General features: G+C 62.5%; 45 protein-coding genes, 2 pseudogenes and 1 riboswitch (1 of these 48 cut by a window edge). Of the genes and pseudogenes, 25 read left to right on the top strand and 22 right to left on the bottom strand.

All coding sequences use genetic code 11. The features are described from left to right. The 13 genes and pseudogenes from AACZ65_RS03380 to AACZ65_RS03320 all read left to right on the top strand — a co-directional run. Positions 1-212: pseudogene (locus AACZ65_RS03380) on the top strand (signal recognition particle protein); the annotation flags it as partial. Positions 213-287: 75 nt separating this feature from the next. Continuing rightward, on the top strand, positions 288-851 hold the full coding sequence (locus AACZ65_RS03375) for a GNAT family N-acetyltransferase (RefSeq protein ID WP_339668000.1): 564 nt from the start codon (positions 288-290) through the stop codon (positions 849-851). Between the two features lie 34 nt (positions 852-885). Continuing rightward, a complete protein-coding gene (locus tag AACZ65_RS03370; protein ID WP_339667998.1) occupies positions 886-1,182 on the top strand; it encodes a chorismate mutase in 297 nt (98 codons plus the stop codon). A 48-nt stretch (positions 1,183-1,230) separates the two neighbouring features. Further along, the gene (rpsP, locus tag AACZ65_RS03365) at positions 1,231-1,608 is read left to right on the top strand and encodes a 30S ribosomal protein S16 (RefSeq protein ID WP_037270315.1); all 378 of its coding nucleotides are present in this window, start codon (positions 1,231-1,233) and stop codon (positions 1,606-1,608) included. Between the two features lie 18 nt (positions 1,609-1,626). Beyond that, positions 1,627-2,256, top strand: coding sequence for a 5,6-dimethylbenzimidazole synthase (bluB, locus tag AACZ65_RS03360; RefSeq protein ID WP_339667996.1), 630 nt, complete (start codon positions 1,627-1,629; stop codon positions 2,254-2,256). A 34-nt stretch (positions 2,257-2,290) separates the two neighbouring features. Next, positions 2,291-2,800 carry a ribosome maturation factor RimM gene (gene rimM / locus AACZ65_RS03355; RefSeq protein ID WP_339667994.1) on the top strand — a complete coding sequence of 170 codons (510 nt, stop codon included), beginning with the start codon at positions 2,291-2,293 and terminating at the stop codon, positions 2,798-2,800. Beyond that, positions 2,797-3,600 carry a tRNA (guanosine(37)-N1)-methyltransferase TrmD gene (gene trmD, locus AACZ65_RS03350; RefSeq protein WP_339667992.1) on the top strand — a complete coding sequence of 268 codons (804 nt, stop codon included), beginning with the start codon at positions 2,797-2,799 and terminating at the stop codon, positions 3,598-3,600. Before rimM ends, trmD begins: the two co-directional genes overlap by 4 nt. Positions 3,601-3,847: 247 nt before the next feature. After that, the gene (gene rplS, locus AACZ65_RS03345) at positions 3,848-4,231 is read left to right on the top strand and encodes a 50S ribosomal protein L19 (protein WP_037270323.1); all 384 of its coding nucleotides are present in this window, start codon (positions 3,848-3,850) and stop codon (positions 4,229-4,231) included. 11 nt (positions 4,232-4,242) lie between these two features. After that, complete coding sequence (gene rpmE / locus AACZ65_RS03340; protein ID WP_037270324.1) at positions 4,243-4,464, top strand: 50S ribosomal protein L31; 222 nt, start codon at positions 4,243-4,245, stop codon at positions 4,462-4,464. Positions 4,465-4,918: 454 nt separating this feature from the next. Further along, on the top strand, positions 4,919-6,274 hold the full coding sequence (gene glmU, locus AACZ65_RS03335; protein ID WP_339667987.1) for a bifunctional UDP-N-acetylglucosamine diphosphorylase/glucosamine-1-phosphate N-acetyltransferase GlmU: 1,356 nt from the start codon (positions 4,919-4,921) through the stop codon (positions 6,272-6,274). Continuing rightward, positions 6,274-8,097, top strand: coding sequence for a glutamine--fructose-6-phosphate transaminase (isomerizing) (gene glmS / locus AACZ65_RS03330; protein ID WP_339667986.1), 1,824 nt, complete (start codon positions 6,274-6,276; stop codon positions 8,095-8,097). Before glmU ends, glmS begins: the two co-directional genes overlap by 1 nt. 106 nt (positions 8,098-8,203) lie before the next feature. Next, entirely contained in the window at positions 8,204-10,516 is a 2,313-nt protein-coding gene (locus AACZ65_RS03325) for a glycosyltransferase (protein ID WP_339667984.1), read from the top strand. Positions 10,517-10,527: 11 nt separating this feature from the next. Beyond that, positions 10,528-11,367: a hypothetical protein gene (locus AACZ65_RS03320; RefSeq protein ID WP_339667982.1), complete on the top strand. Its 840-nt coding sequence runs from the start codon at positions 10,528-10,530 to the stop codon at positions 11,365-11,367. Positions 11,368-11,414: 47 nt separating this feature from the next. On the opposite strand, the gene AACZ65_RS03315 is transcribed toward AACZ65_RS03320, so the two are convergent. Further along, positions 11,415-12,089, bottom strand: a complete 675-nt coding sequence (locus AACZ65_RS03315) for an ABC transporter ATP-binding protein (protein WP_037270331.1) — start codon at positions 12,087-12,089, stop codon at positions 11,415-11,417. A gap of 13 nt (positions 12,090-12,102) precedes the next feature. After that, positions 12,103-13,227, bottom strand: coding sequence for a sugar transporter (locus AACZ65_RS03310; RefSeq protein ID WP_037270453.1), 1,125 nt, complete (start codon positions 13,225-13,227; stop codon positions 12,103-12,105). A 100-nt stretch (positions 13,228-13,327) separates the two neighbouring features. On the opposite strand from AACZ65_RS03310, the gene AACZ65_RS03305 reads away from it, so the two are divergent. Then, complete coding sequence (locus tag AACZ65_RS03305) at positions 13,328-14,230, top strand: ABC transporter permease (protein ID WP_339667976.1); 903 nt, start codon at positions 13,328-13,330, stop codon at positions 14,228-14,230. Here the strand turns inward: AACZ65_RS03305 and AACZ65_RS03300 are convergent. Beyond that, positions 14,220-15,272, bottom strand: a complete 1,053-nt coding sequence (locus AACZ65_RS03300) for a hypothetical protein (protein ID WP_339667974.1) — start codon at positions 15,270-15,272, stop codon at positions 14,220-14,222. The genes AACZ65_RS03305 and AACZ65_RS03300 overlap by 11 nt on opposite strands. A 147-nt stretch (positions 15,273-15,419) precedes the next feature. On the opposite strand from AACZ65_RS03300, the gene AACZ65_RS03295 reads away from it, so the two are divergent. After that, positions 15,420-16,253: a sulfotransferase family 2 domain-containing protein gene (locus AACZ65_RS03295; protein ID WP_339667972.1), complete on the top strand. Its 834-nt coding sequence runs from the start codon at positions 15,420-15,422 to the stop codon at positions 16,251-16,253. Here the strand turns inward: AACZ65_RS03295 and AACZ65_RS03290 are convergent. The 7 genes from AACZ65_RS03290 to AACZ65_RS03260 form a co-directional block, all read right to left on the bottom strand. Next, positions 16,240-18,636 (bottom strand): calcium-binding protein, encoded by a 2,397-nt coding sequence (locus AACZ65_RS03290; RefSeq protein ID WP_339667970.1) that lies wholly within the window; start codon positions 18,634-18,636, stop codon positions 16,240-16,242. The genes AACZ65_RS03295 and AACZ65_RS03290 overlap by 14 nt on opposite strands. Positions 18,637-18,779: 143 nt before the next feature. Next, positions 18,780-20,834: a calcium-binding protein gene (locus AACZ65_RS03285; protein ID WP_339667968.1), complete on the bottom strand. Its 2,055-nt coding sequence runs from the start codon at positions 20,832-20,834 to the stop codon at positions 18,780-18,782. Positions 20,835-21,046: 212 nt separating this feature from the next. Next, on the bottom strand, positions 21,047-23,242 hold the full coding sequence (locus AACZ65_RS03280; RefSeq protein WP_339667966.1) for a mechanosensitive ion channel domain-containing protein: 2,196 nt from the start codon (positions 23,240-23,242) through the stop codon (positions 21,047-21,049). A 182-nt stretch (positions 23,243-23,424) separates the two neighbouring features. Then, positions 23,425-26,880 (bottom strand): chromosome segregation protein SMC, encoded by a 3,456-nt coding sequence (smc, locus tag AACZ65_RS03275; RefSeq protein WP_339667964.1) that lies wholly within the window; start codon positions 26,878-26,880, stop codon positions 23,425-23,427. 271 nt (positions 26,881-27,151) lie between these two features. After that, on the bottom strand, positions 27,152-27,742 hold the full coding sequence (locus tag AACZ65_RS03270; protein WP_339667962.1) for a hypothetical protein: 591 nt from the start codon (positions 27,740-27,742) through the stop codon (positions 27,152-27,154). 4 nt (positions 27,743-27,746) lie between these two features. After that, positions 27,747-29,507: a DUF1963 domain-containing protein gene (locus AACZ65_RS03265; RefSeq protein WP_339667960.1), complete on the bottom strand. Its 1,761-nt coding sequence runs from the start codon at positions 29,505-29,507 to the stop codon at positions 27,747-27,749. A gap of 105 nt (positions 29,508-29,612) precedes the next feature. Further along, on the bottom strand, positions 29,613-29,993 hold the full coding sequence (locus AACZ65_RS03260; protein ID WP_339667959.1) for a YwqG family protein: 381 nt from the start codon (positions 29,991-29,993) through the stop codon (positions 29,613-29,615). A gap of 181 nt (positions 29,994-30,174) precedes the next feature. On the opposite strand from AACZ65_RS03260, the gene AACZ65_RS03255 reads away from it, so the two are divergent. The 6 genes and pseudogenes from AACZ65_RS03255 to AACZ65_RS03230 all read left to right on the top strand — a co-directional run bounded on the left by AACZ65_RS03255 (position 30,175) and on the right by AACZ65_RS03230 (position 33,936). Continuing rightward, positions 30,175-30,303, top strand: coding sequence for a hypothetical protein (locus AACZ65_RS03255; protein ID WP_339667958.1), 129 nt, complete (start codon positions 30,175-30,177; stop codon positions 30,301-30,303). Next, a complete protein-coding gene (locus AACZ65_RS03250; protein WP_339667957.1) occupies positions 30,303-31,283 on the top strand; it encodes a DUF1963 domain-containing protein in 981 nt (326 codons plus the stop codon). Before AACZ65_RS03255 ends, AACZ65_RS03250 begins: the two co-directional genes overlap by 1 nt. Before the next feature lie 134 nt (positions 31,284-31,417). Continuing rightward, a pseudogene (locus AACZ65_RS03245) lies at positions 31,418-32,167 on the top strand (IS6 family transposase). A 118-nt stretch (positions 32,168-32,285) separates the two neighbouring features. After that, a riboswitch (cobalamin riboswitch) is annotated at positions 32,286-32,511 on the top strand. A gap of 32 nt (positions 32,512-32,543) precedes the next feature. Continuing rightward, on the top strand, positions 32,544-32,708 hold the full coding sequence (locus AACZ65_RS03240; RefSeq protein ID WP_009816443.1) for a CbtB domain-containing protein: 165 nt from the start codon (positions 32,544-32,546) through the stop codon (positions 32,706-32,708). Between the two features lie 3 nt (positions 32,709-32,711). Then, on the top strand, positions 32,712-33,392 hold the full coding sequence (locus AACZ65_RS03235) for a CbtA family protein (RefSeq protein ID WP_339667951.1): 681 nt from the start codon (positions 32,712-32,714) through the stop codon (positions 33,390-33,392). A gap of 55 nt (positions 33,393-33,447) precedes the next feature. Continuing rightward, positions 33,448-33,936, top strand: a complete 489-nt coding sequence (locus AACZ65_RS03230) for a hypothetical protein (protein WP_339667949.1) — start codon at positions 33,448-33,450, stop codon at positions 33,934-33,936. A 4-nt stretch (positions 33,937-33,940) separates the two neighbouring features. Here AACZ65_RS03230 and AACZ65_RS03225 read toward each other — a convergent pair whose 3' ends face one another. Continuing rightward, positions 33,941-34,270 carry a DUF1636 domain-containing protein gene (locus tag AACZ65_RS03225; RefSeq protein ID WP_339667948.1) on the bottom strand — a complete coding sequence of 110 codons (330 nt, stop codon included), beginning with the start codon at positions 34,268-34,270 and terminating at the stop codon, positions 33,941-33,943. A 71-nt stretch (positions 34,271-34,341) separates the two neighbouring features. Between AACZ65_RS03225 and cobW the strand changes: the two genes are divergently transcribed. Further along, positions 34,342-35,418: a cobalamin biosynthesis protein CobW gene (gene cobW, locus AACZ65_RS03220; RefSeq protein WP_339667946.1), complete on the top strand. Its 1,077-nt coding sequence runs from the start codon at positions 34,342-34,344 to the stop codon at positions 35,416-35,418. Then, on the top strand, positions 35,415-35,864 hold the full coding sequence (locus AACZ65_RS03215) for a GNAT family N-acetyltransferase (protein WP_339667944.1): 450 nt from the start codon (positions 35,415-35,417) through the stop codon (positions 35,862-35,864). The genes cobW and AACZ65_RS03215 overlap by 4 nt, the downstream gene beginning before the upstream one ends. A 2-nt stretch (positions 35,865-35,866) precedes the next feature. Here AACZ65_RS03215 and AACZ65_RS03210 read toward each other — a convergent pair whose 3' ends face one another. Further along, positions 35,867-36,028, bottom strand: coding sequence for a hypothetical protein (locus AACZ65_RS03210; RefSeq protein WP_339667942.1), 162 nt, complete (start codon positions 36,026-36,028; stop codon positions 35,867-35,869). Positions 36,029-36,120: 92 nt separating this feature from the next. On the opposite strand from AACZ65_RS03210, the gene cobN reads away from it, so the two are divergent. Further along, positions 36,121-39,828 (top strand): cobaltochelatase subunit CobN, encoded by a 3,708-nt coding sequence (gene cobN / locus AACZ65_RS03205; RefSeq protein WP_339667940.1) that lies wholly within the window; start codon positions 36,121-36,123, stop codon positions 39,826-39,828. A gap of 44 nt (positions 39,829-39,872) precedes the next feature. On the opposite strand, the gene AACZ65_RS03200 is transcribed toward cobN, so the two are convergent. The 4 genes from AACZ65_RS03200 to hslV all read right to left on the bottom strand — a co-directional run bounded on the left by AACZ65_RS03200 (position 39,873) and on the right by hslV (position 43,754). Next, positions 39,873-40,460, bottom strand: a complete 588-nt coding sequence (locus tag AACZ65_RS03200) for a hypothetical protein (RefSeq protein ID WP_339667938.1) — start codon at positions 40,458-40,460, stop codon at positions 39,873-39,875. A 557-nt stretch (positions 40,461-41,017) separates the two neighbouring features. After that, a complete protein-coding gene (locus tag AACZ65_RS03195; protein ID WP_339667936.1) occupies positions 41,018-41,590 on the bottom strand; it encodes a Panacea domain-containing protein in 573 nt (190 codons plus the stop codon). A gap of 299 nt (positions 41,591-41,889) precedes the next feature. Beyond that, complete coding sequence (hslU, locus tag AACZ65_RS03190) at positions 41,890-43,197, bottom strand: ATP-dependent protease ATPase subunit HslU (protein WP_339667934.1); 1,308 nt, start codon at positions 43,195-43,197, stop codon at positions 41,890-41,892. After that, positions 43,194-43,754: an ATP-dependent protease subunit HslV gene (gene hslV, locus AACZ65_RS03185; protein ID WP_037270365.1), complete on the bottom strand. Its 561-nt coding sequence runs from the start codon at positions 43,752-43,754 to the stop codon at positions 43,194-43,196. The genes hslU and hslV overlap by 4 nt, the downstream gene beginning before the upstream one ends. A gap of 192 nt (positions 43,755-43,946) precedes the next feature. On the opposite strand from hslV, the gene AACZ65_RS03180 reads away from it, so the two are divergent. Next, entirely contained in the window at positions 43,947-44,789 is an 843-nt protein-coding gene (locus AACZ65_RS03180) for a hypothetical protein (protein WP_339667931.1), read from the top strand. A 9-nt stretch (positions 44,790-44,798) separates the two neighbouring features. On the opposite strand, the gene AACZ65_RS03175 is transcribed toward AACZ65_RS03180, so the two are convergent. The 6 genes from AACZ65_RS03175 to AACZ65_RS03150 all read right to left on the bottom strand — a co-directional run. Continuing rightward, positions 44,799-45,947: an amidohydrolase gene (locus AACZ65_RS03175; RefSeq protein WP_339667928.1), complete on the bottom strand. Its 1,149-nt coding sequence runs from the start codon at positions 45,945-45,947 to the stop codon at positions 44,799-44,801. A 78-nt stretch (positions 45,948-46,025) separates the two neighbouring features. Continuing rightward, positions 46,026-46,346 carry a thioredoxin gene (gene trxA, locus AACZ65_RS03170; protein ID WP_008279716.1) on the bottom strand — a complete coding sequence of 107 codons (321 nt, stop codon included), beginning with the start codon at positions 46,344-46,346 and terminating at the stop codon, positions 46,026-46,028. Positions 46,347-46,405: 59 nt separating this feature from the next. After that, complete coding sequence (addA, locus tag AACZ65_RS03165; RefSeq protein WP_339667920.1) at positions 46,406-49,777, bottom strand: double-strand break repair helicase AddA; 3,372 nt, start codon at positions 49,775-49,777, stop codon at positions 46,406-46,408. Further along, positions 49,774-52,713: a double-strand break repair protein AddB gene (gene addB / locus AACZ65_RS03160; protein WP_339667918.1), complete on the bottom strand. Its 2,940-nt coding sequence runs from the start codon at positions 52,711-52,713 to the stop codon at positions 49,774-49,776. The genes addA and addB overlap by 4 nt, the downstream gene beginning before the upstream one ends. Beyond that, on the bottom strand, positions 52,706-53,389 hold the full coding sequence (locus AACZ65_RS03155; RefSeq protein WP_339667916.1) for a nucleotidyltransferase family protein: 684 nt from the start codon (positions 53,387-53,389) through the stop codon (positions 52,706-52,708). The genes addB and AACZ65_RS03155 overlap by 8 nt, the downstream gene beginning before the upstream one ends. Further along, positions 53,386-54,065, bottom strand: the 3' portion of a protein-coding gene (locus AACZ65_RS03150) for a phosphotransferase (RefSeq protein WP_339667914.1). It continues 334 nt past the right edge of the window; only the last 680 of its 1,014 coding nucleotides appear in the window; the start codon falls outside the window, past its right edge; the stop codon is at positions 53,386-53,388. The genes AACZ65_RS03155 and AACZ65_RS03150 overlap by 4 nt, the downstream gene beginning before the upstream one ends.

The raw sequence follows: 54,065 nt of genomic DNA, 5'->3' as shown, positions 1-54,065 counted from the left end.
GCAAGATGGGCAAAGGCGGCATGCTGAAACAGGCCATGAAGGGCATGTTCGGCAAGGGCGGCATGCCCGACATGAACGACCCGCAGGCGATGGAAGAGGCGGCCAAGGCCCTTGGTGGCAAGCTGCCCGGTGGCCTGGGCGGCAAATTGCCGGGGCTTGGCGGTGGCATGGGTCTGCCCCCCGGCCTCTCGGGCTTTGGCAAGAAGAAATAAGCCCATGCTTTCACTGTTCCAAGACACCTCAAATCCCGCAGCACAACCGGCACCTTGCCGGGGGATGGCACAGCAATGAACCTGACCCAGGCCCCAACGCTGGAAACCCCGCGCCTGATCCTGCGTGGGCCAGAGGCGCGGGATATCGAGCCCACCATCGCCTTTCTGCTCGACCGGGACCGGTCCGAGGGCTTTGGCTCTTCGCCCAACCGGGGCGATGCCTGGCGCTGGTTCACGCTCAACGTCGGGCACTGGCATATCCACGGCTATGGCTATTTCACCATCGAGATGAAGGACACCGGCGAGACAGCCGGCATCGCCGGCATCTGGAATCCCGAAGGCTGGCCTGAACCGGAATTGGGCTGGGCGCTCTATGCCGGTTTTGAAGGCCGCGGCATCGCCTATGAAGCCGCGCATCGCGCGCGCCGCTATGCCTATGAGGATCTGGGCTTTGACACGCTGACCTCGAACATCGTGCCGGGCAATACGCGCTCGGTCGCACTTGCCGAACGCTTGGGCGCGTGGTTCGAGCGGGAATATGACAACATCCACATGGGCCGCGACCTGCTCTACCGTCACCCCGGCCCCGATGCCGCCTTGGGCCGTGACGACGACGGCTCGGTCGAGGCCTACGCATGATGCACGCTCATTCTTTCAGCCGCCGGAGTCTTGCATGACTGACGCAATCGCGCTTGCCGCGCAGCTTCTCAAGGAACATCGTCAGAGCATCGACCGCCTCGACGCGATCCTCGTCTTCACGCTGGCCGAACGGTTCAAGCACACGCAGGCCGTGGGGAAACTCAAGGCTGAATACGACCTTCCCCCGTCCGATCCCGCGCGCGAGGCGCAACAGATCGAACGGCTCGAAGAATTGGCAAGAACGGCCGATCTGGACCCGGAATTTGCCAAGAAGTTCCTGAACTTCATCATCGCCGAGGTGATCCGGCATCACCAGCAACACCAATCGTAAGGTGGGATCAAACCCCATCAAACCCACGCCATTAAAGGAGAAAATCAAATGGCCATGAAAATCCGTCTTGCCCGTGGTGGCAGCAAGAAGCGTCCCTCCTACCGGATCGTCGCAGCCGACAGCCGCATGCCGCGCGATGGCCGCTTCATCGAAAAGCTGGGCACCTACAACCCGCTCCTGCCCAAGGACAGCGAAGACCGCGTCAAGATGAACGTCGAGCGCGTGCAGCACTGGCTGGCGCAGGGCGCACAGCCGACCGACCGCATCAGCCGCATGCTGGAAGCCGCTGGCGTCATCGCCAAGAAAGAGCGCGCCAACCTGAAAAAGGCCGTTCCCGGCAAGAAGGCGCAAGAGCGCGCCGCCGAGAAAGCCGCCAAGGCCGAGGCCGCCAACGCCCCTGCCGAAGAGGCAGCCGCCGAGGAATAAGACCGGAAAGGCGCTGGAATGTCGCAATTTTCCAAGGACTTCCAGATTGGCCTGCGCGATCTCATGCGATGGCGGCGCGATGTGCGCCGCTTTCGCCGGGACGCGGTGGACGAGGCTGTCTTGCAAGACTGCCTCGACACCTTCCTTCTCTCGCCCTCTGTGGGGCTGAGCGAACCGTGGCGCGTGATCCGGGTACAATCGCCCGGCGCGCGGGCTGCGGCGCTGGAGAATTTCACCGCCGCCAATGCACAGGCCTTGGCGGGGTATGATGGTGACAAGGCGCGCATTTATAGCGGCCTCAAGCTCTCGGGGATGCAAGAGGCCCCGGTGCAACTGGCGGTCTATTGCGACGAGGCGACCGACAAGGGCGCCGGTCTGGGCGCGGGCACGATGCCCGAGATGCGGCGCTATTCCGTGGTGGGCGCGATCACCCATTTCTGGCTGGCGGCGCGGGCACAGGGGCTGGGCGTGGGCTGGGTGTCCATCCTCGATCCCGCGCAATTGTCACGCGATCTCGATGTGCCCGCCGACTGGGTGCTGGTGGCCTATCTCTGCGTCGGCTGGCCCGAAACCACGAGCGAAACACCCGAACTGGAACTGGCCGGATGGGAAACCCGCCGACCCACTCTACCGACCGAGGTGCGCTGATCATGCCCCTATCCGAACAACCGGAGACAAGCCGATGAGCGACAGTGACCGCATTTGCGTAGGGGCCATTGGCGGCGCCTTTGGTGTGCGTGGTGAAGTGCGGCTCAAGAGCTTTACCGCCATGCCCGAGGATATTGCGGCCTACAGCCCGCTCAGCACCGAAGATGGCACGCGCGCCTTTGACGTGACCCTGACGGGCCAGACCACCAACGGATTTACCGTGCAACTATCCGGCGTGACCACCAAAGAGGCCGCCGATGCCCTGCGCGGCACGCGGCTCTATGCGCTGCGGGCGCAATTGCCCAATCTGCCGGATGATGAATTCTATCACGCCGACCTGATCGGCCTCGAGGTGTTTGACACCGGCGGCGCGATGCTGGGACGGGTCAAGGCGGTGCTCAACCATGGTGCGTCGGACATTCTGGAAATCCACGCGCCGGGGCTTTCCTCGACCATCCTCCTGCCCTTTACCAAAGAGGCGGTGCCAACCGTCGATCTGGCCTCTGGCCGCATCATCGCCGATCCGCCCGATGGCCTGACATGAGCGATACCCCCCGCTCGCATGGGCGCAAATCCATCCGCGCCACCATGACCCCACGCGAATTGATCACGCCCACGCCGGAACTGGCGGGCGTCTGGACAGCGCGGGTGATCACCCTGCTGCCGCAAGCGTTTCCGGGCGTTCTAGGCGAGAGCCTGACAGGACGCGCGCTGCAGAACGGTCTCTGGGCGCTCGATCCGATCGACCTGCGCCCTTACGGTGAGGGGCGGCATCGCAATGTCGATGACACCCCGGCCGGTGGCGGCGCGGGCATGGTTCTGCGGGCCGATGTCATGGGGCGTGCGATTGACGAGGCGATGGCAGGCACACCGCCCGGCTGGCCGCTGATCTACCTCAGCCCACGCGGGAGGAGGTTCGATCAAGCGATGGCGCAAGACCTGTCGCAACGCCCCGGCGTAACGCTCATCTGTGGCCGGTTCGAGGGGCTGGATGAGCGCGTGATCGAGCACTATGGCATCCAAGAGGTGTCCTTGGGCGATTTCGTGATGACCGGCGGCGAGATTGCAGCACAAGCGATGATCGACGCCACCGTGCGCCTCTTGCCCGGCGTTTTGGGAAATGCCGACAGCACAGCCGAGGAAAGTCATTCCAACGGGTTGCTGGAACATCCGCAGTATACCCGCCCGGCCGAATGGATGGGCCGCCCCATCCCCGAGGTGCTGACCTCGGGCGATCATGCCAAGGTCGAGACATGGCGGCGCGAGATGTCCGAGCGCCTGACGGCCGAACGGCGCCCCGATCTGTGGGAAAAACACCTTCGCGCCCAATCTGACAAGGCTTGATCCATCTAGCACTTCCTCCTATACACCGCCTTGCTTGGAATCGCTTGGCGGCTCCGGGCACGTTTGTTATTGGCTATATCCTCCGCCTGACTTTCTTCGGTCGCCTGCGGCAGCCCCGGCAAACGGATCACAGACAAGGACGACCTGATCTCTGGCGGGCGCATCTGCGAACCCGGAAGAAGACCAAGAGCTCTTAGGACGCGAGACACTTTGCGGAAAAAACCGCAAGCAAATCAGGAGAGAAGCGATGGATATTATCGCTCAGTTGGAGGCGGAACAGATTGCCGCCCTCGGGAAGACCATTCCCGATTTCAAAGCCGGCGACACGATCCGTGTCGGTTACAAAGTGACCGAAGGCACCCGCAGCCGCGTGCAGAACTTTGAAGGCGTGTGCATCAGCCGCAAGAATGGCAAGGGCATCGCCGGCTCGTTCACGGTCCGCAAGATTTCCTTTGGCGAAGGCGTGGAGCGTATGTTCCCGCTCTATTCGACCAATATCGACAGCATAGAGGTTGTACGCCGTGGTCGCGTGCGCCGCGCCAAGCTGTATTACCTGCGCTCGCGCCGCGGCAAATCGGCCCGCATCGCCGAGGACGCCAATTACAAGGCCCTGTCGGGCACTTCCGCGTAAGGATTGGTACGATGAAAAAAGACATCCACCCCGATTATCACGTCATCGACGTCAAGATGACCGACGGCACCATCGTTCAGATGCGCTCGACCTATGGCAAAGAAGGCGACACGCTGTCGCTTGACATCGACCCCTCGGTGCACCCCGCCTGGACGGGCGGCAGCTCGCGTCTGATGGATGCTGGTGGCCGTGTGTCGAAGTTCAAGAACAAATACGCTGGCCTTGGGTTCTAAACCCTGTTTCCAGCCGGATACGACAAACGCCGCCCTTTGGGGCGGCGTTTTGCTTGGAGCACAGGCGCAGCTTTACTTTTTGGTAGGGATTGGGGTATAAACAGGACATCCGAAAATCGGTTTTCAGTGTCCTCACCGAAAACGTGACCCTGCGGAGTTGCTGCTCCGCAGGGTCTTTTCTTTCAGGGGATTAGAACCCCATCAAGAGCCGGATGATCCCGACGAGCAGCGTCCCCGCTGCGAGTAAGACCATCCATTTCCGAAATTCGGTTTCTCTCAGTTTCCTCACCTCCTTGCGCTGCAAAGGGTTGCAGCAGGCCGACAATCGGAAAATGGCGTGAAATAATGGTTAAAATTGTCGAAATTCCCAGCGATCGCTGGCCTGGTTGACCGCTGCCCTTGCACCTGTGCCGCAACCGGATAAAACGGACACAAACGAGGCAGAGGGCGCAGAATGGCGACGGCACTGATCATACTGGCCGCAGGTCAGGGGACGCGGATGAATTCCGACCTTCCCAAGGTGCTGCACCCGATCGGCGGTGCGCCGATGCTGGGGCATGCGATGCAGGCGGGCGCGACATTGGAACCCGACCAAGTGATCGTTGTGGCCGGACATGGTGCCGAGGCGGTGCGTGCCGCCGCACTTGAGTTTGAAGAGAGCGCGGAAATCGTGATCCAGTCCGAGCAACTGGGCACCGCCCATGCGGTGGCGCAGGCTGCGCCGTGTCTGGCAGGATACGAGGGCGATGCGCTGGTGCTCTATGGCGACACGCCCTTTATACAGCCTGATACGCTGGAACGGATGCAGGCGGCGCGCGGCGCCCATGACATCGTTGTGCTGGGGTTCGAGGCCGCCGATCCGGGCCGCTATGGGCGATTGGTGGTGCAGAGCAACGACCTGCTCCGGATTGTCGAGTTCAAGGACGCGACCGCAGCCGAGCGCGCCGTAACGCTTTGCAATAGCGGCGTGGTTCTGGCACCTGCGGCTTTGCTTTTTGATCTGATCGCAGAGGTCGGCAACGCCAATGCGGCGGGTGAATATTACCTGACAGACATCGTGGGTCTGGCCCGCGCGCGGGGGCTGTCGGCCACCGCCGTCACCTGCGACGAAGCCGAGACCATGGGTATCAATTCACGCGCCGAACTGGCGCGGGCAGAGGCCGCGTTTCAGGCCCGCAAACGGGCCGAGGCGCTGGAAACCGGCGTGACCCTCGTCGCGCCGGACACTGTGCAATTCGCCTATGACACATGGCTGGGCCGCGACAGTCTGGTCGAGCCCTATGTGGTCTTTGGAGCCGGCGTGACCGTCGAGACCGGCGCGCATATTCGCGCGTTTTCGCATCTGGAGGGCTGCCATGTGGCGCGCGGTGCGGTGGTTGGCCCCTATGCCCGGCTGCGCCCCGGCACCGAACTGGCCGAACACGCTCGCATCGGCAATTTCGTCGAGGTCAAGAATGCGCTGATCGGCGAAGGGGCCAAGGTCAATCACCTGAGCTACATCGGCGATGCGCGCGTGGGCGACGAGAGCAATATCGGCGCTGGCACCATCACCTGTAACTACGACGGTGTGAGCAAGCATGAAACGGTGATCGGCGCGCGCGTTTTCGTGGGCTCGAACACCATGCTGGTGGCCCCCGTCACCTTGGGCGACGGGGCCATGACCGGATCAGGATCGGTGATCACCCGCGATGTGGCCCCGGATGCGCTGTCCATTGCCCGAGCGCCGCAAGTGGACATGCCCGGGCGCGCGCGCAAGCTCTTCGATCTGTTGAAGGCACGTGCCGGAAAACGCGACAAAGGGGCAATGTGATGTGTGGGATTGTCGGGGTTCTGGGGGATCACGAGGCGGCGCCGCTGCTGGTTGAGGCGCTCAAGCGGCTGGAATATCGTGGCTATGACAGCGCCGGGATCGCCACGATCAACGACGGGCGTCTGGATCGTCGCCGCGCGGTGGGCAAGTTGGTGAATCTGGCCGATCTGCTGGTCCATCATCCGCTGGCGGGCAAGGCGGGGATCGGACACACCCGCTGGGCCACCCATGGGGCCCCGACCGAGGCGAACGCCCATCCGCACCGCTCCGGGCCCGTGGCGGTTGTCCACAACGGCATCATCGAGAATTTCCGGGCGCTGCGGGCCGAACTGGCCGCCCATGGCATCGCCCATGAGACCGAGACCGACACCGAGACCGTGGCCCTTCTGGCGCATCATTACATGCAGCGCGGCATGAGCCCGGTCGATGCAGCGCGCGCCACGGTTGGCCGTCTTGAAGGGGCCTATGCGCTCTGTTTCCTGTTCGAGAATGAGCCCGATCTGCTGGTCGCCGCGCGGCGTGGCAGCCCTCTGGCGGTGGGCCATGGCACGGGCGAGATGTTCGTTGGCTCGGACGCCATTGCGCTGGCCCCGATGACCGACCGGATCACGTATCTGGAAGAGGGCGACATCGCGGTTGTGACGCGCCAAAGCCTCGAGATAACGGACATCCATGGTCATCTGGCCAACCGCCCCATCAAGACCATCGAGATCGAGGCGGCCCGTGTCGACAAGGCGGGGCATCGGCATTTCATGGCCAAGGAAATCGCCGAGCAACCCTCGGTCATCGGAGCAGCCCTCGGGCATTATCTGAGCAGCGACGGCACCAGCCTGACCCTGCCCGAGGGCGTGCCGAACTTTGCCCGGATCGAGCGGCTGACACTCGTCGCCTGCGGCACCGCCTATTATGCCTGTCTCACCGCGAAATACTGGTTCGAGCAATTGGCGCGTCTGCCGGTCGAGGTCGATATCGCCTCGGAGTTTCGCTATCGCGAGCCCCCAGTGAGCCCCGGCACCGTGGCGGTCTTTGTCAGCCAGTCGGGGGAAACCGCCGACACGCTGGCAGCACTGCGCTATATGCAGGGGCGTGCCCAAGAGATCCTCTCTGTGGTCAATGTGCCAGAGAGTTCCATCGCCCGCGAGAGCGATCTCGTCCTGTCGATTCATGCCGGGGCCGAGATCGGCGTGGCCTCGACCAAGGCCTTTACCTGTCAGTTAACCGTGCTCCTGCTTTTGGCGCTCAAGGCTGCGCAGGACCGGGGCCATATCGGGCCGGAACGTCTGGCCGATCTTCTGTCCGGGCTGCGCGCCCTGCCCGCAGCGTTCAACACCGCGATGGAGTGCAGCGACCAGATCAGAGCCATCGCGCGGCAGCTCGCGACCGCCCCAAGCGCGCTCTTTCTCGGTCGCGGCCTGATGTATCCCTTGGCGCTGGAAGGGGCGCTGAAACTCAAGGAAATCAGCTATATCCACGCCGAGGCCTATGCTTCGGGCGAGTTGAAGCACGGGCCGATCGCGCTGATTGACGAGACGATGCCGGTGGTTGTCATGGCTCCCTGCGATGCGCTGTTCGACAAGACTGTCTCGAACATGCAAGAGGTCATGGCGCGCGGCGGGCGAATGGTGCTGGTGTCGGATGCGCGGGGCGTGATGCAGGCGGGTGATTGCGTCTGGCAGACCATCACCCTGCCCGATACAGACCCCATGCTGGCCCCCATCCTCTATGCGCTGCCCGCGCAGCTGCTCGCCTATCACACCGCCGTGGCCAAAGGGACCGATGTGGATCAACCCAGAAACCTTGCAAAATCTGTTACGGTTGAATGACACGGCGGGCAACACAGGTCAGAGACCTTGTGCCGGATGCGCCCGGCTTGCATTGGCAAGAGCGCTCGGTTAGAGCGCAAGCGGTATTTTGATTACTCAGGACATAATGGCACCGCGCATTTTCATCATAATGGCCGTGTTCCAGCCCGAGTCTGCATATCTGGCGGCGCAAATCAGGTCGCTTGCGGATCAGACCCATGCCGAGTGTCATTTGGTGGCGGTCATTGCCGATACGTGTTCCGAGGCGCTGGTCGCCGCGACAGCAGCGGCCGCAGCCCCAAACCTACCCCTGACACTGGTTCCCAGCGACGTTCCACTCGATGCGGTGCGGGCCTTTGAGGCGGGGCTGAGCGAGGCGCTGAACCTGATCGACGCCGAGGGGTTGGACGAGGATGCGGCATTGATCGCGCTCTGTGATCAGGATGACATCTGGCATGTCGATCGTCTGGAGCGCGGGGTTGCGGCGCTGGTGGCAAGCGGTGCGGATCTTGTTCACAGCGATGCACGCCTTGTCGGGCCGGATGGAACGACCGAGTTGCACCGCTCGATGTTCGCGTTTGAGCGGCGCAAGAAGAAACCCGGCCTGCGTGGCCTGCTGTATCGCAACAATATCACCGGCATGACCACGCTGATGCGGCCCCGGCTGGTACGGCTGGCGCTGCCTTTTCCACCGCAGAGCGGGGTGCATTTCTACCATGACCTCTGGCTTGGCCTATTGGCCTCGGCGACGGGCGGGGTGCATCTGATCGACGCGCCGCTGGTGGATTATCGCCAGCATCAGAGCAACGTGATGGGGGCGATTGACCGCAGCCGGGCCAAAGGCCCACGCTGGAAGCGCCCCGACGCCATGTGGATGCGCAAAGAGGCCACCGCCTATGCGCTGGCACGCTACCTCGGGCAGTCGACCTATAACCGGCTGAGCGATGCCGTCACCGACGGCCGCCTGAAACATGGCGAGGCCAAAACCGCGCCGCTGCGCCCCTATCTGCGCCGCATGCGCGGGATGGGCATACATCTGCGCGATGCCTTCGCCTTGGGGCTGCAGGGGCACGCAGGGTTGGCGCGGATCGCGGCCGGATTCGCCGTGGTCAGCGTCGGACGCGCCATCTGGAGCCTGCGGGAAGCGCTTGGACCGGGGCTGAAGAGCGCCATCGACGCATTTGACACGCGGCTCTATTCGCTGTCACCGGGCATGTCACCGCGCCCGCCCCAGAGTTTCTCCGGTCCGGCAAAGGCACCGGTCAAGCACGAGTCCATTATCGATCTACGCAAGGAACCGCGCTTTGTGCCAGAGTTCACGGCACCGCATGCCGCGCTGAACATCCTTGTGCCGACACTCAACCCGACCGAGATCTTTGCCGGGATTGCCACCGCGCTCGACATTGGGCTTGGACTTGCGGTGCGCGGCTATGCCGTGCGGTTCATCGCCACCGATCTGCCGTTGTCCTCTCCGGGCACGTCGCGCAGTTTCGTGCTGGGGCGTCTTGGACAGGGCCATGACCGAGAAGCGGCTGCCGCGCGCATCAGCCTGCTATGCGGCGTGCAGAGCAAGACGCTCTCGCTCCATGCCGAGGATATGTTCATGGCTACTGCCTGGTGGAGCGCGCATGTGGCGGAAAAGCTGATCCGGCGGAACGAGATGCCACAGGCACGGTTTCTCTATCTCATTCAGGACTATGAGCCGCATTTCTATGCCTGGGGTCCGGAATTCGCCGATGCCATGGCCAGCTATCACTTTGATTTCGAGCCGGTGTTCAACACAACCCTTTTGCGTGACTGGTTTGCCCAGCAAGGGTTCGGGTTCGCCTCAGGGGATGCTCTGTCGTTTCATCCGTCGATCGACATCGCGCGCTATAGCCATGTCGCGCGCCATGCGGCGGGCAACGGGCCACGCCGTCTGGCGCTCTATGGGCGGCCCGATGTGCCGCGCAATATGTATGCCACTGCAATCGAGGCCTTGGCACGCTTTGTCGGCAAAGAAGGGCTGGGCCCAGATGACATCGAGCTCGTGTCCATCGGTCAGCATCACAGTGATGTCTCGCTGCCGGGGGACCTTGTGTTGCGAAGCCTCGGAAAATTGCCTTGGGAGGATTATCCCGACTATTTGGGCAAGGTCGATCTCGGTCTGTCACTGATGTATTCACCGCATCCCAGCCACCCACCGCTGGAAATGGCAGCCGCCGGGGTGCGGGTCGTCACCAACGGCTTTGGCCCCAAGGACCTGAGCCGGTTGAGCCCCGCCATCCTCTCCGTGCCCGCCACGGCACCGGATCTGGCCGATGCCCTCAGCACAGCGTGGCACGCCGCCCCGGTGGGCAAATCTGAGCGCGAGATTGATCTGCGCGATCTTGGCAGCCATCCGGAGGAGATGATCGACCATCTTGCCAATCGGCTTGCCACACGCCTTGCACGGCCCTAGAAGCCTGCCACATGACCCAAAAGATCATCCTGCATATCGGTTCGCCCAAATGTGGCTCGACCTATCTCCAGCGCGTGATGCTACAGAATTCCGAGACGCTGTTGCAGCACGGCATTCACTATCCGGCGCCGCCCGGAACGCACCCCGGCAATGCCGGTGATATCGCCGACATCACCAGAGCCGAAGTGGCCGCCATGTTCATGGATGGTGTGCACACCGTCGTGCTGAGCCACGAGGATCTCTATTCGCTCTCAAAGCGGGGCATTGCGCTTTCAGAGATCACCAAGGAGGCCGGGATTGCGGTGCAGCTTCTGGTTTTCCTGCGCCCCTTCAGTGATTTCGTGTTTGGCGATTATTCGCAATTCATGAAGCAGTTCTTCGATACCTTTCTGGCCGAGCGCAAACCCTATGGCGGGCGCGATTTCGAGACCTTTGCCAAGCGTCGGATCGACACGATGAAGCCCGCAGCGTACCTGACAAACTGGGGCAGGCTGTTTCCCGGTCTGCCACTCATCCTCGACAGTCACCGCAATATCCAACCCGTGCTCGACGCGGTTCTGGGCCATCCCGAGGGCATGATCTGGGTGGTCCCGCATCACGATACCAATCCCTCGTTGCGGATGCAGGATTGCGACATCATCGCGGCATCCATGCTGGATCCGGCCTGTGCGGATGACGATATCCGGCAAATGTTTCTGACCGCGTTTCACCACACGCAAGAGCCGGACATGGGCCGCAGCGCAGAGCGGATAGCATGGCTGGAAGAGCAGTTTCGCCCTCATAACGAGGCTCTGCTGACACAATTCGGGTTTGACAACCGGGCCCCTGTGAGCCGCGAAGACGACACCTGAGAAAGCCCAAAGGGCGGCAGCGGTCTCCCGCCCCGCCAGGACATGTATCAACCAGAATTTGCTCTGCTGGCTTTCATCAATTCCTGATGGTGCGCGATGGCCTCGTCCACGTCGTCATAGAAGCTGAGGCGTCCATCCTCGAGCACACCGGCAAGGGTGCAGAGGCGTTTGACCTGCGCCATGTTATGCGTCACCATGACCGCCCCGCTCTGCGTGATCCGCTCTGCAAAGAGCAGTTCGGATTTTTCACGAAAGGCAGCGTCGCCGACCGCTGTCACCTCGTCCACGAGATAGGTTTCAAAGTGAATGCCCATCGACACCCCGAAAGCGAGGCGCGAGCGCATCCCGGAGGAATAGGTGCGCACAGGCAGGTTGAAATGCTGGCCCAGCCCAGCAAAGTCCGCGACGAAATCGACAAGCTCCGCCGTGTCCACGCCGTAGACCCGCGCGATGAAGCGGACATTCTGTAACCCGGTCATCTCGGGATGAAAGCTCCCGGCGAAGCCCACTGGCCAGGAAATCGTGCCAGTGCTGATCACCTCGCCGCTGTCGGCGTCCATGGAACCCGCCAACATCTTGAGCAGGCTTGATTTGCCGGCGCCGTTGCGTCCGAGAATGGCCACCGCGGTGCGATCCGGGAACACGGCAGAGATGTTGTCCGCAACCACCTTGCGCCGCCCGTTGAGCACGAAGGTCTTGCACAGGTTGCGTATCTCGATCATCGGACGTGTCCGCTCAGCGCCTGTCGCGCAGGGAGTAGTAGACCATCACAAGAATCGACCAGGACAAAAGCAAGAAGCCCGCAATCATCAAGAGCAACAATTCGCGCCGCGGATACTCTGCGGTTTCGGCCAAGGTCGGCGAAATATGGGTGGCGAGATAGCGCGACTGCCGCTGCGCCTCGGCCAAAGCGACATCGCGTGCGGCAAGCGCCGAAAGATAGCTCTTCTCGGCGAACTGCCGTTCGAGTTCGAGGGCCTGATATTCTTCGATCAGTTCCGAATATTGCTGAACACCGGACACGCCAGATGCTCCGCCGAACGTCGAGCGCTCTTCGTCGATCAATTTCTGGATCGCCGCGATCTTGCGGTTGGCCTGATTGACGCGCGGATCGTTCTGGTTGGCGTTATCGAGCAAAAGCTCTAGCTCGATCTGTGCCTCGGCCATCTGCGCGTTGAGCGAGTTCAACAGGCCCATCTGACCCTGAACATCGGCCGCCGGATCGACAATCTGTGTCCGATTGCGGAAACTGGTGAGCGACCTGTTGGATACCTTGAGCCGATCCTCGGCGCGCGCCAGTTCTTCCTCTGCGTAGCGCATGGCATCAGCGCGGGCGATGGCCGACAGCTGATTTATCATGTTGCTGCTCTCGGCAAACACCACTTCGGCCACGGCCTTGGCATCCTGTGGCTCAAAGGCGAGCACACGGATTTCCACCAGGCCACTGCTGCGGTCATAGAAAATCTTGACCATGCGCTGCCAGTAAGACAGCAGCGCCTCGATCCTTGTATCTTCTCCGAGCGTGAACACCGGATCGCCAGAGCGCTGGTAAATCCGCGCCATGTCGAGTTGATCGTCCACGGCGCGCACGATTTGCGGGCTCTGGATGAATTCGTAGAGAATGTCCGTGTCTGAGGAACTGGACCCCGACAACTCGGTGATGCCGCCCAAAAGTTCGATGGCAGAGCCGATTTCCTCTGTACGCACCGAAAAGCCGACATGGCTTGCGTATTGGTCGCGCGCGACAGTGTAGAGATACCAGCCCGACACCGCCACAGGCAGGACCACCCAAAGAACAAAGCTGAGAACAATGATCACATGACGCAGGCGCAGGCGCGCCGGTTTGGCAGGCGGTCGCACGGGCGTCTTGGGGGACGGGGCCTGAACCACGTTCGGACCCGGCCCTGTTTTGGGGGCGGCACCCTGCTCAGAGGGTTGGGCCACTTTTTCCGCAGGTGAATTGGACTGGTTCAAATCGTGCTCTTTGGTCTGTTGTTGTCCGATCATATCTGTCGGATGGGGATTTTCTATCAAAGGACAGGGTGATACACCATCCGTCAAGATGACAAATGTAACCTTTCCCCCTGCCCTGCCCCGCAAGCGGACGGGCACCGTCCAGACGGTGATCGCGCTGATGCTGCGCGAGATGTCTGCGACCTATGGGCGCTCTTCATTGGGGTATCTCTGGGCCATTCTGGAACCGGTGGCGGGTATTTTCCTACTGACCTTCGTCTTTTCCCTGGCGTTCAGAAGTCCAAGTCTCGGCACCAGCTTTCCGCTGTTTTTCGCGACGGGTATTTTGCCGTTCATGGCCTATATGGACGTGAGCAACAAAATGTCGGTTGCGCTGCGCTACTCCAAGCAGTTGTTGTTCTATCCCGGGGTCACATACACCGACGCACTCATTGCGCGTTTTCTTCTGAATGCCATCACAAGCATCATGATTGCGGTGATCCTCTTGCCCCTGATCATCATTTTCTATGATCTCAATGTCATCATCGACATGAAGGCCATCGCGTGGGGCTACACGCTCGCGTTTGCGCTTGGGGCGGGTATCGGGACGCTAAATTGCTTTCTGCTATCGGTCCTACCGATCTGGGAACGGGCATGGGCGGTCTTGAACCGCCCTCTTTTCTTGGTTTCCGGCGTCATTGTCCTGTTTGATACCGTGCCTCTGCCCTATCGGGACTGGATGTGGTGGAATCCGTTGGCCCACCCCATCGGACTGGTGCGCAAGGGAATTTACAGCACCTATGACGCCACCTATGTCTCGTCTGTTTATGTGCTGGCCGTGTCGGGCGTCACGCTTGCGCTTGGGCTGTTGCTGCTGCGCCGATATCACCGGGATATCATCAACTTCTGATCCGCAATCCCGTCACAGAGCGTTTGAGCCGGCTCAAGCCGCGCAAGATGTGACTGTGCCTGCGCAAGTGGCTTTGGCCGTCTACATGATAAGCCGCAAGAATGCCTGCGGCCTCGGCCCCCAGCGGAATTTCGCTTGGGTCGTCGTGCTCTGGCACCATGTCGAACGCTGGAACACCGCCAAGAAAGTTGCGCGCGAGCGCGGCATTCGAGGTCTCACAATTCTGCAAGAGACGTTGCCGGCGGATATGGGTCAGCAGGAACCGCCGCTTCGGCACGTGGACCAACCGTGGGGCCACGTCAAAGAAGCGGTCCACCTCCTGCTGAACAAGCGACATGGAAACGCCCCGATCCAGCATCGCACGCTTGAGGTAGCGCGCAGGCTCTATAAGGCCGGTCGGTGGGCTGACATTGTGATGCCTTGGGCCGGCGGCCCCCTGTGGCAGCATATCCGCAACACCCAGCACCTCAAGAAACCGGCGCACGGCGTAGTCAGGCCCTTGCTCTGGTCTCAAGGGCACCGCGATCACATTGTCATGCCCCACGAAGCGGGACCAGTTCATCAGCATGGCGTTATAGTTCAGCACCTGCTTTTCGACCCGTTCGTCCAGCAGCGCCACGATTCCCCGGCGCCAGTCTGCGCCGCTTTTGACATGCTGCTTGTAGTCGGACTCGATCCACAGATCCTGACGGCGGAAATAACAGATCAAACTGACATCGAATCCGGCCTGGCGGATGCGCGCAATCAGATCCTCCGCGACAGATCCACGGGAGACGCCAAAGAGATACTCGGAACTGAGGATCACATCGCCTTCGGCACGCAGGAAATAATCGAGAAGCGCCCACCCTTGCCGAGGGTCGCCCGTGATCAAGGCATTGGCGAGATGGCTGGCATTCCCCTGTTCGGGAACCTGCGCGCCGGGGGCGAAGGCATAATGCAGCCCACGCGCAGCCAGATCGTTGGCATGCTCTGCGAGAAAGGCCTGAATCGACGTCGTGGCACATTTCGGCATTCCGACATGCAGAAAAAGGCGCTTGGCCATGATGATCGAATGCCCTCCAGTCGGTCTGGCGCAACCTAATAACCCAAGCTGCGCGAGACAAGGCGCAAAAACCCCACCTGCGCGTTGCCAACCAAGGCCCCGCGCATTAAGCCATGAAGGACGAACCTTGGGTCAAAGGCGGGGCGCATGGGCTGGCGCGGCTATATTCATGATGACAGCAGAACCGTGTTCTTTTGGTCGCAAAAGGCGGCCTGCACCACGCTGTTCAACTTTATCGCCGATAACATGCCGTCGCGCCCGGTCCAGAAGCAGTATTTTCACACCAGCAGCGCCCCTTTTCGCGGCTGTGCCGAGGCACTTGTGACACGCAACTATCGGTCGGTGATCGTCGTGCGACATCCGGTAACACGGATCACCAGCGCCTATTTCAACAAGTTCTGCATCTATCGCGGCAGGCCACTGCACTCCCGTGCGGATCTGGAGCCCTTTGCGCAGGACCTCCATGATATCTATTGCGCGCGCACCGGGGCCGATGCGCAGGACAACAGCATGTCGTTTGAGGCGTTTCTGGACACGATCGCGCATCTGCATGCCAGCCGTCCGCGCCCTGAGAACCTGATCAACGGTCATTGGGAAACGCAGGTGCCCGCCTTTTACAAGGAGGTGGGCATCCACTACGATTACGTGGTTCATGTCGAGCGGTTGGATGTGGAACTGTCACGGGTCGCGCGTAAGCTGGGATTACGGCATACACCGCGCGTGCTCAACCGCACCCGCCTGCCGGAAACCCCGGTCGAGGGCTATCTTGGCAAGCTCTCGGCGCGCCAGTTGAGCGGCATGAAATTCAACTACGAAAATTTCATTTCGCCGGAAACACTCGCGACGATCCGGGGCATTTACGACATTGATTTCAAGACGCTGGGTTATCCACTCGATCCGCGGGACGGGTTTCATGGCACCGGATGGGCCGGTGTGCTGAACCGGACCTTTCCAGCCTTGGGGCGCCTCACAGGAAGATGAAATCGTCGCGCGACAGACTGGCCGCCGTCACATCATCCAGCAGGATTTCATGGCCCGCGTGGCGCAAGAGTGCACCCGCGTCAGCATCCTGAATGTCGAGCGCGAGAAAGCGGCCGGTCAACCCCTGCCCTTCGATCCCAGCCAAGCGCAAGCGATCCTCTCCAACCTGAAAATCAACGATCACATCACGTTCGCCTGCGGTGAATTCGTTGAACACAAAGACATCGGCCCCCTCTCTGCCGATAAGCCGGTCATGGCCAGCACCTGCGTTGAGCGTATCATTGCCGGGCCCTCCATCCAGCAGGTCATTGCGCCCGCCGCCTGCCAGAAAATCATCCCCCGCACCACCCAGCACGGTATCGTCGGCCTCGCCTCCGCCCAGCGCGTCGTTGCCGTCGCCCCCGTCGAGCAGATCGCGCCCGGGACCACCGCCGATACGGTCATCGCCGCTGCCGCCGCGCACCGTGTCATGGTCGAAACTGCCCGCGAGCCGGTCATTGCCCGCCCCGCCTTCGAGCAGATCGCGCCCCGGCCCGCCGCTCAGAATATCGGCACCGTCGCCGCCAAAGAGGGTGTCATCGCCCGCGCCGCCCCCCATCGTGTCATTTCCCGCCTGTCCGTCGAGCCGATCTGCCCCCCGGCCGCCGCCAACGCTGTCATCGCCCGCGCCCCCGTCGATCTGGTCATTCCCGTCGCCCCCGGCCAGACGGTCGTTGCCTGCATCGCCGCGCAGGGTGTCATTGCCAGCATTGCCCGCCAGCGTGTCGGCCTCGGCTCCGCCTTCGAGCAGGTCATCGCCCGCGTCGCCCACGAGCAAGCGCGGAGCAACACCGGGCAGCACAGGCGGCGGCACGGGTGGTGGCGGCACGGGTGGCAGGCTCAACTGAGGTGGGGCCACCTGTACCGGCCCCAGGGTCACATCGAGATGGGAGACCAAAGGCAAGAGCAGATTGGGCAGGTCCGTCACCGCAAGGGGTCCGCCCGCCGCATTGCGCAGCTCCAATTCCTCTTGCCCAAAGCGCAGCACGCCCCCGCCGCTTGTCGAGGCAAAGGTCAACTGGCCGAGGTTGCGCAACATCGGCCAGAGTGAGAGGTCGAGCCGATCCTCACCAAGGGCGAAATCGGCAATGACATCGCGCTGCCCATCCGCCCAGAGGACAAAGACATCGGCCCCCGCGCCCCCAATCAGCGTATCCGCGCCGGGACCATCGCTCAGCGTATCGTCGCCCTCTGCACCGTCGAGCACCCCGTTTCCGCTGCCGCGCGACAAGAGGTCATCGCGCGCGCCACCTTCAATCCGAGCCGCATTGCCGTGCAGAACCAGACCCAAAGGACCGAGATCCACACGAAAGAGACTCAGCCCTGCCTCACCCGCCGCCGTCACCAGAATGTCGATCCCGCCTGTCCGGACCTGCGCCGCAAGGCCGGAGACGCCGTTGAGCGCAAAGGCCGCCTCGTCCGCGAGCGTATCGAGATGCAAGAGCCGCCCCTCTGCGGTCAGGCGCAAAAGGCTGAGCCCTGCGTCCCGGCCTGCGACCAGCACGAACACATGCCCCTCAACGGTCATCACCTCGAGATGGGACACCCCGGCGAACCGCGTCGCAAGTCCGTCCATCACGTGATCCGCAACATCTAACGCGCCGCTGCTGCCGACGCGGAGCACCGTTAGGCTGGAGCTGTCCGCCGCAGCGAGGATCAGAAAGGACTGCCCGGCAATATCCGCCGGGGCGAGCCCCGTGATCGTCTGCACCGGCAGGCTGTCATTGTGCCCAAGGCTGGTCACGGGTTCCAGCCCACCATCCTCCAAGAGACGCAGGGCCGTTATGCCGTGTTCCCGGGCAGAGGCGGTAAAGACGAACACCTCGCCAGCCCTCTCGATCACCGCGATGTCGGAAATGGCGCGCAGATAGAGCGTATCGCTATCCGACACCGTGATGCCTGCCTGCACGCTCTGATCGGGACCAAGGACAAGGCTCGAAAGACCCGCGCCATCGGCGGCGGCAACAATCAAGAGATCTCGCCCCCCGAACCGGCCAGCAAGAAGGGTAGCAGCCTGCGTTTGCACCGCACCCTGCCCCAGAAACCCTGGCACGCCGCTGCGCAGCCCGGCATCCCAGGCAACAAGCAGATCCGACAACAGGCCCGGGGGCAGCGCACCCTGCCTATCCCCGACCGCGACGGCAATGCGTGGTGTTGCCTCGTGAAACCACGGCGGGTCTAGCAACGGGCCGGAGGCGGTGGCGCGCACGACACGGCTCAGGCCAGTGGCGAAATCCGCCAGTAAAAATCCCCCGTCCGGCAGGGGCGTGATCGCCACCACTGGACGCGCAACCTCGAAAGTCGCCGCGCGACTCGTCCCGATATGGGCCAGATTGACCGCCATGTATATCCACCCGTTTCCCGCGTCCCCACGCGAAACCCAAGGTGGCAAAGCAAGGCTGCCATGCGCTTAACAAATCATGGCAGCCTTGCGGCATTTACCGACAGTTAAAAGAAAACAGGCGGCGGCGCAGAGGCCGATGTCGACTACAGGAACTGGAAATCCTCGACCGTCAGCTGCGCCGCCGTCACGCCCTCGACAAGGATGGTGTTGCCATTCACACTCATCTGCGCGCCGCCCTCTACATCAACGATATTCATCGCCGTCACGAACCCGGCAAGGCCATTGCCACCGTTGGTGATATTGGTCTCGCCCGTATCCGGGTCTACGCGGCGGATGAACAATTCGTCGATGCCATCCTCGAAATCGGTGATGACATCCGCCTCACCGTCAAAGAAGGACGAGAAGACGAATTGATCCGCACCGGTGCCGCCGCTGATCACATCGTTACCGGCCCCGCCATTGATCGTGTCATTGCCCGTGCCGCCGTCGATGGTATCGTTGCGCCCACCGCCGGCGAGGAAGTCATTGCCGTCGCCGCCAAGGATGCTGTCATCGCCTTCGCCGCCGCCCACGCGGTCATCGCCCGCGCCGGCATCAATCGTGTCGCGCCCGGTGCCGCCGCCGATGTCGTCATTGCCCGCGCCCGCATCGATGCTGTCATTGCCAAAGCTGCCCGACATGCTGTCGTTGCCGTCACCACCCGAGAGCGTGTCATTGTCCGCCCCACCCGCGACCACGTCATTGCCTGCTCCGCCCGTGATGCTATCCGCGCCAAAGCCACCGCCGATGATGTCGTCACCGTCGCCACCGTCGATGGTGTCATTGCCCAGGCCGCCGCCGATGTTGTCGTTGCCGGGGCCGCCCGCAGCCTGATCGTTGCCATCCGACGACGAGATCGAATCGTTGCCCGTCCCGCCGTCAATACTGTCATTGCCCGCACCTGCGGCGATCTGATCGTCGCCATCCGTGCCCGTCAGCGTATCATCGCCATCTGTGCCGGTGATCACATCGGTCGGTTCCGGCTCTACAACGCTACCAACGGCCAATTGACCCAGCAGCGCGGCATCTGCGGCAACACCAAAGAAGAGGATATCGCCATTGGGATTGATATGCAGTTCGACGATGTCGGGATCGAAGCCACCTACAACGCCGCCATCCACCACCACGATCTCTTCTTGAAACACACCATCTGCGTTGAAGCGGCGCACATGCAAATCAATGCTGCCGACAAACTCATTGCCTGTCTGATAGGCCAAGGCGAAACCGCCATCGGACAACGGGAACAACTCGGGCTCGAATTGACGCGCGGCGCGCTCCCCACCGCCATTTGCCATGAAGGCTGGGGTATTCACCGTGCCATCGGGATTGAGGATCATCAAAGTCATCTCGCTGACACGGCTGAGCGCATCGGCGGAATCGTAAGTGTTCACGGCGATAACGATCCGCCCATCGGGCAGCCGCAGAATGGCGTAGTCGTCCAGCTCGCCAAAAATCGCCTCGGGGAAATAGGTATCATCCAGCAGAACGATGGGATCGCCGACGGCGGCAAGGTCCGCGTCAACAAAGCTGCCATAGAGGAAATTGCCGGTGCTGGTGCGCGCGTCGGGATCGGTGTAGCCAATGGCGAAGAACCCACCGTCCGGCAATTCCACGGCCCCGGTGTTGATGATCGTCCCTGCGGTCATCTCTGCCGGGTCGATCCGAAAGATCGCATTGCCGATCGTGCCATCCGCAAAGATCTTGGCCATGACGTTGTGGACCAGAAGACCGCTGCCGTCAGGCAGGGAGATGACCGAACCCGGATCAGAGAACGACAGGTTCACCGGGGCAGTCACAACATTTGAAATCGCCCCCTGCGCGGTGATCGTGACAATAAAATCGGTGACAGTGTTCGGAACCACCAAGGTTCCGGTGTCGGGGTCGCGAAGTCCATCGGTGCTCTCGTTCAGATAGATCACGGCACCGCCATCCGGCTGGGCAATCGAGAATTCGACGCTGTTGCGATAGAGCCCTACCTCTGCCTCTGGCAGCTCACCGACACGCAGGCGCAGCGGCTCTCCGATGCGCGCGCCAGACGAATCGTGGAGTGTAACAGTCTGGAAATTTTCTGTCGTCCCGGCGGGAAAACTGGTTTCGAAGAAATTCTCAAAGCTGAGGAAGTTACCGTTCGACAGGCGCAAGACTTCGGTGGAATTCATTTCCGCTCCAATTTATTCAATCAAAGAAGTCGCCACGGAAATGCCGCTGCGACCACAGGTTTCAACATTGTGTTCAACAATGCCTCAGGTCTACATCACATCACGCGGCGGAGGCCCGCCGCGTGACATGCTTGAAATTTCTCCTGTCAGAGCGATATGTCAACTGGGATTATCACATTCTTGTGATCGTCTTTTGAGCCATGGCATGCCGATCACGCTGCGGCATCTTTGGCGTCCATATCGACCCGGAGGCTCTGCGTGCGGCCTTGCTTGCTTTCGCCGAAATAGATCGTCTGATGTGGAAAGGGGATTTCGATGTTGCGGGCGTCAAACACCTCTTTCAGCACGCCATTATACGCCCGTCCGATACCCCATTGCCGCCCCGGCACGCACTTGATCCGGGCGCGCAGCATCACGGCGCTGTCGCCAAAGCTGTTGACGCCGAACCATTCCAGATCGTCGAGAATTCCATTGGCCTGATCGGGATCGCCCCTGAGCTCGGCAAAGGCGTCGAGCATCGCCTGTTTCACCTCGTCGACATTCTCGCGATACGCCACGCCCATATCGCAGACGAAATAGCCATAATCACGCACATAGTTCGAGACCATGTCGACCGAGGAAAACGGGATGATGTGATAGACACCCTGCACATCACGCAGGCTGACAGAGCGGATCGTCAGACGCTCAACGGTGCCGGTGACACCGCCAACCGTCACCACATCGCCCACGTTCATCGCATTTTCGAACTGGATGAAAATGCCGGTGATGATGTCCTGCACCATCTTTTGCGCACCAAAACCGATGGCCAGGCCCAGCACCCCGGCCGAGGCGAGAAGCGGCGCGATATCAAGGCCGATTTCAGCCAGCACGAACATCAGTGTGACGACGACAAGCGCAATCGTCGCGGCGTTGCGCAAAAGCGTCAGAAGCGTCTGTTCGCGAGCGGTGGCCACCTTGCCGAATTCAGGATTGAGCCGGTAGTCGACCCAAGACGTCAGCGCGAGCCACAGACCAAAGGCCACGAGCAACACTAGCGAAACCGACAGGATCATGCCCGTAAGCCGCAAACCGAACTGGCTGACCATCCAGCCGCGCAGATCGATGAGGCCAATGGCGTTTACGGCCAGCAGCACGACCCCCGCAAAGATCACCGCGCGCAGGGCAAAGAGAACCTTGGGCAAAAAGGCATTGAGGCGCCCCTGCAAAAGCGGCACCCGCGCCGACATGCTGGGCGGCAGCATCACGCCGCGCGCCATGACGCGGCTGAGAAAGGTCGCGACCGAGAACCCGAGAAGCCCGACGACAAGCACCTGACCAGAGGCAAGAAAGGCCTGAAAGACCGCGTTGCCGGGGCGGATCAGCACGACCAGGAACATGGCCAAAAGATAGGCCAAGGCGGGCCAGTGCCAGTGGCGGGCAAGATAGGCAAGCGCCCCCTTGGGCGACGTGGCATCCTCGGTCTGCGGGCCCAGCAACCAGTCGGACACGGTGCGGCGATTGCGCAGCACCAACCCGATGGCAAGCATCAGAACCGCCATGGCGATCAACGCCGAAGTCGCCCGCCCGGCGGCAAAGGACACATTGCTGTTGAGGATAGGCACGATCAGCAATTGCCCATAACCCACGATGCCGACAATAAGGTTGATCCGCGTCGACAGATAGGACGCCGCCCGGTCAGGGATCGGCAGCGGCCGCAGCGCGGTTGCAGATGGCGAAAGCACCAGCCTGACCGCGACCTTGGCCATTTCCACCAGAAGGAAAGCGTTGAGATAGAGGGTCTGACGGATGCCGATCTGGCCAAATTCGCCCAAGGCCAGAATGGCAAGCGCATAGCCTGCCGCCCAGGCGATGAGCACGATCATCGCATCCGTAACGGCGGAGGCGAGAAAGAGCAGAATGGTTCGCGCCAGCCCACCGTCACGGGCCGACCTGCTCATGCGGGCATAGAGCGTCTTGCCAAAGCCACGCAGCACCAGAAAGGCCGCGACCGTTCCCGCGATCACCAGCGCAAGCTCGGCCAAGGCGTCGATCAGGACGGCGGCCTCACCTCCACTCAACCCATCGAGCACGGCCGGAGCGCGGGCGATCTGACGGGCAAGGCTAGTCGTCCAATCGGCAAAATCCTCGGCGGCGGCCTGCGTGACCAGAGCAACCCTGCGGCCAAAGGACAGATCCTCGGGCGGCGGATCGGTGGGAACCACACTCTCGGCCTCGTCGGGCAGTCCGGCCGCGCGCAGCCGCTCGACAAGCTCGGTGCGGGCGGCGTCATCTTCGATCACGTCGATAAGCAATTCGACGCTGGAGCGCGCAAGCGCGGGATCGGCTGCACTCTGCCCCGGCTCTTGCGCCGTGGCCGCAGTGACGGTCAAGAACAAGGCAACAAGAAACTGCGCAAGAAATCGTAGCATGACAAAGGCTCTCCATGTCCCGTTTGATATTTGGGCACAAGGAAGCGCCCGCGAGGGCGCACCGCGATCTTTGCACAGCACACCGCGCCAATTGGCGTCAGGGCCGTAAAACCTATTGGAATCTGTGCTGGGGTCAAGGCTTGGGTGGGGTTACGCCACGCAAAGGGCCGATGGTGCCCCGCTCAGGCGACCATCTGTTCGGCCTTCTTGAGATCCACCGAGACAAGCTGGCTCACGCCCTGTTCGGCCATCGTCACGCCAAAGAGCCGGTCCATCCTGCTCATGGTCACGGCATGGTGAGTGATGATGAGAAAGCGGGTTTCAGTGCGGCGGCACATTTCGTCCAAGAGATCGCAAAAGCGGGTCACGTTGGCATCGTCAAGGGGCGCATCCACCTCGTCGAGCACACAGATCGGCGCGGGATTCGCGAGGAACACCGCAAAGATCAGCGCCAGCGCTGTCAGCGTCTGTTCCCCCCCCGACAAGAGGCTGAGCGTCGAGAGCTTCTTGCCCGGCGGTTGGCACATGATCTCAAGCCCCGCTTCAAGCGGATCATCGCTCTCGACCAGCACAAGATTGGCCTCGCCACCGCCGAAGAGATGGCGAAAGAGCAGGCTGAAATTGGAATTAACCGTTTCGAACGCCGTCAAGAGCCGCTCACGCCCTTCGCGGTTGAGGCTGGCAATGCCGCTGCGCAGGGTCTTGATCGCCTCTTCCAGATCGGTCTTTTCCTTGATCAAGCCGTCATGCTCGGCTTCGACCTCTTTGGCGTCCTCTTCGGCGCGCAGGTTCACCGCGCCCAACGCGTCGCGCTGACGCTTGAGCCGGTTCACATCGGCCTCGATCGCGTCCGAGGCGGGCATCGCGTCAGGATCGACCGCGAGGCTCTGCAAGAGGGCCTCGGGCGTCTGGTCCAGCGTTTCATGTATCCGCTCGGCGGCATAATCGCGGGTCTCGCGCGCCGCATCGAGCCGCGCCTCGGCGCGGGCGCGCATCTCGCGCGCTTCTGACGCCAGCCGTTCGGCTTCGCGCTCGTCCAACGCGGCCTGACGCGCCCCGCCCTCGGCGGTCGAGAGCGCATCGGCAGCGGCGGCGCGGCGCGCTTCGCTGCGGGTGATTTCCTCGCCCAGTTCGGCGCGCTTGACGGCAAGGAGTTCGGGCGCGGCACTGGCATCTGCCAAGGCATCCTCGGACTCTTCCTTGCGCTCGACCAGTTCGGTGATACGCCGCTCTGCGGTCTCCAGACGATGACGCCAACCGCTGATTTCCTTGGTGATTTCCTGACTGCGGCGGGTGCGCCGCTCGCCCTCGCGGCGCAGTTCATCAGCCCCCGAGCGCTTGGTCATCATGGTCATGCGCGCGGCCTCAACGGCCATCTTGATGTCTTCGAGATCGGCACGCGCGGCGCCCAGATCGCCAAGACCGGACAGTCCCTTTTCCGCCTCCAACAGGCTTTGCCGGGCGGTCATCGCCTCTTCGTCATGGCGCGTGACGGCAAGACCCAGCGACTCGAGCCGCGATCCGGCGAGGTTGCGATCCGCTTCGGCCCGGCTGAGGGCGCGATTGGCCTCGTTGACGGCGGCATCGGCGGCACGGCGCGCCTCGCGGGCGGCGCGGTCCTCATCGGTGCGGCAGATCAACGCCTCGCGCAGGGCCTCGTGCCCGCGCACGGCCCCTTCCGCGCGCGCCGTCGTGTGCTCAAGCTGTTGCTTGAGTTCCTCCAGCCGGTTGAGCTGTTGCAGACGCAGCGCGGCCGCAGAGGGCGCATCCTCGGCCCAGGCGCGAAAACCGTCCCAGCGCCACAAATCACCCTCGGTGCTGACCAGCCGTTGACCGGGCTTCAAGAGCGGTTGCAGGCGGGCGGAATCTTCGGGATCAATCAGCCCGATTTGCGACATGCGACGCGCCAGAACCTCGGGAACCGAGACATGACGGCTGAGCGCGGTCACGCCTTCGGGCAGGGGCTGCGGCGTGGCATAGGCAGGCAGCACGGTCCAGCCAGAGGGGCCATCGGTCTCGACCTCGGGGGCGCGCAGATCATCGGCAAGGGCAGCGCCCAATGCCTTTTCAAAACCCTGCTGCACCTGAAGCCGGTCCATCACCTGCCCGCCCTCGGCGGTGTCGCGCTGTACCAGCTTGGCCAGCGCCGTCACCTCGGCGCGCAGGGCCCCCAACTCGCCCTCGGCCTCAGAGCGGGCGGCGCGGGCCTCGGCCTCTTGCGCCTGTGCCTCGGCACGGGCCTCGTCGGCGGCGATGAGAGCTTGTTCCGCCGCCTCCGCGCGCGCAACCGCCTCGGCCTCGGCCTCATGCGCGGCAGCGTGGTCGGCTTCGGCACGGGTCAGGGCGGCGCGCAGGTCCGCTTGCGCGGCGCGAGCACGCTCGGCCTCGGCCTCGCTCTTGGCCAGGGTCTTGCGGCTATCTTCCAGCAGGCGTTGCGCGGATTGATGGCGCGCGGCAAGGCGGGCCATATCCTCGGTCATCTGGCTGAGATCGTTCTCGCGCTGCTGCAGGATTTGCGCCGCTTCGCGGGCCTCAGCCTGAGCCGCCTCGAGCCGGGCATCATGCCCCTCGGCCCCCTTGGCAAGCTCGCCGGCCTCCCACTCCAGCCGGGCGATGGTATCGCCTGCGTCACGGTTCAGCCCCGCCTCACGCTCGATGTCGCGGGCGAGTTGCTCGATGCGGCTGCGCAGGGTGGCGATGCGGTCACGGGCGGTCGCCTCTTGCTCGGTCAGGGTGTCGCGCTGCACGCTCAGCCGTTGAAGGATAGCCGCGGCGATGGCCTCTTCCTCGCGCAGCTTCGGCAGCGCCTCTTCGGCCTTGGAGCGGAGTTTGGCAGCCTCGCGCGCCGCCGATTCCGCACGGGCGGCAGCCGTGGTGCGTTCGCGCAACTCGTCCTCGGATCGGGCATGAGCCAAATCCGCCTCTTTCCAGCGGCGATAGAGCAGGAGCCCCTCGGCCAGACGCAGTTCCTCACCAATCTGCCGATAGCGCGCCGCCTGCTTGGCCTGCCGCGCCAATTGCGCCAGTTGGTTCGCCAATTGCTCGACCACATCGTCAACGCGGGTGAGATTGGTCTCGGCCCCGCGCAGTTTCAATTCGGCCTCATGGCGGCGCTGATAGAGGCCGGAAATACCGGCGGCCTCTTCCAGAATCCGCCGCCGCGATTTGGGCTTGGCGTTGATCAGTTCGGAAATCTGCCCTTGCCGCACCAAAGCGGGCGAATGTGCCCCGGTCGAGGCATCGGCAAAGAGCATTTGCACGTCGCGGGCGCGTACATCTTTGCCGTTCACCTTGTACGCACTGCCCACATCGCGCGTGATCCGGCGGGTGATCTCCAGCTGATCGGCATCGTTGAACCCGGCAGGGGCCAGACGGTCTGAATTGTCGAGATGGATCACCACCTCGGCAAAATTGCGCGCGGACCGCGTGGCGGCCCCGGCAAAGATCACATCCTCCATCCCGTCGCCACGCATGGCGGTGGGACGGTTTTCCCCCATCACCCAGCGCAGCGCCTCAAGCAGGTTGGATTTGCCACAACCATTGGGACCCACAACGCCGGTGAGACCGCGCGCGATGATCAGATCGGTCGGGTCGACAAAGCTCTTGAAGCCGGTCAATCTGAGTTTCGAGAACTGCACCTGCGCGCGCGCCCTTTGTCCCGGGTGATTCCGTTATCATGAAATTGTGAGGTGTGAGGGGCCAGCCTGTCAACGATCAACCACAGGATATGGGGCAGTTGTGGGATTTATCCACATGATATTGGGCAAAGCGCCGCCAACCCCCGCAAAAAGTGGTTCTGTTGCAAAGTTCTTCAGCGATAAGCATTTTATGCTGCATTGCTGAGATAAAGGGGATTGCAACAGAACCCGATAACTTTCTTAGGCGATTTGGACCGCCGCCACAGATTGTTCAAACCGGCAGCAGGTGGCACAAAGCATCCAACCGTTTCGTGATCGCCTCGCGGCGGTCAGCGAGCAGGAGCTCGGACGTCCAAAACAGGCTCTGGTGTGAGAATCCCAGCAAGGGCTCAATCCCGCCGAATTCCTTCTGTCCCAGCAACCACCGCAAGAGCCCGGTCTTCGGCGCGAGGTCGCCGGCCGCCTCACGGGCAGTGAACTCAGCCAACATGAGCGGCACGAGCTTCTCGAGACGCGCGGTAATGCCGGGCGCACCGCCAAGGCGCTTGGCCCGTTGCAGGGAATGAGGATAGCGAAACGCATGAGCGAGTTCTGGTTCCAGCTGCCGCTGCACAGCCTCAAGCACCAACTGTTCGGCATCTGCCAGCGTGTATTCATGCGTGCGTGAGGCTCCAACCAGCGTGCCTTGGAATGACAGGCTGCGCATACACGTGATCCCGAGATCGTGGACAGCCAACGCATTCAGCGCCAGCAGTGTGTCAAACAACTTTCCGCGACGCGCCTCGAAGCTCTGGATCAATGCTTGCTCCAGTTGATGCAGGGCGAAGTCGGCAATCTCCAGTCGGCCGAGGTCCTTGGTCAAGCTGTCACCATGCGATTTGGGCCCTGATCTTATCGAAACGGCGCGCCGTAAGGACTTCAGGCGAAATCCAGATTTGCAGCGCACTGCAATCCCCCCAGAGCGTCGTCAATCCGTAGCCGGTGGCGAGGGTCAACAACAGTAAATCCGTCTTTGCGACGTTCTGGGGGTCTTTCGGTCCGAACAGGACGTGCGGGACCGGGGTGTGCCGCTCAGATGGGAACTCCGTGCTGCTGCGATCATAGCGCATCTGCTTTGCTGCCAGCGATCGGATCTCTGCGGGGATGTCGTCTGCTGTATCGTCATGTAGCGTGAAATGGCGCGTGGCGCGCAGCGGCGGCATGGCAAGGGGCTCGAGCGTCCTGACAAAAGCGTCATGCAGATCAATACGCCAGTCCCGCTCTGCCCGGGTTTCTTGCGCTGTTTCGACCGGCAATGTGGCACCTGCCGCATCCAGCGATGCCAGCCAGGCGCGATACTCTGCGGCGATCTCGGAGGGGATGTGGCCCAGCGGATCCTGATGCATGACGCGCGCGGCCCAAGCCCGCACATCGCCGTCCAGGTCCCTGCCCCACAGAGTCTCTCGGGCCCGGGCCGCCTGCTCAATTCTTTCGTCGACGTCTTGGTCGTCCTTGATGAAACGATATTGCCCGAGATAGAAGTAACTCTCCATGCATTCCTGGATGTCGCTCCATCTCCAAGGAAAACTCCGTGGCACCAACTGCACGCCCCGTGCCAGGGCATACTTATCTTCGGCCTTGTTCTCGATGAAGGCCGAAGTCCAGTTGGGCAACTCCTCCAGCACAAGAGCGACGCCATCTTCGGCCAGAGGGTCGGCGGGCAGCGCTTGTTCAAGGGCCGCCTTTTGCAATGCCTCCAACTCATCACTGTGTTCGGCGCTCTCGGTAACGACATAGGGAACCGGTTCAAAGGGCAGGCGCGGCTCCCAGTTGGGGGCCTGAAGTGGCACATCCGTTTCGGCTGGACGCTTGCCATAATCGCGACGGAAAGTACCCAATGACGTGCGGTTCCATCCGCTGTCTCGCAATGGCGCAAGTGCCGCGGGGGGCGCGACGGGCGCAAGATGGGACACGGAGTCGGCCGTGTAGATCAGGCGCACAGTCTCTTCGTAAAAGGCATCGGCCACGGCATCCAAGAACAAGAACAGCGTGCCTTCGTTCGGGATGTCGGGAAGGGTGAAGCCGTCAACGGATCTAGGCAGCGTGGCGCAGTCCAGTTGCATCAGAAAATGCAAGGGCCGTCCGTCGCTGGTGCAAGGCCATTCAAGCGATGCCGGCAGTTGTGGCCAACCGCAGAATTGGTTCGCCGTGGTTCGCTCACCTGGCACAAGGGGTTTCAGGATCAGCCCGGCGCGCCGCTCCATGTTCGCCGGAAGATCGGGCAGCGCGGGCTGACGCGGCTTGGCAAACCAGCGCCCGGCGCGGTTCACTCGTTCAAAGCGCACGTGATGGTTGTCAAAGCCACGAGCGCGTAAATCTTGGCGCGACACCACGAAATGCATCACATAGTCATCCGAAACCAGATCGAGGTTGCAGGCAGAATTATGCGCCAATTGGAACAGCAATACCTCGTTATTGTGCTCTGACGCCTTTGCAAGCTCATAGGTCTTGCGGGCACGTTCCAGCGAATCTGCGCGACTGCGGTCCAGGGTCAGGGATTTCAGAAGTTGCAGGCGCGGCGCATACCCAAGCATTTGCAGCGGACGGATGCCATCCTCAGCCGTGGCCGCCGACGGCTCAACGCCCATCGCATCATAGAGCGGCTTTGGGTCCGCATCCGGGTGCGAGTCAAAGCTGTGAGGCGTCAACGCGACGGGCGCGAAATATCCGGTTTGCCCTGTGCCCGAATAAGCTTATGGTTGTTTCCCCAGAAGCCGGGACAAAATGCCCTGCGGTTCCGGCTTGGGTTCGACCTTCAATTCGATGTTTCGTTGGGCATGGGAATATTCACCCAAGGGCGGCGTCTCTGCCGGATGCTCGACCGGCACCCGCCCAGGCTTTGGTGCGTAAATGATCTTGGACGCGCCGTCGTCTTCGCCCAGTGAAGGCGCGCCGCGTTGGTCATAGTTCCCAGTGATAAACAGCCATAGCATCCCCTCCGCCGGAAAATCAGGGTCGACGCGAGGGACCTCGGCACAATCGATCTGGAGCACGTGATGCATCGGACGCCCGGCGGCATCCATTGGCCAGGGCATATCAGTCGGAAGATTAGGATGGCCGCCAAAGCGAGACATGTGATGGGAGGGGTTCTCCGATGAAGTCGGAACCAAAGCGACAGCAGGGTGGATCAAATGAACTCTCCAAGAACGAACTAATACCTGACTTGCACAGGATCGTTGGCTTGGGATTGTGTTGATTTTTCGAAACAAATGAGGCTTCAAGGCGGATGCGTACCGCCATCGGTTCGTTCAGGGTTTGATCGACTACGATCCCGATGCGCTATTGGGGCTTGACTACGGAGACAAGGCCAAGTTCTGGATTTCACGCGACGACCTGTCGCTTGGGCATTTCGACGATGTATTCTTGCTGGGAGGACAATCATGATGGCTGACGCGTCACAGAGAAAAATCCGCTTCTCCGTGGCAGGAACGGCACATATGCAAGCCGTCCTTTCGGAGCACTTCGCGCGTCCGGTCGAACCGGCCGAGGTTGGAATCCTTGCTGGCAAAATGGGCCAATTGGACCCGACCACTCGGGGTGTTCTCAAGAGCGCTTGGGCAGAGGCGACAGTTATGCCGGTTGATCAGGTTGAACTGGGCCGAATGCTGGAGGAGGCGCGCTGCGAAGGGGTGTTGCTGCGCAAGACGACGGATCGGTTTCGCGCGGGGCGGTCTTGGCTTATGGGCGCGCCGACGCTGCCACTGGAAATTGATTGGCCGTCTGCGACCTTGCCGGGCGGCGCGACGGTCACGCTCGATTTCGTGGCGCAGCTGGACCTCGGCCATGTGCCCTCCAGTGGCAAACTCCCCGCCGAGGGTTTGCTGTTCTTCTTTGTCGACCTTACATCGCCGCTGGACGACATCTATCGTGCGGCGCGGGTTGTCCATATCGCTTCGGTTCCGGAAACATGTCCGATACGATTTAACGATGCGGTACCGCCCAGGTCCGAAGCCGTCTCGATCCGGTTCGAGCCCATGGTCGGATACAACAGCGGCCTGTTTCGGAATCAGGATTTCGAAAGGGCTGCGATGGGCCTGACGGCCCCAATCTCTGCGCGATTTCGAGAAACTCGGGACGAGGTCGTTTACGAACACAGCGGGGGCCTCGTGTCTCGTGTTCTTGGGAGGAAAAAGGTCGATATTCGCCAATACCTCCACACCCTATTTCTCGGGCCGGATTTTGGGAGATGGCGGGATTTTGATGACACCGACCGAGTGCCGCTTTTGACTCTCGATACCGAAGACCGTGATGATCTAAACTTGCCAGACCACATCCTGCACGGATGGCCCTTGACCTTTGCCATTCAAGAAAGGGCGCTGTCGGCGCACGATTTTGACGTCGTGACTGCGTTGTTGAGAGAGTGAAAGGGATGGAGCCGACCAATGCAGTCGCGGAGTTGGGGCGAGCAGTCTGGGCACGAGGGGCATAGGAAGGTTCTGTTGTAAAGTTTTTCAGCGGCAAGCATTTTGTGCGGCACTGCTGAGACAAGGGGTGTAGCATGAGCGACATCAAAGGCCGTCATTCCCGAGGTGAAATCGTGCTTTGGGCTGTGCGTTGGTGCTGCCGCTACGGGGTTAGCTATTGTGCCCTCGAAGAGATGATGGCCGAACGGGGTCATCGGGTTGACCGCTCTACGATCTACCGCTGGGTTCAACACTATGCCCCCGAGATCGAGAAGCGCATGCGTCGGCAATGGCGGCACCCTCGATCGGATAGCTGGCGGGTAGATGAGACCTATATCAAAGTCCGTGGGAAATGGGCTTATCTCTAGCGGGTCGTCGACGAATTCGGGGACTTGATCGACTTCTATCTTTCCCCGACGCGTAATACGAAAGCTGCGAAGCGCCTTCTGGCCAAGGTGCTGAAAGGCTTGGAGCACCCGCGCGTTAGCAACTCCGACAAGGCGCCGACTTATGGCGCTGCGCGGGCTGAACTCATGCAAGAGGGTAAATGCGCAAGCGACGTTCGGCACCGTCAGGCCAAGTATATGACCAAAGTCGTTGAGGCTGATCACGGCAGGCTCAAGCAGCTGATCAAACCGGTGCGTGGGTTCAAGACGATGAAAACCGCCTATGCCACGAGCAAGGATTTCGAGGTGATGCGGGCCCTGCGCAAAGGGCAATCACGCAGCTTCAATTTGATCGGCGACATCAACGGCGAGGTGCGTATGATCAAACGCTCTTTTGGCTTGGGCCCCTGCGGTCTCGCGGAGGCAATGTCTATGCTCGAACTCCGTCTCGCATCATAAGACCAATGGCGAAACTGGTTCTTCTCGCTCTCCGGAAAGGATTGCAACAGAGCCAAAAAGAATGCCGCAGATTGCTCCTGAGCGGTCGTAATCCTCCTTGACGGGGTGGCGCACAGCCTGCATACCAGAAGGGCAAGGTTCCTCGTTTGGGTGCAAAGCGCCTCGGGGATGAAATGGGAATGACGTGCCGGTGGACCCAATCAGGGCGCCCATGCGTCAGCCGCCCCCGCGACTGTAAGCGGCGAGCCCCTGCCAAATGCCACTGAGGTGTAAAATCCTTGGGAAGGCGGCAGACAGGCGACGACCCGCGAGCCAGGAGACCAGCCCTGCGTTCGTCAATCCCGCCTCGGGTGAGAGGCGCAAAGGAGATACCGCCATGACCGCATTGGTTCAAACCGCTGCAAAATCTACCGTCCTGCCCTTCGTCGCAGCCCTGTTTCTGGGCCTCGGCATCGTGACCGTTGCCGGCCATGTGCAGGCCTCGGCACTGCATGACGCCGCGCATGATGTGCGCCACGCGACCGGCTTCCCCTGCCACTAACGCATGTTTTCAAAAATCGCGACCAGCGCGTTGTTCGCTGGTTTCTGTGCAGGGCTGATAGCCGCCCTGTTGCAGATCGTTTTCATTCAGCCGGTGCTGTTGCACGCAGAGCTGTATGAAGGGGGCAGTCTTGTGCATTTCGGGGCGGAGGCGGTCAGCGCCACGCCCGAATTGCCGGGCTTTGACGTGATGCGCGACGGGCTGAGCATCCTCTTTTCGGCACTGATCTATGTCGGTTACGGGCTGGTTCTGGTGGCCTGCATGGGCTTGGCAGCGGAGTACGGCGTGCGCATCGACACGCGCAGCGGCATCGTCTGGGGCGTGGCGGGCTTTGTCGCGCTGCATTTCGCCCCCGCAGCATCCTTGCCGCCAGAAGTTCCGGGCGTGGCCTATACAGACATCACCGCACGTCAAATCTGGTGGTGGGGCACGGTGATTGCCACAGCGGTCGGGCTGGGCCTGATTGCTTTTGGCAAAGGGCCCGTGATGCTGGTCGTTGCGGTGGCGCTGTTGGCTGCACCGCATCTGATCGGCGCGCCCGAACCGGAGACCTTTACCGGCCCGGTGCCGCCGGAACTGGCCGCGCTCTTTGCCGCGCGTGCGCTTGGCGTGGGTCTCGCGGCTTGGGTCTGTCTGGGTGCCTTGGCCGGATATTTCTGGCAACGCGAGAACGCAGCCGCCTGACATCTCAAAACCCCGGCATCACGGTGCCGGGGTCATTCGACAGGAGACAGGAACGATGGCCAAACCAATTGCCTTTCTCGGCATCGGCCTTTTTTTCGGCACGGGGCTAGGCTTTCTGGTCGCCGCCACATCCGGCGCGCAGCTTGAGGGGCATGACCACGACCATGGCGCGGCGATGCATGACCACGCAGCACATGATCATGGCGGCGCACATGCGGCCCTGACCGAGGCGGGCACGCCCGCTCCGGTGCTGCGCCTTACCCTGCACCCCGACGGGGCGCAGAGCCGCAATTTGCATATCGGGGTGGAGAATTTCACCTTTGATCCCGAGGGGGTGAATGGGCCGGTCGTGCCGGGGCGCGGGCATGCGCATCTCTACCTCAACGGGGTCAAGATTGCGCGCGCCTATGGGCCTTGGATGCAGTTGGATGCGCTGCCGGTTGGCACGCATGAGCTGCGCGTAACGCTGAATGCCAATGACCATACACAGCTTGCAACGGACGGCGTGCCAATAGAGGCCACGATTGCGGTGGTGATCGAATGATCCCTCAGCCCGGCACGCGCCCGATCAGGCAATGCCGGAGCCGTCCGGCAGGGCGCGCATCCTCGATCCAGCCATCGGCGCAGGCAGCATATAGCGCGGCAAAGGCCAGCGTATCCTCTAGATCGATCGTCGGGTCGATGTCGCCAAAGAGATACGTGGCCTTGCCCACTGCGGAAAACGCCACACTGAGCGGACGGCCGCAATTGGACATGCAGTCATGGTCCTGCACCGTGAACTCCATGCCCCGTTCGCTGAAAGCCGCGCGCAAACGGGCAGCAAAGCCCTTGCCATCCGTGCCCTCGCACGTAGAACAGACCACAACCCGGTGCGTCATCGCCGATCCCCTTTTATACCGGGCTTAGGCCAGCCGCCCCGCCCGATGCAAGCCCCTGAAGGAGCCAAGACATGCAAGCCAAGATCCCCGCCACCGTCGTTACCGGATTTCTCGGGGCCGGCAAGACCACGCTGATCCGGCACATGCTGGAAAATGCGGGCGGCAAGCGCATTGCGCTGATCATCAACGAATTCGGCGATCTGGGCGTGGATGGCGATATCCTCAAGGGCTGTGGGATCGAGGCCTGTTCGGAAGAGGATGTGATGGAATTGTCCAACGGCTGCATCTGCTGCACCGTGGCCGAAGATTTCATCCCTACCCTGCAAAAGCTCCTGGACCGCGAGCGTGCGCCCGATCACATCGTGATCGAGACCTCGGGTCTGGCGCTGCCGCAACCGCTGGTGCGGGCCTTCAACTGGCCCGAGATTTCGACGCGGGTGACGGTCGATGGTGTGGTGACGGTGGTCGATGGCAAGGCCGTGACCGAAGGCCGCTTTGCGCATGACGTGGCGGCGGTGGACGCTCAGCGCAAGCTGGATGAGAACCTTGACCACGAAACGCCTCTGTCGGAGCTCTTCGAGGATCAGATGGCCTGCGCCGATATGATCGTGATCAACAAATCCGACCTGCTGACCGAAGACGAGCGTGCGGCGCTGACCGCGCGGCTGCGCGCAGACTCGCGCAATGGCGTTCAGGTTGTGACCGCGACCATGGGGGCACTGCCCATCGAGGTGCTGTTGGGGCAAGGTATCGGGGCCGAGGCGGATATGGAAGCGCGGCACGAGGTGCACCATCATCACCGCGACCATGACGACGACGATCATCACGACGACGAGGACCATGATCACCACGATGATCATGACCACGACGCCTTTGAGAGCTTTGTAGTGACGCGGCCCGAGATCAGCGATCCGGCCAGCTTTGCCCGTCAGGTCACAGAGGTAATTCGCGCCCATGACATCCTGCGGCTCAAGGGCTTTGCCGCAGTGACAGGCAAACCGATGCGCCTGACCATTCAGGCCGTAGGGCCGCGCGTGGACAGCTATTTCGACCAACCCTACGGAGCCGGTCCGCGCCAGACGCGGCTGGTGGTGATCGGTCAGGCGGGTCTGGATCGGGCTGCAATCACCACCGCACTCTCGGCATGATCATCGTCGAGGCGGCAGACCCAAGGCATCCAGAGGCCAGCGCGCTCTTGCGGGCGAGCCATGCGCTGATGGAGTCGCTCTTTCCGCCCGAGGATAACTTCTTTCTGGACATCGACGCGCTCTGCGCGCCTGATATCCGCTTCTTTGCCGCGCGCAGTGCGGCGCGGATCGTCGGCACCGGTGCGCTTGCGCTGCGCGATGGATATGGCGAGGTGAAATCCATGTTCGTGGCCGAGGCGGCGCGGGGACAGGGCGTGGCAGACGCCCTGCTGCGCCAGATCGAGGACGAGGCGCGCGCGTGCGCTTTGCCCTGCCTGCGTTTGGAAACCGGGAATTTATTACACGCGGCCCACAAGCTCTATGCACGGCATGGTTTTGCAAGACGAGGCCCGTTCGGGGACTATCCCGACGCCCCCTCGTCCATCTTCATGGAAAAGCAGCTATGAGCCTATTTCGTGGCTTTCTCGACCTTCGCCTTGAGGCGGGCAATCAGCTCTTCCTTCGAGGGGCGCTTGCCGAACGGGTTCTTGTCCGTGCCCGGCGCGTTATGCTCTTTGTGACGCGGGATCTTGCTGCCCTTCTTGGAGGCGCCCAATGCGTTGTAGTCCATGGCTCTGCCCTTTCGGCGATACGCCCCGACAGGGGCAGCTGTGACGCTGCTCTTGCCGCAAAACGCAGCCCCGTTCAAGCTGGAACCGCCTGATGCATCTGCTCGCCGCCACACCTGGGGCCATCGAGGATGGCAAAGACCCCGTTGATCTGGGCCAGACGCCCGCCGATGTGATCGTTATCTCTGCCGCTGATACCGAACTGGCAGCGCTGAGCGAGGCGCGTGGCGAGTTGGCAGAGCCGCCCAGCCTGCGACTGGCCAACCTCAGCCATTTGCAACACCCGATGTCGGTCGATCTGCATCTTGATCAATGCGCCACGAAATCGCGACTGGTGATCGCGCGGGTTCTGGGCGGTGTCGGCTATTGGAAATACGGGGCCGAGCAATTTGCCGCGCGCCTGCATGAGGCGGGCGTGCCGCTGGCGCTCTTGCCCGGCGATGACAAGCCGGATGCGGAACTGCGCGGTCTGTCGACGGTCTCGGACGCGGATTTCGATGCGCTTTGGGCCTATCTGGTCGAGGGTGGGCCAGAGAATGCGGCGAACTTCCTGCGCTATGCCCGCTCCGTGCTGGAGGGGGGCGAGCGCCCTGCCGCCGCCAGCCCGCTGTTGCGCGCGGGCGTCTATTGGCCGGGGGCCGGGGTCGCGGGCCTCAGCGCCGCGCAAGAGGTGTGGCAGGCGGATCAGCCCGTCGTGCCGGTGATCTTCTACCGCGCTCTCGTTCAGGGCGCGGGGCTGCACCCGATCAACCGGCTGGTGAAATCGCTCTTACGGGCCGGGCTCAATCCGCTGCCGGTCTTTGTCGCCTCGCTGAAAGACCCGGTATCGGTGGCAACGCTGGAGCATCTGTTCGGCATTGCCCCCCCATCGGTCATCCTCAATTGCACCTCCTTTGCTGTCGGCTCGCCGCATGCGGGCGACGATAGCCCCGACAACCCGCTCTCCATGCCCGCCGCCAATGGTGCGCCGGTGTTTCAGGTGGTGCTTGCAGGCACATCGGAAGAGGTCTGGGCCAAGGGGCTGACCGGCCTTTCGGGGCGCGACATCGCGATGAATGTGGCCTTGCCCGAAGTCGATGGTCGCATTCTAAGCCGCGCCATCAGCTTCAAAGGCGAGGCGTTTTTCGACGAAGCCACCGAATGCCCAATCGCCACTTATCGCGCGGTCGGCGACAGGGTGGATTTTGTCGCGCAATTGGCCGCGAATTGGACCAAGCTGCGCCAGACGCCCGCGCCCACGCGACGGGTGGCACTCATCCTTGCCAATTACCCGAACAAGGATGGGCGGTTGGCCAATGGGGTTGGGCTCGATACGCCTGCGGCCACGGTCCATGCCCTGCGCCTGATGGCCGAGGCAGGCTATTCTGTGATCAATCCCCCCGAGGATAGCGATGCGTTGATGCGGGCGGTGATGGCGGGGCCGACCAACTGGCTGACGGATCGCGCCAGCCGCGAGGGGGGCGAGAGGCTGTCGCTCGATACCTACCGCGAGCATTTTAACGCCCTGCCTTGGGATCTGCGCGAGGCGATGATTGCCCGCTGGGGCGCACCCGAAGACGATCCTTTCATCGTTGCAGAACTGCGCGACTCCGACGGCCCCGCCTTTGCCCTGTCGATCCTGACCTTCGGGCATATCGTGGTCGGGCTGCAGCCCGCACGGGGCTATAACATCGACCCGACCGAGACCTATCATTCCCCCGATCTGGTGCCGCCGCACAATTATCTCGCCTTCTATATCTGGCTGCGCCACCATTTTGGTGCGCAGGCGATCGTGCATATGGGCAAGCATGGCAATCTGGAATGGCTGCCGGGCAAGGCGCTCGCGCTGAGTGCCGAGTGTTGGCCCGAGGCGGTGCTGGGGCCGATGCCGCATGTCTATCCGTTCATCGTCAACGATCCCGGCGAAGGCACGCAGGCCAAGCGGCGCGCGCAGGCGGTGATCATCGACCACCTGACCCCGCCCCTCACCCGCGCCGAGACCTATGGTCCGCTGCGCGATCTGGAGGCGCTGGTGGACGAATACTATGAGGCCGCCGGGGTTGATCCGCGCCGCATTGCCCATCTGCGCCGCGAGATCCTGACGCTGAGTGCTGCCACCGGGCTCGACAAGGATGTCGGCATGTCGGGCACGGATGAGGCGGGCGATCTGGCGCGGCTCGATGCCTATCTCTGCGAGTTGAAAGAGGCGCAGATCCGCGACGGGCTGCATGTGTTCGGGCAGTCACCGACGGGTCGATTGGAAGTCGATTTGGCTATCGCTCTGTCCCGTGTGCCGCGCGGGAACGGAAAGGGTGGCGATGCCTCGCTGATCCGGGCTCTGGCCCTGGATCATGGGCTGAGCATTGATCCGCTCAATTGCGACATGGCGGCCCCTGCGGCTGAAAAACCGCTGGCTTTGGCAGACCTCAGCGCCGATCCGTGGCGCAGTAATGGTGATACGGTCGAACGGTTGGAGCTGATGGCGCAGCGCCTCTTGGCGGGGGATGATCAAGAGGCCGGACCACATACAGCGGCGGTTCTGTCAGAGATTGCCACGCGCATTCGCCCTGCCATTGCAGCCTGTGGGCCGGGCGAGGGCGCGGGGCTCTTGCGTGCGTTGGACGGACAGGCGATTGCTCCCGGACCCTCGGGTGCCCCCACGCGCGGGCGGCTCGATACCCTGCCAACGGGGCGCAATTTCTATAGCGTCGACAGCCGCGCCGTGCCCACACCGACCGCTTGGGCCTTGGGCTGGAAATCCGCCAACCTCTTGATTGAAAAGCATCTGCAGACCCATGGTGATTGGCCACGCGCCCTGCTGATCACGGCGTGGGGCACGGCCAATATGCGCACCGGTGGCGATGACATTGCACAGGCGCTGGCGCTGATGGGGGTCAAGCCGACATGGGATGCCGCCAACCGTCGCGTGACCGGATTCGAGGTCCTGCCCGAGGGCGTGCTGGGGCGGCCACGGGTGGATGTGACCCTGCGCATCTCTGGGTTTTTCCGCGATGCCTTTCCACAACTCATCGCACTATTTGACAGCGCGGCGCGGGCTGTGCAGGGGCTGGACGAGACCGAGGACCGCAATCCCGCCGCCGCAAGAGCGCGGGCCGAGGGCGTTGCCCCGCGTATTTACGGATCAAAACCGGGGGCTTACGGCGCAGGCCTGCAGGCGATGATCGACGAGCGGCTGTGGGCGGACAAGGCCGATCTGGCAGAGGCATACCTGACTTGGGGCAGCTATGCCTATGGCGCCAAGGAGGCGGGTACGCCCGACCGGGCGGGGTTTGAAACCCGGCTGCGGCAGACTGAGGCGATTGTGCAGAACCAAGACAATCGCGAGCATGATCTTCTTGATTCAGATGACTATTATCAGTTCGAGGGGGGGGCTGCGGCGGCGGTGAGCACGTTGCAGGGGTGCGACCGGCCGGTTTACCACAATGACCATTCCCGCCCCGAACGCCCGTTGATCCGCACACTCGAGGATGAAATCGGGCGGGTGGTGCGCTCTCGCGTGGTCAATCCGAAATGGATCGAAGGGGTCAAGCGGCACGGCTACAAGGGCGCCTTCGAGATTGCCGCGACGGTGGACTATCTCTTTGCTTTTGCAGCAACAACTGGCGCTGTGCGGGGGCATCACTTTGATCTGGTAGAGGCGGCATTCCTGGAGGATGACGACACGCGGGACTTCATCGCGGCGCATAACCCCTCGGCCTTGCGCGAGTTGGCGGAACGGCTGGCAGAGGCGGTGGAGCGGGGGTTGTGGCAGCCACGCTCCAATTCCGCCCGCGCCCGGATTGATGCCGCGCGGGGGCGGTAGCGCACTGAAAACAGGGCAAAATCCCCGTCGGTATGACGTCGGTATCACGTCGGCAGGCCCAGCCCCTCGAACCAGAGCGCCCCATCGCGGTATCCACCCCGGATAAGCCGCCCCGGTTCGGTGACTTCGGGAAAGGCATCGGCCCAATCCCGGTAGCGGTCATTGGTGACGATGGGGGCCCCCACATCGCGCGCGACGGTCAAGAGGTAGCTGTCGGCGATCGTGCCCTTGGGCACGACCATCACCCAATCCTCGGCCAGCCCCAGATACCCGGCCATGGCGTCATCGTGTTTGTAGCGGCCCTTGAGCAGATAGCCCGCATTGGCATCAAAGATTACCCCCGGCGCATAGCCCATCCGCCGCAGATGCGCGATGACCTCGCGCAGCGTTGCGATCTGCGGGGTGTTGTCGCGCCAGTGCATGACGTTGGAGCCGTCGATCAGGATGCGGTTCGGCTCTGGCTCGGGCGCAGGCGGGGCCGTGATCCGGGCGACGAGCGCGCGCAGGAGCAGGATCAGCGCCGCAACGGTGCAAGGCCCCGCCAGCAGGATCAGATCGCCATACCCGGGCAGGATCAGCGCCACGGCAATGCCGATCAGGGAAAGGGTAAGGATCAGAACCGGAACAACCATGAGAGGTGTTTAGCGCGGGGGATGGGGAGGGGGAAGTGGGGGGGTTGGGGCGCGCCAAGTATGCGGGAGGGAATGACTGGTAAGACGGGTATAGTTAGTGACGGGGGTGCCGTGTTTGTGGGGTTGCCGGGACTTGAGTATGAACATCCACCTTGCGGGTGCTGGTACCAAAAGTCAGCAGCCCATCGCCCGTTTTATTTTTCGAGGGGTATGAGGCGACTTGCAGAGCCCGTTTCGAACGCGCAAGAAGACTTGGCCATTGCATGGGGCTTCTTCTTTCAAGTCGCCGTTTGCAATGCCTCTTTCAAGCGCCGCCAATTCATAGAAATCTGCCCTCCGATAATAAACGTACGACTTCGGCTTCCATAACCAAGGATGTTCATGTTCCAGAAGAATACACGTGGCGTCGCAAAGATCATTTGTCCAAGTCGTCACAGATACCAGCACGACTCGACCTTGAGCGTCAGGATCAGTGCACACGATATGGAGGTGCTTTTGATCACTGTTATGGTGCGTGCCGGACGGCACTAAGAGCGTCCCGGCTTTACAAACCAATGTTATAGACCCTTGAGAAATCTTACAGCAGAACCAGCGCTTTCCATTTCAGCCGCATGTTCTTTATGAAAGGGCACTCCAATAACGGCCAACATCTTTTCAAGTTCAATAGTCTTGGAATTCTGACCGGTTTCCTTTGGGTCTTCCCACTCCGGCACGTTGGCCTTGTCATGGGCATATTCTACAAGTTCCCATTGGGTCATGTCACCAAACTTTGCCCACACTGCCTCAAGCGTCGCAACATCAGCATCGCTGAGTTCGTCAAGGTCATCAATTGACATACTGTCCGAAGCGAGACCGACATTGTGGTCCGCGCGATCAGCAACAAATTCTGACCAACCGCCATCATACTTAGGAAAGACTTCACCCTTGATGTGGTTGTAGGTGTAGGAGTTAACCGGTCCGAGAGGCATGGACACACGGCGTTCCTCCAGCAGCGGAAAGCCACATCTTGCGATATTCTCACGATCCGCGAGATAAACAAGCTTAACCGCCTTCAAAACACTAATGCGCTTTTGCGCCGTCTTGAGTGCAAAAAACGCGACGATTTGAGATGCTTTGCGTGGGTTGTACATATCACACTCCTAAGCGTGAATTTAGTCTGCATCCCTATTCTGAACAAGATGTCGAAAGATTCTGTGAAGTAACTGTGGTCGCAAAACCACTTGATCTGAGCTCTCTCAGCGTAGCACCGCTACAAATTCCTGTTACCGCGCATCTATTTATATAGCGTCGGGAAAGTCCAAATTGGCGGCAGATTTTATGAGCAGCCGATGATTGCCCCCAGTGGAGTGCCACATTTTGTTCGAATGTCCGCAAGAGGTGCTGCGAACGCAGCATTCTCTTCCACTTTCAACGTCAAGAAAGGCCCCCCTCACAACACATACCTGCTTAAATCCGCCGACCGCATCAGCTCGCCCAAATTCGCCTCGACGAAGGCCGCGTCCACCGTCACGCTCTCGCCCGCGCGGTCGGGGGCGGTGAAGGAGAGTTCTTCGAACACCCGTTCCATGACGGTGTAGAGCCGCCGCGCGCCGATGTTTTCGACCGACTGATTGACCTCTGCCGCGATGTGGGCGAGGGCGGCGATGCCATCCTCAGTAAAGCTGACCGTCACCTCTTCGGTGCCCATGAGGGCGGTGTATTGCAGGGTGAGGGCGTTGTCGGTCTCGGTCAGAATGCGAACGAAATCACCTTCGGTCAGCGCGCGCAGTTCGACCCGGATGGGCAGGCGGCCTTGCAACTCCGGCAAGAGGTCTGACGGTTTGGCGATGTGAAAGGCGCCGGATGCTATGAAGAGGATATGGTCGGTCTTGACCGCGCCATATTTGGTCGAAACGGTCGTGCCCTCGATCAGCGGCAAGAGATCACGCTGCACGCCTTCGCGGCTGACATCGGCACCGCGCGCGTCCGACCGGGCGCAGACCTTGTCGATCTCGTCGAGAAAGACGATGCCGTTCTGTTCGACCGCCTCAAGCGCCGAGCGATGGACGGTTTCGTCATCAAGGAGCTTGTCGGCCTCTTCGCCAATCAGAAGCGCATAGCTGTCGGCGACGCTGACACGCTTGGTCGTGGTGCGCTGGCCGAACGCCTTGCCGAACAGATCGCCGAGATTCATCATCCCCATCTGGCCGCCGGGCTGGCCGGGAATATCCATCATGCCCATGGGGTTGGAGGTATCGGCCACCTCGATGTCGATCATGGTATCGTTCAGGAGGCCATCGCGCAGCTTCTTGCGGAACATGTCGCGGGTGGCGGGGCGGGCATCCTCGCCCGCGATGGCGGTGATCACGCGTTCCTCTGCGGCCTGTTCGGCGCGGGCCTTGACGTCTTCGCGCATCCAGTCGCGGGTCTGGGCGATGGCGCTGTCCAGAAGATCGCGGATGATCTGTTCGACATCACGGCCGACATAGCCGACTTCGGTGAACTTGGTCGCCTCGACCTTGATGAACGGGGCGCGGGCGAGTTTGGCAAGGCGTCTGCTGATCTCGGTCTTGCCGACGCCGGTAGGTCCGATCATCAGGATGTTCTTGGGGTAAACCTCGTCGCGCAGGTCGGGGCCAAGCTGCTTGCGCCGCCAACGATTGCGCAGGGCGACGGCGACGGCGCGCTTGGCGTCGCGCTGGCCGATGATGTAGCGGTCAAGCTCCGAGACAATCTCGCGCGGGGTCAGGTCGGTCATTTGGAAATCCTTTCCACCGTCAGCTTGCCATTGGTGTAGACACAGATATCGGCAGCGATGGCCATGGCACGGCGGGCGATATCCTCGGCACTCAGGTCGGGGTTTTCGGCAAGGCCACGCGCGGCGGCGAGGGCGTAGTTGCCGCCCGATCCGATGGCAGCCACGTCATGCTCTGGCTCGAGCACGTCGCCCGCGCCGGTGATGACATAGAGCTGATCGCCATCGGTGACGATCAGCATCGCCTCGAGCTTTTGCAGGTATTTGTCGGTACGCCAATCCTTGGCCAATTCCACACAGGCGCGTTGCAATTGGCCCGGCGTCGCCTCGAGCTTGGTTTCCAGCCGTTCGAGCAGCGTAAAGGCATCCGCGGTGGACCCGGCAAAGCCCGCCACAACCGGATGACCGCCGGGCGAGAGGCGGCGCACTTTGCGGGCGGTGCCCTTGATCACGGTCTGGCCAAGGCTGACCTGACCATCCCCTGCAACGACAACCTCGCCGCCCCTGCGCACGCCAATGATCGTGGTGCCGTGCCAACCGGGAAACTTGCTCTCGGACATATGATATTCCTTCCGTTTCGCGGCCCTATATGACTGTCGCGCCCAATGTTTACAACCTTTGCCCCGCTTTCAAGCCGCTTGAGCAAAGGAGTCTTGTGGATTAGGTCTTAAGCCATGATGCAGGGGCACCGTGCGCAGTTGTATTTTCCAAATCCGATGGACAAGCGCGCGAGAGCGGGTGACCATAATTTCGTGAACAAGCTGCAAAAGGCGCTGGCGCTGTCGGGGTGGACCCTGGATATTTGCACGGCTGGCCCGGTGGACACTTTGGCCGCCGCGGACGCAGACGACTATGCCCTCTTCTTGATGCAGGAACCAGCGCATGCCAAGGGGCTCAGCCTGCGGGTTGCCTATATCATGCCATTCTGGCGGATCGAGCGAACGGCTGAGCGATGGAATTTCGATGTCGCCCATGCGGCGTTTGATCCCAGCCAGATTGATCCGGCAGAGGCCGCGCGCTTTGCCAAATATTGGGCCAAGCGGAAGTTTGACTTAAACCCCGACGACAGCCGTCGCGACGGGACAATTTATGTGGCTCTGCAGGGGCATATCGGCGAGCGGCGCTCGTTTCAGGTGGCGTCGCCGCTCAAGATGCTGCGCGAAACGCTGTGCCGGGCAGACGGCAGGCGGGTGATCGCAGGGCTGCATCCCAAGGAGCATTACTCGGACGCAGACATGCGGAAGCTGGAGGAGTTGCGCCGCGCCCACCCTCTGTTGGAGGTGACCACAGGCGGGATGGAGACGCATCTGCGCGACTGTGATTTCGTGGTGACTGAAAATTCGTCGGTCGCGCTGATGGCTATGTTCTTTCGCAAGCCCGCGATTGTTTTTGCCAAGATAGATTTTCATCACGTCACGCTGAACGTGGCCGGGATTGGCGTGGACAGGGCCTTTGATCTGGTCGCGGGGCATGCGCCGGATTGGGACAAATACCTGCTCTGGTTTCTCAAGCTCACGTCCATCAACGCCGGTGCGCCAGAGGCATCGGACCAGATCGCCGCCCGGCTGAGGGCGCTTGGCTGGCCATTGGAGTAGTGGCCGGTTTCACCCCAGCATGTCGCGGGCGACCTGATGAAAGATCCGCGCACCGATGGGGATGAGATCATCGGGGAAATCGTAATCGGGATTGTGCAGCGCGGCATGCGCGGTGCCCGCGCCAAGGAACAGCATCGCCGCCTTGGCACGATGACCGAAGCGGCCAAAATCCTCGGAGGCGCGCATCGGCAGACCGCGACCGTCATGGGGCACCTGCAACGCATCGAGCGCGCGGCGCAAGATCAGGGTCGCCTCGGGGTGGTTTTCGCAATGGGCGAAAATGTCGTGATAGGTGATCTCGGTCGTCAGCCCCTGCGCCGTGGCCGTATCCATCACCAGCGTCGTCGCGGCATCGCAGAGCGCCTGCATGCCGCCGTCGGTCAGCGTGCACAGCGTGACGTAGAATGTCGCATCGCCCGGCGCGATGCCGAAGGCGGGGGCCCCCATCTGGGCATGCGTGACCGTGGCCAGCGTGAAATCGCGGTCTTGGGGCGTGCCGTGGCTGAGGGCCGTCAGCGCCGGCATGAGATGCGCCAATGTGTGCATTGGAGAGCGGCCATTTTCCGGCTCTGACGCATGAGCGGATTTGCCGGTCAAGGTGACGGCCATGCCGCGCGAGGCGCAATTGACCGGGCCGGGAATAAGGCCCACATGACCGAGCGGCAGACCGGGCATATTGTGCAGGGCAAAGGCGTAATCGGGTGAAATAGTCTCGAAATCCGGATCGCTCAACACGGCCTCTGCGCCTGCGCCGGTTTCCTCGGCGGGTTGAAAGAGCAGCACGACGCGACCCCGCGCAGGACGCTGACGCGACAAGAGGCGCGCGAGCGCCAGAAGCACCGTCATATGCCCGTCATGGCCACAGAGATGCCCCGTGCCTGGCACGGTCGAGCGGTGGGGCAGATTGCCCTGTTCGGTGATCGGCAGCGCGTCGAGTTCGCAGCGAAAGAGGATCGTGGGGCCATGGTCTTGGCCCTGATAGACCGCCGCCACGCCATGCCCGCCGAGCCCGGTCAAGAGCCGGTCGGGTGAGTGCCCCAAGAGCGCGTCGGTGATGCGCCCGGCGGTGCCCTGCTCTTGGCCCGACACTTCGGGGTGTTGGTGCAACAGGCGGCGCAACGCGGTCAACTCGGTGATATCGGCATTGGTCAGGGTCATGGGACAATCATGCGGGTTTTGCGGGCAAAGAAAAAGGGCCGCGACAGGCGCGACCCTTACACGACGTAGCTGGTCGTCTCAGATGCTGTCTTCGATCCAGCTCTGCAGGGCCGCCTTGGGGGCGGCACCAGCGCGGTTCGACACAACCTGCCCATCCTTGAAGATGAAGAGCGCCGGGATGCCGCGCACGCCCATGGCGACGGCGGAATTGGGATTGCTGTCCACATCGACCTTGACGATCTTGACGCGGCCGGACATCTCAGACGACAGTTCTTCCAGAACCGGGCCGATCTGTTTGCAGGGGCCGCACCATTCGGCCCAGAAATCCACCACGACGGGAATGTCGGAATTCTTGACTTCGGCGTCGAATGTGGCGTCGGTGACGGCAACGGTGGCCATGATATGTCTCCTAGTGGTCAGGGTTTCGGTCGTGAACCTATGGAGCCGGGCGCGGCACGTCAAGCGATGGTGGTGGATTCCAGCGCCCTGGTCACAAGATCGTGGGGTAAGGGCATGAGCGTCGCGGTGCGGGTCCAGAGAATTGCCGTGTCGATGCGATGATCCGGGTAAAGCTGTGCGAGCGCATGGGCATAAGCCCCCATCTGCCGGAGGAGCGCATCGGGGCAATCGGTCACGGTGTCAGGCACCAGCGCGTTGGTCTTGAAGTCCACCGCGAGGATGCGGGTATCTTCGATGATCAGGCGGTCGATCACGCCATGGATGCGCCGCCCCTGAAGCGGCGCGAGATTGGCGGTGATCGGCACCTCCGTCAGGGCTGTGGGGGTGAAGAGCGACGACAGGCTGGGCCGGGTCAGCACCTTGTCCGCTTCTGCAAGCAGGAGTGAGAGTTCTTCACCCGAGGCGGCATCACTGCCGTTGGAGAGGAGGCGCGCGGCGGTGGCGGGCCAGTCGGCGGCAGGCACGGTGGGCAGGAACTCGAGCAGGCGGTGGATCTGGCGACCGCGCCGTTTGGCGGCCTCTTCATCCAGCCCGCGTTCGCCGGGCAGCGCCTTGGCCCCGCCCAACTCCGAAGGGCTGAGCGTTTTGATGCGTGCAGGGAGCGGGGCGGGGCGCTGAAAGAGCGGATCAAGGGTGATTGTCTGAGGGGGCGCAGGGGGTGTGAACTCAGTCTCTCTTTCGGCCCAAAGACCATGATCGAGACGCAAACCGGGACCATGGGCAAAGCTGTGAGGTTGCGCGCCCGCTGCCAGCATCCCGCGCTGCACCTTGTCATACCAGGTGTCGCCCTGCTTGCCCAAATCGCCGTGGGCGGCGACGATCAACCACGTCTCGGCCCGGGTCATGGCAACATAGAGCAGGCGGTCACGTTCAGCCAGCAGCGCGCGCCGTTCGGCGTCGATCGCCTCGGCTAGCGTCGGTGGCATATCATCGGCACGCCCGGTCCAGAGGGCATGCCCCGCTTGCGTCACGATCTGCGGCGCGTTGGGCATACGCCACACGCCGCATTCGGGCAGGATCACGACGGGTGCCTCAAGCCCCTTGGCCCCATGCACGGTCATCACGCGGATGCGGTTGCCGGCGCTGTCGAGTTGGCGCTTGATCTCGAGGTCGTCGGTCTCCATCCAGACCAGAAATCCGGTGAGACTATCGACCGCGCGGCGTTCATAGGCCATTGCCTGCGCCAGCAGCGCGTCGATGCCATCCTCGGCCTCGGTTCCCAGACGCGCGAGCAGGCGGCGGCGGCCATCGTGGCGGGTCAGGATACGCTCGATCAGGTCATAAGGGCGCAGGAAATCGGCATTGTCGAGCAGGTCGCGCAGGATCGCCATGGTCTCGGGATAGTCGGCGGCGCGGGCGCGAAACTCCTCCCAGAGGTAGGGGTGGTCGCGCCCTTGGGCGAGGTCGTAAAGCTGCGCCTCGGACCAACCGAAAAGCGGTGAGCGCAGGGCGGTGGCGAGCGCCAGACTATCCTCGGGCGTGGCGAGAAAGGACAAGAGAGCCTCGAGATCGCGCACCGCAAGCTCTGCCCCGACCTTGAGCCGGTCGGCCCCGGCGATGGGCAGGCCCTGTGCCTTGCATTCACGGATGATCTCGTGAAAGAGCGCGGAACGACGGCGCACGAGGATGAGGAAATCACCCGGTTGCACGGCACGAAAGCCGCTGGGCGATTTCGGGTCGGGGATCGCCTGTCGCGCGGCGATCATGTCGCGCATGGCGGCCGCCACCTGCCGCGCCAACAGGATGGCGGGATCATTGGAGGCGCGGATGTCCACCGGCATGTGCCAGGGGGGTGTTTCCTCTTCCTCCGGCTTTGCGACAATCGGCCAGAGATCGACGCGGCCAGGGAGCGTGTCGAAAAAGGCTTTGTGACCCTCTTCCGGTGTAAAGCCGCTCTCGCTGCTCTGGTCAAAGCAGCAATCGACGGTGGTCAGGATCGCCCGCGACGAGCGAAAGGAATAGGCCAGAACGCGCGCTTGCAAGGGACGGTTGGTCGCCCCCAAACGCAGGCCGAATTCATGCTGCATGCGGTCGAATTCACGCGGATCGGCCCCCTGAAAGGAATAGATCGACTGTTTCTTGTCGCCCACGACAAAGATGGTGCGGGCCACATCGGCGCGCGCGCCTTCGCCGCTGGTGAATTCCTGCGCCAGACGCTCGATCACTTGCCATTGCACCGGGCTGGTATCCTGCGCCTCGTCCACGAGAATATGGTCGATGCCGCCATCGAGGCGGTAGAGGACCCACGCGGCGACCGCCGGGTCGGTCAAGAGATCACGGGCGCGCAAGATCAGGTCGTCGAAGTCGAGCAGGCCGCGGAGCTGTTTGGCGCGTTCATAGGCTGGCAGAAAGGCGCGGGCGAAGTCATGCAAGGCGCGGGTTTTCTGCATGGCGAGGAGGGCAAGGCGCGCGGGGCGTGTATCCTCGACGCGCAGCATCCATTGCTCGATCTGCGACATGACGTGGGCGAGAGTGCCTTGGGTCGCCTTGGTCGGGAAAGAGCCTAACTTGGCGGAAAATGGCGATTTGGCGCTCTTGCCGGTGAGAAAGACGTCCTCGAGAAGCGGGAGGGCGCCGACATCGAGCGCGCTGATCCGCGCCAGTTTGGCGGCTGCCGAAACGTCATTGGTAGACCCGGCCCGAAGGGCAGGCAGGAGGTGATCAAGCAGCGCCTGCTCGTTGCCCAGAAACACCCGGTCCCGGATCGTTTCAGGGCTAAGATCCTCGGGCTGATCGAAGAGAGCGGCGAGGTCGGCGTTGCTCAGCGGTTGCGAGAATCCGGTGCGATAGCGCACGATCTCGGCGGTCAGTTTTTCCAGAGTTTCGCCGGAATAGTGTCTGGCAAGCGCATAGAATGTCGCGGCCTGCGGCCCGGCGGCCAGTTCCTCGACAATCTCGGCGCGCAGGAGGGTGGCGGTGCGGTCCTCCATTTCCGTGAATTGCGGTGTGACACCGGCCTCGAGCGGAAAGCGGCGCAAGAGGGAGGCGCAAAAAGAGTGGATCGTCTGAATCTTGAGCCCACCCGGCGTCTCGATCGCGCGGGCAAAGAGGCGGCGGGCCTCGCGCAATGTTCGATCCGTGATCTCGCCCTCGTGGCCCAGAAGGCCCAATTCCTGCTTGAGATGGCCATCGGCCAGCATTGCCCAAGCGCCGAGGCGGCGAAAGAGGCGGTTTTGCATCTCGCTCGCGGCGGCCTTGGTATAGGTGAGGCACAGGATGTGCTGCGGATCGACCCCGTCAAGCAAGAGCCGGGCCACCCGGTCGGTCAGAACGCGCGTCTTGCCCGAGCCTGCATTGGCCGCGAGCCATGTCGAAAGGTCGGGGCGTGCGGCCTCGACCTGGGCTTGGGTGGCGGCGTCACGGGCGGTCATTGGCCCACCTTGGTCACTTGGGGAGGATTGGTCAGATCCCATTCGCCATAACGGGCGAGTTGGTCGTAATCGCCATCCTCATCGGCATTGCGCGGTGCGCGACGGGACGTATAGCCCTTATCAGGGTCTAAATAGGCTGAAATCAGCGCGTGAAACTCGGACCAGATTTTCTCGGGTGGCTCTGCGTCGAGCGGCGCGTCGAGTTCTTTGGGGGGGCTGCCCAACCCGATGAACACCGCGCGGGCCACGCGGCTTGGCCCCATATCGGCAAAACCCGCACGCGTGGCAATCGCGGCCTCAAGCAGCAATTGCTTGTCAAAACTGGTCTGTTCCTTGGCCGTGGGCGGCGTGCCGGTCTTGTAATCATAGATATGCACCTGCCCCAGATCATCGAGATCGAGCCGGTCGGCCTTGGCCGAGAGGGTAAAGCCCAGATCGGGCAGGGTGGCGCGGCCCTTGGCCTCAAACGCGACGGGATGCGCGCGGGCGCGGCGGGCGAACTCCGTCTCGATGAACCAGTCCGCCACCCGTTCCAGCCGCGCCAACCAGAGCGCGCGCGCCTCGGCCCAAGGGACGTTTTCGGCCAGAACAGTCTCTGCATGTTGCATCAGAGTGGCATGGGTGCACTGCGCGGGATGCTCTAGCGTTTCGCGAATGAAGCCCTCGAGGACTTCGTGCAGCACCGTGCCGCGCAAGAGAGCGTCTGGCGTACGCATCAACGGATCGAGCCTGCGCAGGTTGAGGATATGGCGGGCATATATGGCGTAGGGATCACGGATCAGACGCTTGATCTCGGTCACGCTCAGGTGATCGGGGCGCACAGCGGCGGGAGGTGCGGGTGCCGGACGCGCGGCGCGCGCCACAACGCCGGGGTCCTCAAGGGCCGCGGCGCGGTCGAGCCAGAGGCGACCACGCGCGCGCATCGCGTCAATCGCCGCTGGCCCGCCCTGATCCGGCAGGCCAGAGAGCAGGTTCAGGATGCGGTTGAGCCAGCGCGACACAACGGTTTCCGCATCCGCAGACCGTACGGACCGGGTAAGCCAGACCTCGGGCGCGGCAATCGCCTGTTGAAAATCATGCGCTGAGAGGCCGATGCGCCGCTCTGGCAGCAAGAGACCCACCTGATGACGCAGGGCGCGATTGAGCCATGGGTCGGGTTTGGGGCTTTCTGGCCAACTCCCCTCATTCAGCCCGGCAAGGATCAAGAGATCGGCCCCCTGCACACGCGCTTCGAGCGTGCCCCAGATGAGGATCTGGGGGTGCGGATCGACCGGGTTACGCACCTCGCGTGCGCTCAGGATCTTGTGAAACAGGCTGGAATAGTCACTGGCGCTGAGCGCGCCTGCATGATGTGCCTCGGCCCGAAGTTCGGTCACGGCTTTTTGCGCCTCTTGTCCGGCATCCTTGAGCCAGAGGGTCCCGGAGCCTTTACCACGGCAGCCCTGGGCGATCTTTTCGGCCAGCTCCAGATGCACCGCAACGCTGGTTTGCAGCGGCATTTCGCCGGAATAGTCCCTGTTTACAAAGCAAGCGCAGAGCCAGTTCACCCAATCGGGGGCGAGGGAATCCTTTTGCCCGGTGCCCCAGGCGCGCAGGCTGTCTTCGGTCGGATAGGGTGGGCCGTGGCGGCGCAGGTGCAATTCCAGCTCGCGCGTGAGGCGCAGATGTGGGCCACGCTCTGCCCCCTGATGCGCCAGAGGATGCTTGAGCAGGGTCAAAAGCGACTCGGCGCTCAGCCGATTGCGGAAGAGATCGGCGACGTGGCGCAGAAAGCGCCCCGGCGGCGACAAGTGCAGCGGCAGACCCGCGCTGTCATCGGGCAGAATATCCCAGCGGTCGAGAGCGGCGGTCACTTGACGGGTAAGGGTCCGATCCGGGGTGATGAGGGCGGCGGTGCGCCCGTCCTCGGCCGCTTGGCGCAGGCGCATGGCGATGGCCAGCGCCTCTTGTCGCTGCGATTGGGCCTCGACTAGGGTCACATCGGCCATGGCCCCGGCAATGTCCGCCAGATGCGGGCCATCGCGCAGCCATTGATCGGTCACAGGCGCGGGGCGCAGGGCGAGCGACACCAGCGCATTGCGCGCCGGATTGGGGGCAGCCGTGTCGGACCAGGGGCGGATGTCCGCGGGCATGATCCCGCCTCCCGCCGCCACACGGCAAAACCGGTACTGCGGGTGATCCTCGGACAGCATGGCGTCGCCCAGCGCCTCCCAGACCGCGCCGGGCATGTCGAAATCAAAGCCGGGCAACACCACCGCCCCTTGCGGCAGGCGCGCGACCGCCTGCATGAGATATTGCGTCGCCCCGCGCGACCCGGTCGAGCCCGCAAGAATCACAGGGTGCGTTGGCGGGGTTTGAGCCCAGAGGGACACCAGCCGTTCGATGACAAGGCGCTGACGGGTTTCCACATCGGGGGCGGCACCGCCTGCCTCGAAATAATGGCGGACGATGCCAAGGAAGGATTTGATCCGCGCCCAATGGCCGGATTGGTCGGAAATATCCAGCGCTTCGATAGCCTGCGGCGACACGCCTTCGCCGTGCATTTCATCCATCAGCCCGGCAAGGCTATTGGAAAGGTCGTAAATCGCGCTGCGCGGGGCAAGATCGGGGGCATTGTCGAGAAGCGTGGTGATCAGCTGCACCAGCTCCAGCCTGCGGCGCAGAGGCGGCACCGGATCGGGGATATGGGCCAGATCCCAAAGCTCTCCGAGATCGGTCAAAAGGCTGATGCGCGGCAAGAGGCACGGCGGGCCCTGGTCGAACAACTCGCGGATGCGGCGTGCCATGCGGCGGGTGTTGACGATGAGCTGCACGCGCGCAAGGGTTTCGGGCGGCTGGCCCAGGTGGCGTGCGCGCAAGCCGTCGACCAACGCACGGGGGAAATCCACCCCGGGGGGCAAGCCGTAGAAGCGGGGGGTGTCCGAGCGATCAAACATCGGGAGCGGCAAGCAGGGTTTCGGCCAGCGCGATTCCCTCGGGGCGGCCGACATCGCACCACTGGCCCGGGTAATCTGCGGCATGGAGCCGGCCATCGGCAAGCATCATGTCCCAGAGGCGGTTGAGGGAAAAGGCCCGCTCGGGAATGGTCTGGAGCAGATCGGGTTTCACGATCTGAAGCCCGGAATAGACAGAGCCCGCGCCACGTGTCGCCCTCCCGTCCGGGGCAATCTGAAAATCCCCGGCACCGCTATGGCCCACGGCCTGCGCACGCGGGATGCACAGCAAGAGCGCATCCATCTCGGCGGGGCGCCAGAGCGCCGCCAGGTGATCAAGCGGGTTTGGACCGCGCCAGACCGCATCGGTATTCATGGTAAAGACCGGGCCGGGGCCAAGCAGCGGCAAGGCGGCGCGCAGCCCGCCGCCAGTCTCAAGGATCTCGGGCGTTTCATGAGAAAGGCGGATGTCACGCCCCGCCAGATGCCGCGCCAGTTGATCGGGCAGGTAATGCAGGTTGACCACCACCGGGGCGGCGCCATGCGCGGTCACAAGATCGAGCGCATGGTCGATGAGCGGGCGACCCGCCACCTCGATCAGGGGTTTGGGCCGGGTCGCGGTCAGCGCCCCCATGCGCGTGCCGAACCCGGCGGCAAACAGCATCAGCGGCAGGCTCATGACGCGCAGTGCGCGCGAAGGCGCTCTCTGATGGCGGATGTCGGCGCAGGCAGGGCGGCGCGCAGGAGATCGGCCACCGGCGATAGGGTCGGGTGGTCGAGATCCCGTTGCAGATGATCCCAGACGCGCGGCATGAGGTCGACGTAATGCGCCTTGCCATCACGCAGGCAGAGCCGGGCAAAGACGCCGAGGATCCGCAGATTGCGCTGCGCGCCAAGACAGTGATAGGCCGCCTCGAAGATGGTCTGATCAGTGCCAGTCGCGGCACAATAGCGTGCGATCATCGCAGTCTCGATCAGGGGGGGCACATCGCGGCGCGCGTCTTGCAGCACCGAGACCAGATCATAGGCACGGTGCCCGGTCATTGCGTCCTGAAAATCGAGCAGACCGACGCGGGCCGCGCCGATGCGTTCTGGCAGCCAGAGCAGGTTTTCGGCATGATAGTCGCGCAGGACGATCACATCGGTGGTCGCGGCGTGCTGACGCAAGAGCCGTTGCAGCGCGGCGAGCACCTCGGCGCGCTGCGGACTGTTATCCCCGGTAGCGCCAGTAAGATACCAGTCAAAGGCCAAGGCCGCCATGTCGGTCATCGTCTCCGGCCCATAGGGTTTGAGGCCCTCGGGCGGCGGCGCGCGGTGCAAGTCGATCAGAACGTCGGTGGCCGCAGCATAAAGCT

The organism is uncultured Roseovarius sp., assembly GCF_963972555.1.
Classification (GTDB): domain Bacteria; phylum Pseudomonadota; class Alphaproteobacteria; order Rhodobacterales; family Rhodobacteraceae; genus Roseovarius; species Roseovarius mucosus.
Note: the sequence above shows the minus strand (reverse complement) of the source record. Positions and strands in the feature narration are given on the sequence as shown.

Bases quoted from the DNA above. Each gene is read 5' to 3' on its own strand.
- AACZ65_RS03375 (WP_339668000.1), top strand. From the start codon at position 288: ATGAACCTGACCCAGGCCCCAACGCTGGAAACCCCGCGCCTGATCCTG.
- AACZ65_RS03370 (WP_339667998.1), top strand. From the start codon at position 886: ATGACTGACGCAATCGCGCTTGCCGCGCAGCTTCTCAAGGAACATCGT.
- rpsP (WP_037270315.1), top strand. From the start codon at position 1,231: ATGGCCATGAAAATCCGTCTTGCCCGTGGTGGCAGCAAGAAGCGTCCC.
- bluB (WP_339667996.1), top strand. From the start codon at position 1,627: ATGTCGCAATTTTCCAAGGACTTCCAGATTGGCCTGCGCGATCTCATG.
- rimM (WP_339667994.1), top strand. From the start codon at position 2,291: ATGAGCGACAGTGACCGCATTTGCGTAGGGGCCATTGGCGGCGCCTTT.
- trmD (WP_339667992.1), top strand. From the start codon at position 2,797: ATGAGCGATACCCCCCGCTCGCATGGGCGCAAATCCATCCGCGCCACC.
- rplS (WP_037270323.1), top strand. From the start codon at position 3,848: ATGGATATTATCGCTCAGTTGGAGGCGGAACAGATTGCCGCCCTCGGG.
- rpmE (WP_037270324.1), top strand. From the start codon at position 4,243: ATGAAAAAAGACATCCACCCCGATTATCACGTCATCGACGTCAAGATG.
- glmU (WP_339667987.1), top strand. From the start codon at position 4,919: ATGGCGACGGCACTGATCATACTGGCCGCAGGTCAGGGGACGCGGATG.
- glmS (WP_339667986.1), top strand. From the start codon at position 6,274: ATGTGTGGGATTGTCGGGGTTCTGGGGGATCACGAGGCGGCGCCGCTG.
- AACZ65_RS03325 (WP_339667984.1), top strand. From the start codon at position 8,204: ATGGCACCGCGCATTTTCATCATAATGGCCGTGTTCCAGCCCGAGTCT.
- AACZ65_RS03320 (WP_339667982.1), top strand. From the start codon at position 10,528: ATGACCCAAAAGATCATCCTGCATATCGGTTCGCCCAAATGTGGCTCG.
- AACZ65_RS03315 (WP_037270331.1), bottom strand. From the start codon at position 12,089: ATGATCGAGATACGCAACCTGTGCAAGACCTTCGTGCTCAACGGGCGG.
- AACZ65_RS03300 (WP_339667974.1), bottom strand. From the start codon at position 15,272: ATGGCCAAGCGCCTTTTTCTGCATGTCGGAATGCCGAAATGTGCCACG.
- AACZ65_RS03295 (WP_339667972.1), top strand. From the start codon at position 15,420: ATGGGCTGGCGCGGCTATATTCATGATGACAGCAGAACCGTGTTCTTT.
- AACZ65_RS03290 (WP_339667970.1), bottom strand. From the start codon at position 18,636: ATGGCGGTCAATCTGGCCCATATCGGGACGAGTCGCGCGGCGACTTTC.
- AACZ65_RS03285 (WP_339667968.1), bottom strand. From the start codon at position 20,834: ATGAATTCCACCGAAGTCTTGCGCCTGTCGAACGGTAACTTCCTCAGC.
- AACZ65_RS03280 (WP_339667966.1), bottom strand. From the start codon at position 23,242: ATGCTACGATTTCTTGCGCAGTTTCTTGTTGCCTTGTTCTTGACCGTC.
- AACZ65_RS03265 (WP_339667960.1), bottom strand. From the start codon at position 29,507: ATGGGCGTTGAGCCGTCGGCGGCCACGGCTGAGGATGGCATCCGTCCG.
- AACZ65_RS03260 (WP_339667959.1), bottom strand. From the start codon at position 29,993: ATGTCTCGCTTTGGCGGCCATCCTAATCTTCCGACTGATATGCCCTGG.
- AACZ65_RS03250 (WP_339667957.1), top strand. From the start codon at position 30,303: ATGGCTGACGCGTCACAGAGAAAAATCCGCTTCTCCGTGGCAGGAACG.
- AACZ65_RS03240 (WP_009816443.1), top strand. From the start codon at position 32,544: ATGACCGCATTGGTTCAAACCGCTGCAAAATCTACCGTCCTGCCCTTC.
- AACZ65_RS03235 (WP_339667951.1), top strand. From the start codon at position 32,712: ATGTTTTCAAAAATCGCGACCAGCGCGTTGTTCGCTGGTTTCTGTGCA.
- AACZ65_RS03230 (WP_339667949.1), top strand. From the start codon at position 33,448: ATGGCCAAACCAATTGCCTTTCTCGGCATCGGCCTTTTTTTCGGCACG.
- AACZ65_RS03225 (WP_339667948.1), bottom strand. From the start codon at position 34,270: ATGACGCACCGGGTTGTGGTCTGTTCTACGTGCGAGGGCACGGATGGC.
- cobW (WP_339667946.1), top strand. From the start codon at position 34,342: ATGCAAGCCAAGATCCCCGCCACCGTCGTTACCGGATTTCTCGGGGCC.
- AACZ65_RS03215 (WP_339667944.1), top strand. From the start codon at position 35,415: ATGATCATCGTCGAGGCGGCAGACCCAAGGCATCCAGAGGCCAGCGCG.
- AACZ65_RS03210 (WP_339667942.1), bottom strand. From the start codon at position 36,028: ATGGACTACAACGCATTGGGCGCCTCCAAGAAGGGCAGCAAGATCCCG.
- cobN (WP_339667940.1), top strand. From the start codon at position 36,121: ATGCATCTGCTCGCCGCCACACCTGGGGCCATCGAGGATGGCAAAGAC.
- AACZ65_RS03200 (WP_339667938.1), bottom strand. From the start codon at position 40,460: ATGGTTGTTCCGGTTCTGATCCTTACCCTTTCCCTGATCGGCATTGCC.
- AACZ65_RS03195 (WP_339667936.1), bottom strand. From the start codon at position 41,590: ATGTACAACCCACGCAAAGCATCTCAAATCGTCGCGTTTTTTGCACTC.
- hslU (WP_339667934.1), bottom strand. From the start codon at position 43,197: ATGACCGACCTGACCCCGCGCGAGATTGTCTCGGAGCTTGACCGCTAC.
- hslV (WP_037270365.1), bottom strand. From the start codon at position 43,754: ATGTCCGAGAGCAAGTTTCCCGGTTGGCACGGCACCACGATCATTGGC.
- AACZ65_RS03175 (WP_339667928.1), bottom strand. From the start codon at position 45,947: ATGACCCTGACCAATGCCGATATCACCGAGTTGACCGCGTTGCGCCGC.
- trxA (WP_008279716.1), bottom strand. From the start codon at position 46,346: ATGGCCACCGTTGCCGTCACCGACGCCACATTCGACGCCGAAGTCAAG.
- addA (WP_339667920.1), bottom strand. From the start codon at position 49,777: ATGACCGCCCGTGACGCCGCCACCCAAGCCCAGGTCGAGGCCGCACGC.
- addB (WP_339667918.1), bottom strand. From the start codon at position 52,713: ATGTTTGATCGCTCGGACACCCCCCGCTTCTACGGCTTGCCCCCCGGG.
- AACZ65_RS03155 (WP_339667916.1), bottom strand. From the start codon at position 53,389: ATGAGCCTGCCGCTGATGCTGTTTGCCGCCGGGTTCGGCACGCGCATG.